Here is a 55,898-nt window from a genome sequence, read left to right as displayed (position 1 = left end):
GAAGCTGGACATGGCGTTCAATCGTGCGAAATGCCGCGGCGCGGCCTTGCAGGAGCCGTGTCGACGGACGGGGTTGGGGCGGGATGCCGGCGGCGGACGCTGCTGGCGTGGGGGTGCTTCCCGGCACGTGCAGTGCCAGGACGGATGCAGGAGCCTGCAGCCTCACCAAAGCGGTGCTTCGTTACACCGCACCCTGTTCTACGCAAAAGGCGTGCCTGCGAAAGCGCGCGGGCCTGGCCTATGCTTGCACTGCTCTGCATCACCTCGCCATGATTTCCCTTCTCGCCGTCCTGCCCAATGAATTCGCCGGCTCCGCGCCCTTGCCGGAGCTGCCGGAGCCGTTGCGGCTGGCGCTCCAGGGGGCGAATGCCACCGTGCTCGGAAGGGCCACCTGCCACACGCTGGTGCAGCAGGCGAGTGCGCTTGCACCGCAACAGGCCCTGGTCCATCTGCCGGAGCCGGCGGATCAGCTGCCGGCGCTGGTCGATGCATTGCAGGCCTGGGGTGGTGCGCCGCCTTGCGCGCTGAGCCTGGCCAGTGCGCCGCTGAGCGGAGAACAGCACGAGGCGCTGGCCGCGCTCGGCGTGCATGCATGGGCGCCCATCGATGCGCTGGACGCCGTGTCGCTCGCGGCACTGCTCACCCGCGCGCAGGCCCGCTGGCAGCGCGAGGCCGCGCTGCGCACCGAGCTCGACGCGCTGCGCACGCGCATGGACGAGCGCAAGTGGGTCGATCGCGCCAAGGGCCTGCTGATGTCGGCGCGTGGCATCGGCGAAGACGAAGCCTTCGGCCTGCTGCGCGGCGCCGCGATGCATGCCAACCTGCGGCTGGGCGAGGTGTCGCGCTCGGTCATCGAGGCCGCGCAGTGGGCCGATGCGATCAACCGCGCCGGGCAGCTGCGCATGCTCTCGCAGCGGCTGGTGCGTGTGGCGGCGCAGCTGCTGTCGGGCATCGACGTGCAGCGCGCACGGGTCCTGCGCACGCAATCGACTGAGCGGGTGCAGCAGAACCTCGATCATCTGGGCACCCTCGAGCTGGGCGCGGCCGGCGTGCTCGCGCTGGGCGAAGTGCAGGCCGCCTGGAGCGCGCTCGCCACCTCGCTGGCCGCGCGTCCCGCGCAGCAGGGGCTGGCCGAGATCGACGCGCGCGGCGAGGCCTTGCTGTCGGCGGCCGAGGCCATGACCGAAGCGCTGGAGGCCTCGGGCGCGCGGCGCGCGCTGCGCATCGTCAACATCTGCGGTCGCCAGCGCATGCGCGCGCAGCGCCTCGCGAAGGATGCATTGCTCGCATCGATCATTGCGGCCGAGGCGTCGCGCGAGCGGCTGCTGCCGACCATGAACGAGTTCGAGGCCGCGCTGCTGGAGCTGGAGCGCGCGCCCCTCAGCTCACCCGAGATCCGCGCCGCGCTGGCGGCCGCGCGCGACGAATGGCTGCGCCTGGTCGGTGGCGTGCAGGCGCTGGACAGCCCCGAAGGCCGCGCGACGCTGGTGCGTTCCAGCGAGGCGCTCGTCGACACCTTCGAGCGCCTCACCGCCTGGTACGAGCACAGCCTGCAAGTCATCATGTCCTGACTCCGGTCGCGCCGCGCCCGTGGGATCAGGCTGCGACTTTCTCCACGTGCGCCTGGCGCGTGTAGAGGAAATCGATCACGGCCTTGCGGGCATGAACATAGGCCGGGTCTTCGGCCAGCTCGACGCGGTTGCGCGGACGCGCGATGTCGACCTTCAGCACCTCGCCGATGGTGGCGGCCGGGCCGTTGGTGAGCATCACGATGCGGTCGGAGAGCAGCACCGCCTCGTCGACGTCGTGCGTGACCATCACGACGGTGCTCTGCGTCTTCTGCACGATCGCGAGCAGTTCGTCCTGCAGCTTGGCGCGCGTGAGTGCGTCGAGGGCGCCGAAGGGCTCGTCCATCAGCAGCACCTTGGGTTCCATCGACAGCGCGCGCGCAATGCCCACGCGCTGCTTCATGCCGCCGGAGATTTCACCCGGGCGCTTCTGCGCAGCGGCCGAGAGGCCGACCATTGCAAGCGCCGCATCGGTGCGCGCGCGCAGCTGCGCCTTGCCTTCGGTGGCCGCAAAGACGCGCTCGACGGCCAGGTACACGTTCTCGAAGCAGGTGAGCCAAGGCAGCAGCGAGTGGTTCTGAAAGACCACCGCGCGCTCGGGGCCGGGGCCCTTGATTTCCCTGTTCGCGCACAGCAGCACGCCCTGCGTCGGCGTGGTCAGGCCCGCGATGAGGTTCAGCAGCGTCGACTTGCCGCAGCCCGAGTGGCCGATCAGCGTGACGAACTCGCCCTTGGCCACGTTCAGGTTGACGCCCTGCAGCGCAAGGAAGCTGCCCTTGGCCGTCTTGAAGCGCTGCTCGACGTTGTGGATCTCGATGTACTTGGAATCATCATTCATGACTTCACCTCTTCGAACGTGAATGCAGTAGCCAGCTTGATGAGCGCGAACTCCAGCACCAGCCCGACGATGCCGATCACGAAGATCGCGATGATGATGTTGGCGACGTTGAGGTTGTTCCACTCGTCCCACACCCAGAAGCCGATGCCCACGCCGCCGGTCAGCATCTCGGCCGCGACGATCACCAGCCAGGCGGTGCCCACGGCCAGCCGCACGCCGGTCAGCATGTAGGGCAGCACGGCCGGGAACAGGATCTTCGTGAAGATCTTCCACTCCGACAGGTTCAGCACCTTGGCCACGTTCATGTAATCGCTCGGCACGCGCTGCACGCCAACCGCGGTGTTGATCACCATCGGCCAGATCGAGCAGATGAAGATGGTCCAGATGGCCGCCGGGTTGGCGCCCTTGAACACCAAGAGGCCGATCGGCAGCCATGCGAGCGGCGACACCGGGCGCAGCAGGCTGATGAGCGGATTGAACATGCGCGAAAGAAACTCGAAGCGCCCGATCGCAAAGCCCGCCGGAATGCCGACCGCCGCCGCCAGCCCGAAGCCCAGCGCCACGCGCTGCAGCGACGAGAGCACGTTCCAGCCCACGCCCTGGTCGTTCGGCCCCTTGCTGTAGAACGGGTCGCTGAACACCGTGAGCGCCTGCTGCCAGGTCGCGAGCGGCGACGGAAAGCCGGTGGTGCTCTTCATGGCCACCAGCTCCCAGATCAGCACCAGCAGGCCGAAGCCCGCGAGCGGCGGCAGCACGCGCATCCAGAAGGCGCGCAGGTCGATGGGGGGGCGTTGCTTTTTGGGGTGAGGGGCCGCCTCGGCGCGGACCACACCCTCACCCCGACCCTCTCCCGCACGCGGGAGAGGGAGAGATGCGTCCATCGGCGAATGGAATACAGCGCTGACCATGATGTGTTCCTCCTCAGGCATGCAGCTTGAAAGACTCGGCGTACTTCTTCGGATCCTTGCCGTCCCACACGGTGCCGTCGAACAGCTTGCTGCTGCGCATCGTGTCCTTGGGCACCGGCGTCTGCGTGGCGGCGGCGGCCTGCTTGTAGATGTCGATGCGGTTGATCTCGGTGGCCACCTTCAGGTAGTCCGGATGCTCCTTGAGCAGGCCCCAGCGCTTGTGCTGCGTGAGGAACCACATGCCGTCCGACAGGTAGGGAAAGCTCACGGCGCCGCCGTTGTAGAACTTCATGTGGTTGGGGTCGTCCCAGCTCTTGCCCATGCCGTTGACGTAGCGCCCGAGGATGCGCTGGTTGATCGCATCCACGCTGGTGTTGACGTAGCTCTTGTCGGCGATGGTCTCGGCCATCTTGTTCTTGTTCTGCAGGCCGGTGTCGATCCACTTGCCGGCCTCGATGATGGCCGCGGTGACGGCGCGCGCGGTGTTGGGGTACTTCTTGACGAAGTCGCCCGTGGTGCCGAGCACCTTCTCGGGGTGGTCCTTCCAGATGTCCTGCGTCGTGATGGCCGTCACGCCGATGCCGTCCATGATCGCGCGCTGGCCCCAGGGCTCGCCCACGCAGTAGCCGTCCATGTTGCCCACGCGCATGTTGGCCACCATCTGCGGAGGCGGCACCGTGATGTTCTTGACGTCCTTGAACGGGTCGATGCCGGCCGATGCGAGCCAGTAGTAGAGCCACATCGCATGCGTGCCCGTGGGAAAGGTCTGTGCGAAGGTGTATTCGCGCTTTTCGCTCGCGATCAGCTTGGCGAGCGAGGCCGCGTCCACCGCGCCCTTGTCCGCGAGCTTCTTCGACAGCGTGATCGCCTGGCCGTTGTTGTTGAGGGTCATGAGCACGGCCATGTCCTTCTTGGGGCCGCTCAGGCCCAGGTGCATGCCGTAGACCAGGCCGTAGAGCACGTGCGCCATGTCCAGGTCGCCGTTGGAGAGCTTGTCGCGCACGCCGGCCCAGCTGGCTTCCTTGCTGGGCACGATCTTCACGCCGTACTTCTTGTCGATGCCCAGCACCGAGGCCATCACCACGCTGGCGCAGTCGGTCAGCGGGATGAAGCCGATCTTCACTTCTTCCTTCTCGGGCTTGTCGGAGCCCTGGGCCCAGACGGCGGCGCGCAGCGCGGGATTGACTCCCACGGCGCCGATGGCGGCGGCTTGCAGTACGCGGCGGCGGCTGAGGCGGGTTTTCAGCGGGTCGGTCATGTGGCGGGCTCCGGTTGAAGAACAACAAACAAACAAAGGAAGACAAAAACAAAAAGGCGTCCCGCACCGCGCAGGGGCTGCTCGAAAACGAGCCCTTGCGGGATGGGGGACGCCTTTGTCCGATCGCGGTGGGCAACACCCGCCGTTGGGTGCCGCCTGCCTGGGACCCGAAGGTCCATGGACTACTTCAGCAAGCTGTGTGCCAGCTTTTGCGGCTGCCGGTTGCTATCGAATCGGCAGCAGGAGAGCGGTTGCCGGCGCATGCGCAAGGGCTGCCAGGCGGAAATCCGCAGGCATGCACGCTTGTTGTGCACTGCACCAATCCGAACGCTTTTTGGGGCGGCGCTCAGCGCCGGGGCGCTGCATCGAGCGGCAGGTAGTCGGCCATGGCGAGCATCGACTCGGCCACGTCGACCAGGCGGCGCTTCTGGTTCATGGCCGTCTGCAGCAGCATCTTGTGCGCCTCGTTCTCGCTCATGCGGCGGTGCGCCATCAGCAGACCCTTGGCGCGCTCGACCAGCTTGCGCTCGTTGAGGGAAGCGCGCGCGGTTTCGAGCTCGTCGCCCATGGCCTGCAGCCGGCGCGACTGCTCCTGGACCATGTCGAGCACCGAGCGCTCCAGGTGGCGGCCGTACTGCGCGGGCTCGGTGGCCCGGGTGTCGGCGTCGTCGAAGAACACCGCGCCCTCGGGCTCCGGCGCCAGGTTGCCGAGCACCTGCTGGTAGCGCTGCAGCTCGCTGCGCGCCTGCGCGGTCTTGCGGGCGCAGAGCTCGCGCAAGTCGGCGGCCAGCCGGTCCTCGACGGTCTTCATGGCGTCGATGCGGCGCGTGCACCAGTCGAACCAGGCCTGGCTCAGCCGGGGGTCGGGCGCGGCCGCCGAAGCCGCCTGCGCCGAGCTCACGCTCATGCGGCGCTGGCGCTCGATCTCGGCCATGACGGCCTCGGACTGGCTGTGGTGCCAGAGCGCCAGCACGCCGCTGCTCGAAAAGTCGGTGAAGACCTGGAAGCAGCGCTCCTGCAGTTCGATGAGGTGCAGCCATTGCTGGCGCTGCGCCTCGTCGCCGCGGCCCAGCGCCAGCGAGGCGGCGCCGAAGGCGCGCTCCTGGCCGGCAAATTCCTTGCCCTGCATGAAGTTGAACATCGCCACCAGCAGGCGCGAGATCTCGGGATCGGTGGCGCCGTCGGCTGCCTCGAACACCACCGCCAGCAGGCCGGCAACCAGCTTGGCGAAGGCCGCGGTGGCCTGCGCGGGCGTCAGCTCGAGCGCGCCGATGCGCCGGCGCAGGGCGGGCAGGCCGTCCAGCCCCGGAAGCACCCAGGCAATGCGGCTGAAGAGGCGGGCGCTGTTGCCGGCGGTGGCGCCGGGGTGCGCTTCGGTCTCGAGCTGGTCGAATCCGGCACGCACCTCCTGCTCGAGCGCCAGGCATTCGGCGATCTGCGGATCGCGCTGCTCGGCGAAGCGGCCGCCGCGCGAGGCGAGGAACACGTTGGACATGCCGCGCTCCCGCTGCAGCGCATGGACCAGCCGCGCGATCAGGCCGACCAGCTCGCTGGTGCGCGCGAGCTGGTCCAGCTCGTCGATTTCGCACTTTCTGGCGGCGATCAGAAAACTCAGTCCGGATTTCATGGTGGGGGAGGGGAAGCAAAAGGCTTGCTGCAACATCCGTGCCGCACGGGCATTCCTCGCCGCCTACACTCCCGGGCATGCTTCTCCTGGGAATCGAATCATCCTGCGACGAAACCGGCGTGGCGCTGGTGGAAACGCATGGCAGCGCGCTGCCGCAGTTGCGCTCGCATGCGCTGCACAGCCAGATCGCCATGCACCAGGCCTATGGCGGCGTGGTGCCCGAGCTGGCCAGCCGCGACCACATCCGCCGCGTGCTGCCGCTGACCGAAGCCGTGATGGCCGAGGCGGGCCGCTCGCTGGCCGAGATCGACGTGGTCGCCTACACGCGCGGGCCCGGCCTGGCCGGGGCCTTGCTGGTGGGCGCGGGCGTGGCCTGCGCGCTGGGCGCGGCGCTCGGCAAGCCGGTGCTCGGGGTGCATCACCTCGAAGGGCATCTGCTGTCGCCGTTCCTGAGTGCCGATCCGCCGGAATTTCCCTTTGTGGCGCTGCTCGTGTCGGGCGGCCATACCCAGCTGATGCGGGTCGACGGCGTGGGCCGCTACGAGCTCCTGGGCGAAACCATCGACGATGCGGCCGGCGAGGCCTTCGACAAGAGCGCCAAGCTCATGGGCCTGCCCTATCCGGGCGGCCCCTGGCTGGCCAAGCTGGCGGAGGCGGGCAACCCTGCGGCGTTCAAGCTGCCGCGGCCGCTGCTGCATAGCGGCGACCTCGATTTTTCATTCGCCGGCCTGAAGACGGCCGTGCTGACACAGGCCAAGAAGCTCGGCGCCGAGCTCGAGGCGAACAAGGCCGACCTGGCCGCGTCCACGCAGGCGGCCATCGTCGAGGTGCTGCTGAAGAAATCGCTGGCTGCGCTCGGGCAGACGGGCCTCAAGCGGCTGGTGGTGGCCGGCGGCGTGGGCGCGAACCGGAGCCTGCGGGAACAGTTGAACGCCGCCTGCGCCAAGCGCGGCGTGCGCGTGCACTATCCGGAACTGCACCTGTGCACCGACAACGGCGCGATGATTGCCATGGCGGCCGCCATGCGGCTGCAGTCGGGTTTGGCAGAGGCGAGCGAGCGCTATGCCTTCGACGTCAAGCCGCGATGGCCCATGGCTTCGCTGATGGCGTCATCCGCGGCGCCGGTGGCCGCGTAGCCGACGACCCGCGCGAGCGGCCGAGCGATGGCAGCGGCAGCACATCGAGCACATTGCGCCAGAGCTGGCGCCATTGCGGCCAGTCGTGGCCGCCCTCGGTGGTGAAGACGCGGCCTTCGGGCAGGGCGTCCGCCAGCAGCTTGTGGTTGCTGGCAAAGCGGTCGCTGAGGCCGAAGCCAAGGTAGAGCTGGGGCAGGCTTTGGGATTTCTGCGGCTCCAGGTACTGCTGGAACCAGGGCCACAGCTTGCGGTCGACTTCCTCGTCGGGCAGGGGGCCGGCCGGCGCCTGCCAGGTGCGCAGGCCGCCGGCCTTGAGGATCTCGGCACCCAGCACGCGACGCCCCAGGTAGGGCGCCAGCGCGACGATGCCGTCGACCGAGCCCGGCCGCGACAGTTCATGGATCAGCGCCCCAAAGCCGCCAATGGAGATCCCGACCAGCCAGATCGACTTGTAGCCCTTGGCGCGCTGCGGCTCGATGACGTCTGCATGCAGCCGCTCGCTGAGCGTCTGGTCGTAGTAGTAGGAAACATCGGCATCCACCAGCAGCGAGTCGGCCGCCAGATGGCGCTCGCGCACGGCGCTGATGAAGCCCTCGCGCTCGAACTCGTCAGGTTTCAGGTAGGCGCCCGGAAGGAAGACCAGGAGCGTATCGGACCGTTCATCGTCTTTGGCTGACTTGAGGTGCGTGATCATGGCGTGCCTTGAGGGGCACCCGAATCCGCACCGTCATGGATTCGGTGCGTCTGTCGAAACGCCCACGAAGAAAGGAAAATGTGAAAACGTCACATGATGTGACGTTATTCGCTGTCGTATTGTGATTAGGGAGCGTCTTCAAAGTCAAAAACAATAGATAACGACACTTTCCTCTTGTGGGCTTTGCAGGCTCAGTTGATCTGCAGTTGCGAAACCTGGCTGACCGGCACCAGCTTGCCCAGCTTCAGCGTGAGCACGCCGTTCTCGAGCTTGGCTTCGCTCGAGGACACGTCGATGTCCAGCGGCAATTCGTAGGCTGCCTTGAACTGGCGCTTGGCTTCTGCCTTGCTGTCGATGCGGACCACGGCGCCTTCGATGCCGATGGCGAGGTCTTCGCGCGAGAGGCCCGGCACGTCGACGGAAAGCGTCCAGCTCTTGTCGTCCTGTTCGACGAGCGGCGAGGTGCGCGTGCCGGCGAAGGCCTCGTTGACGAAGCGCTCGACGGCGCGGTCGTACGAACGGGGTGCAAAGCGGGCGGTGCGAAGGGTGGGTGCGAAAAACATGTGAGAACTCCTGAATGAACACAATGGGGACAAGAAATGTGTGTCCCTTACACTGCGCGGCCATTCAATCCTGAGTGCCGCTTGACACCTCATCTAGGCACAGCCGCACTCGTTTCAAGACAATGAATCCTCCCTTTATTTGGCGTCGCAAGGCCTTGAAATTTGCGGCGCTGGCGCTATGCGCGGCGCCCTTCGCAGCGCAGGCGCAGGCAGCGCCCGCGCCGATCCGCCTCGCGCTGATCGAAAGCATGAGCGGGCCGTTCGCCAACACCGGCGAGGCGGTGTTCCGCAACCTGCTGTGGGCCGTGGAGCGCGTGAATGCGCGCGGCGGCATCAAGCTGCCCGGCGGCGCACGGCCGCTGCAGCTCGACCGCTACGACAGCAAGGGGCAGAACGAAGAAGCGCTGTCGGCGCTGCGCGCGGCCATCGACGACGGCGCGCGCATCGTGCTGCAGGGCAACTCGTCGGCCACCGCCGCGGCGCTGGTCGATGCCATCGAGAAGAACAACGAGCGCGACCCCGCGCGGCGCGTGATCTTCCTCAACTACGCGGCGGTCGATCCAGCGCTGACCAACGAGCGCTGCAGCTTCTGGCACTTCCGCTTCGACGCGCACGCCGACATGCGCGTGGCCGCGCTCATGCAAGTGGTGAAGGACGATGCGGCCATCAAGCGCGCCTACCTGATCGGGCAGGACTACAGCTTCGGCCAGGCGGTGCTGCGCGAATCGAAGCGCCAGCTCGGCCTGCAGCGGCCCGACATCGAGATCGTCGGGGAAGAGCTCCATCCGATGGGCAAGGTGAAGGACTTCGCGCCCTATGCCAGCAAGATCATCGCGAGCGGCGCGCAGGCCGTGTTCACCGGCAACTGGGGCAACGACCTCACGCTGCTCGTGAAGGCCGCGCGCGAGGCCGGCTTCAACGGCAGCTTCTATACCTTCTACGGCAACGCACTCGGCGCGCCGGCGGCCATCGGCGACGCGGGCATCGGCCGCGTGATCGCGGTGGCCGACTGGCTGCCCAACGTGCAGAGCGCGCAGTCCGAGGCCTTCTACCGCGCCTTCCGCACGCGCTTTCCCAAGCCTGCCGACGACTACGTGCACATGCGCATGCAATTGCTCGTCGAGTCGCTCGCGCAAGCGGTTGCACGCGCGGGCAGTGTCGACGCGGTGGCCGTGGCGCGCGCGCTCGAGCAGGCCGACGTGAGCCTCTACGGACAGCGCGGCCGCATGCGCGCGGCGGACCACCAGTTCCAGCAGCAGCTGGTGGTTGGCGTGATGGACAAGCAGGGCAGCCCGGGCGTGCAGTTCGATGTCGAGGGGTCGGGCTACGGCTTTCGCGTGGTCAAGACCATCGCCCCCGAACGCGCCGAACTGCCGACCACCTGCAAGATGAAACGAATCTAGGAAACAAAAGACATGCGTGAAGCCATCCACAACCTCGAAGCCTCCAAGATCCGCGAGGTTGCCAATGCCGGACTCGGCCGAGACGACGTGCTCGCCTTCTGGTTCGGCGAAAGCGACGAGGTCACGCCCGAGGTGATCCGCCAGGCCGCCATCGACTCGCTGCAGCGCGGCGAGACCTTCTATGCGCACAACCTCGGCCTGCCCGAATTGCGCGAGGCCATCGCGCGCTACACCAGCGCGCTGCATCCCGCGGTCGATGCGTCGCGCATCGCGGTCACGTCCGGCGGCGTCAGCGCGCTGATGCTCGCGGTCCAGGCGCTGGTCGATGCGGGCGACGAAGTGGTCGCGGTCACGCCCGTGTGGCCCAACCTCACGGCGCAGCCCGCGATCCTCGGCGCCCACGTGCGCACGGTGTCGCTGGTGCCCGCCGGTGGCCAGTGGACGCTCGACCTGGCCGCGCTGCGCAAGGCCGTCACGCCAAAGACCAGGCTGCTGATCGTCAACGCGCCCAACAACCCGACCGGCTGGACCATGACGCGCGAAGAGCAGCAGGCCGTGCTCGACCATTGCCGCGAAACCGGCACCTGGATCCTGGCCGACGAGGTGTACGAGCGGCTGTACTTCGAATCGACGCCCAACGGCTGCGCGCCGAGCTTCCTCGACATTTCCAGGCCCGATGACCGGCTGGTGGTGACGCACAGCTTCTCCAAGAGCTTCCTCATGACCGGCTGGCGCCTCGGCTGGCTCGTGCTTCCGCCCGCGCTGGTCGACGGCATCGGCAAGCTGATCGAGTTCAACACCTCCTGCGCCAGCGTCTTCACGCAGCGCGCCGCCGTTGCCGCCATCGAGCACACTGCGGAGATCACCCCTCGCGTGGTGGCCCACCTGAAGCAGTGCCGCGACACCCTGGTGCCTCTCCTGGCCGCGCTGCCCGGCGTGCAGGTGGCCCCCGCCAAGGGCGGCATGTACGCCTTCTTTCGCCTCGAAGGCTTCGGCGACTCCCTCGACCTCGCCAAGCGCCTGGTCGTCGAAGCCGGCCTCGGCCTGGCCCCCGGCAATGCCTTCGCCCCCGAAGCCCAGGGCTGGCTGCGCTGGTGCTTCGCCTCCAAGGACCCGCAGCGGCTGGTCCAAGGTGTGGAGCGCCTCAAAACCTGGCTATCCAAACAGTAGAAGGGCACCAGGGGGGCGAGGCCGCAGGCGAGCCGCCCGTTCCAGAGATGCCGCGGAACCGGCTCCGCCGGGCCGCAGGCATCGCCCCCGGTAGGGGGAGGGAGGAGCGACACGAAGTGCGCGGAGCCTGGGGGCGAGCTATAATGAATGGCTTTGCATGCCGCAAGGCGCACGGTGAGGGCAGTTCCAGCGCTCACCGCAAGTCAAACATCCCGGAACAAAGGAAATTCAATGATCGCAGCCTCCATCAAGGCCGAAGTCGTCAAGGACAACGCCCGCGCCGCCAACGACACCGGCAGCCCCGAAGTGCAAGTCGCACTGCTGACCGCCCGTATCAACGAGCTCACCCCCCACTTCAAGACGCACGCCAAGGACCACCACGGCCGTCGCGGCCTGCTGCGCATGGTGAGCCGCCGCCGCAAGCTCCTGGACTACCTCAAGTCCAAGGATGCCGACCGCTACACCGCGCTGATCGCCAAGCTGGGTCTGCGCAAGTAAATCGAATCGCATGAAAAAACGCCTGGGTTAGTCCGCTAGCTCAGGCGTTTTTTACTTCGCGATCCACTTTCGGAGTGCCAAAACAGAGCGAAGCTGTGTCATTCCAATGAAGTTCCCGCCGAGCTTCGCTGGAATGGCATCGTGTTCTGAGAAGCCTCCGTCCCTGCGGAACCTGCGCCCAATGCAGGTCATCCGCTCTCAAAACAGGAGCAAAACATGAGCCTCTTCAACAAAGTCACCAAGTCCTTCCAATGGGGCGACAAGACCGTCGTCATGGAAACCGGTGAAATCGCCCGCCAGGCCAGCGGCGCCGTGGTGGTCGACATCGACGGCACCGTGATCCTCGCGACCGTGGTCGCCTCCAAGACCGCCAAGCCGGGCCAGGACTTCTTCCCGCTGACCGTCGACTACATCGAGAAGACCTACGCCGCGGGCAAGATCCCCGGCAGCTTCTTCAAGCGCGAAGCCAAGCCCAGCGAACACGAAACCCTGACCAGCCGCCTGATCGACCGCCCGATCCGCCCGCTGTTCCCCGAGGGCTTCCTGAACGAAGTGCACGTGGTCATCCACACGCTGTCGCTCAACCCCGAAGTCGATGCCGACATCGCCGCCATGATCGGCGTGAGCGCCGCGCTGTCGATCTCCGGCATTCCGTTCAGCGGCCCGATCGGTGCTGCCCGCGTGGGCTACATCAACGGCCAGTACGTGCTGAATCCGGGCCAGACCGCCCGCAAGGATTCGCAGATGGACCTCGTGGTGGCCGGCACCGAAGCCGCCGTGCTGATGGTCGAGTCCGAAGCACAGCAACTCAGCGAAGAAATCATGCTGGGCGGCGTGGTGTTCGGCCATGAGCAGGCCAACATCGCGATCAATGCGATCCATGAACTCGTGCGCGACGCCGGCAAGCCGGTGTGGGACTGGCAAGCGCCGGCCGAAGACGAAGCCTTCGTCGCCAAGGTCAAGAGCCTGGCCGAGGAAAAGCTGCGCGCCGTCTACCAGATCCGCAGCAAGCAAGCCCGCACGCAAGCCCTGCGCGAAGCCAATGCCAGCGTGATGAACACGCTGAAGGAAAGCGGCGAGCCCTTCGACGCCGGCAAGGTCAACGACCTGCTGTTCGCTATCGAATCGAAGATCGTCCGCAGCCAGATCCTGTCGGGCGAACCGCGCATCGACGGCCGCGACACGCGCACCGTGCGCCCCATCGAGATCCGCAACTCCGTGCTGCCGCGCACCCACGGCTCGGCGCTGTTCACGCGCGGCGAGACGCAGGGCCTGGTCGTCACCACGCTCGGCACCGAACGCGACGCGCAGCGCATCGACGCGCTGGCCGGCGAGTACGAAGACCGCTTCCTGTTCCACTACAACATGCCTCCCTTTGCCACCGGCGAAGTGGGCCGCATGGGCTCGACCAAGCGCCGCGAAATCGGCCACGGCCGCCTGGCCAAGCGCGCGCTCGTCGCCGTGCTGCCGACCAAGGAAGAATTCCCCTACACCATCCGCGTGGTGTCTGAAATCACCGAATCCAACGGCTCCTCGTCGATGGCCTCGGTGTGCGGCGGCTGCCTCTCGATGATGGACGCCGGCGTGCCGATGAAGGCCCACGTGGCCGGCATCGCCATGGGCCTCATCAAGGAAGACAACCGCTTTGCGGTGCTGACCGACATCCTGGGCGACGAAGATCACCTGGGCGACATGGACTTCAAGGTGGCCGGCACGACCAACGGCATCACCGCACTGCAGATGGATATCAAGATCCAGGGCATCACCAAGGAAATCATGCAGGTCGCACTGGCCCAGGCCAAGGAAGCGCGCATGCACATCCTCGGCAAGATGCAGGAAGCCATGGGCGAGGCCAAGACCGAGGTGTCGCAGTTCGCACCGCGCCTGACCACGCTGAAGATCAACCCCGAGAAGATCCGCGACGTGATCGGCAAGGGTGGTGCGGTCATCCGCGGCCTGCAGGAAGAAACCGGCACGACGATCAACATCGACGAAGACGGCACTATCACCATTGCCTCGACCGACCCCGAAAAGGCCGAATTCGCCAAGAAGCGCATCGAGCAGATCACGGCCGAAGTCGAAATCGGCAAGGTCTACGAAGGCCCGGTCACCAAGATCCTGGACTTCGGCGCGCTCATCAACCTGTTGCCCGGCAAGGACGGCCTGCTGCACATCAGCCAGATCGCGCACGAGCGCGTCGAGAAGGTGACCGACTACCTGAGCGAAGGCCAGATCGTCAAGGTCAAGGTGCTCGAGACCGACGAGAAGGGCCGCGTCAAGCTGTCCATGAAGGCCCTGACCGAGCGTCCGGCCGGTATGGAATACAGCGAGCGTCCGCCGCGCGAAGACCGTGGCGACCGCGGTGACCGTGGCGGCGAGCGCCGCGAGCGTTCGGACCGCGGCGACCGTGGTGGCGATCGCGGCGAACGCGCTCCGCGTTTCAACAGCGAGCAGCAACAGCAGCCGCGCAGCAACGAGCAGCAGCCGGCACCCGTCGGCGAGCAGCCGTACGCACCGCGCGATTCGCAAGAGTAAGAAGGCAGGGCGCGGCGGCAGCCATGCCGCCGCCGTCCCGTTTTCCAGTATTCGCTAACCACGCCCGGAAACGGGCGTTGCAGGCCAAAGACCATGAAAGCCATTGAAATCACTTCGTACGGCGCCCCCGAGGTGCTGCGCGCCGTGGAGCGCCCCGATCCGGTGGCCGGCGTGGGCGAACTGCTGATCCGCGTCGCGGCCAGCGGCGTGAACCGTCCGGACGTGCTGCAGCGCAAGGGGCACTACCCGGTTCCGCCGGGCGCCTCCGACCTGCCGGGCCTCGAAGTGGCCGGCGAGATCGTGTCGGGCGACGCCGCGGCCCTGGCCGAGGCGGGTTTCAAGGTCGGCGACCGCGTCTGCGCGCTGATCGCGGGCGGCGGCTATGCCCAGCTGTGCGTGGCGCCCGTGGCGCAGTGCCTGCCGGTGCCCAAGGGCTGGAGCGACATCGAGGCTGCCTCGCTGCCCGAGACTTTCTTCACCGTCTGGAGCAACGTGTTCGAGCGCGGCCGCCTGCAAAAGGGCGAAACCCTGCTGATCCAGGGCGGAACGAGCGGCATCGGCGTGACGGCCATCCAGATTGCCAAGGCGCTGGGCGCCACCGTGATCGCCACGGCGGGCAGCGACGACAAGTGCGAGGCCTGCAAGAAGCTGGGCGCCGACCACGCCATCAACTACCGCACGAGCGACTTCGCCGAAGAGGCGAAGAAGCTCACCGGCGGCAAGGGCGTGGACGTGGTCCTGGACATGGTCGCGGGCGACTACGTGGCGCGCGAGATCGAGTGCATGGCCGAAGACGGCCGGCTCGTGATCATCGCGGTGCAGGGCGGCGTCAAGAGCGACTTCAATGCGGGCCTCGTGCTGCGCAAGCGGCTGGTGATCACCGGCTCCACGCTGCGTCCGCGGCCAGTGGCCTTCAAGGGGGCCATTGCCAAGGCGCTGCGCGAGAAGGTCTGGCCGCTGCTCGAAAGCGGTGCGGTCAAGCCGGTGATCCACAGCACCTTTGCGGCCGATGGCGAACCCAGCGGCGCAGCGCAGGCGCATGCGCTGATGGAATCCAACCAGCACATCGGCAAGATCGTGCTGACATGGTGACGGACAACAACACGATGACCACGAAAAAGAAGCTGATCGCGGGCAACTGGAAGATGAACGGCAGCCTGGCTGCCAACGAGGCGCTGGTGAAGGCCCTCCAGCAGGGCCTGGCCGCGGCGCCGGCCAGCTGCGGCATCGCGCTTTGCGCGCCGGCCCCGTATTTCGCGCAGCTGCAATCGCTGCTGGCGGGCTCCGGCGCCATGGCGCTGGGCGCCCAGGACATCTCGGCGCATCCGCAGGGTGCGTTCACGGGCGAGCATTCGGCCGCCATGCTGAAGGATTTCGGCGTGCGCTATGCCATCGTGGGCCATTCGGAGCGCCGCCAATACCATGGCGAAACCGACGAGGCGGTGGCGGCCAAGGCAGCGGCTGCGCTCGCGAACGGCATCACGCCGATCGTCTGCGTGGGCGAAACGCTGGCCGAGCGCGACGCAGGGCGCACCGAAGAAATCGTCAAGCGCCAGCTGGCCGCGGTGATCCACCTCAATGGTCATTGCATCAGCGAGATCGTGGTGGCCTACGAGCCGGTCTGGGCCATCGGCACCGGCAAGACGGCCACGCCGGAACAGGCGCAGGCGGTGCATGCCGTGCTGCGCGCGCAGCTGCACCATGCCGCGAGCGAGCACGCCGCCGGCATCTGCATTCTTTATGGCGGCAGCATGAACGCGGCCAACGCCGCGCAGCTCTTGGCGCAGCCCGACATCGACGGCGGCCTGATCGGCGGCGCGTCGCTCAAGGCCCCCGACTTTTTGCAGATCATTTCCGCCGCTTCCCGCTGAACGCGGGCAGTGGCCGACATCAATTAGGAGTAAGAACGAATGAATGTGGTCCTCAATCTACTGGTCGGCGTGCAGATGCTGTCGGCCCTTGCAATGATCGGGCTGATCCTGATCCAGCACGGCAAGGGCGCCGACATGGGCGCGGCCTTCGGCAGCGGCAGCGCGGGCAGCCTGTTCGGTGCGAGCGGCAGCGCCAATTTCCTTTCGCGCACCACGGCAGTGCTGGCGGCGGTCTTCTTTGCGTGCACCTTGCTGCTGGCCTACTTCAGCCACGCACGGCCTGCGGGCGGTGGCAGCCTGCTCGAACGCGCCGCCGTCGGTACGCCGGCAACGCCCGCTTCGGGCGCGGCAGGGCAGATTCCGGGCGGCACCTCGGGCGCGGCGCCCGCCGGTGCACCTGCTTCGGCGCCTGCCGCACCCGTTTCGGGCGCGGGCCAGATCCCGAACAAATAATCAAGTTGTTTTCATGAAGCTGTCGGTGAGAAACTGCTTCATTTCAGGGTAAACTCTAAAGCTGTTCGGAAAGCCAAACACCTTTCCAGGTACCTCATGCCATCCGAACAAAAAACCGCGGTCGTGGTGAAATTGGTAGACACGCTATCTTGAGGGGGTAGTGGCGAAAGCTGTGCGAGTTCGAGTCTCGCCGACCGCACCAAATCTCACCGGCAGAAAACCTCATCCAGAGTGTTTTCCTGCCGGTGGCAAGCGGTGAAAAATCTCCCGATGAACCTCGATTCCTATCTCCCCGTCCTCTTGTTCATTTTGGTCGGTGTCGGTGTAGGTGTCGCACCGCAAGTCATCGGCTACATCCTGGGTCCCAACCGGCCCGACGCAGCGAAGAACGCTCCCTACGAGTGCGGCTTCGAGGCCTTCGAGGATGCGCGCATGAAATTCGACGTGCGCTATTACCTCGTCGCCATTCTCTTCATCCTGTTCGATCTCGAGATTGCCTTTCTCTTTCCATGGGCCATTGCGCTCAAGGAAATCGGCGCCGTCGGCTTCTGGGCCATGATGATCTTTCTCGCCATCCTCGTCGTGGGCTTTGCCTACGAGTGGAAAAAAGGCGCGCTCGACTGGGAATGACAAGGAATCGACAAAATGGCCATTGAAGGCGTCATGAAGGAAGGCTTCGTCACCACCACCTACGACTCGGTGGTGAATTGGGCGAAGACCGGATCACTTTGGCCGATGACTTTCGGTCTGGCCTGCTGTGCCGTCGAAATGATGCACGCAGGCGCAGCCCGCTACGACATCGACCGTTTCGGCATGCTGTTCCGGCCCAGCCCGCGCCAGTCCGATCTGATGATCGTGGCCGGTACGCTGTGCAACAAGATGGCGCCGGCACTGCGCAAGGTCTACGACCAGATGCCCGAGCCGCGCTGGGTTCTTTCCATGGGCTCGTGCGCCAACGGCGGCGGCTACTACCACTACAGCTATTCGGTGGTGCGCGGCTGCGACCGCATCGTGCCGGTGGATGTCTACGTGCCGGGTTGCCCGCCCACCGCCGAAGCGCTGCTCTACGGCGTGATCCAGCTGCAGCAGAAGATTCGCCGCACCAACACCATTGCGCGCGCCTGAGGGATTGCCGACGATGACTGATTTTGCAATTTCGCCGGAGGTGCTGCGCGCCACCATTGCCGAGACGCTTGGCGCTCGCGCCAAGAGCGTGACGCTCGCACTGGGCGAGGTAACCGTAGTGGTTGCTGCCGACGCCTACATCGAGGCGGCCATGCTGCTGCGCGATGCGCCCGGCTGCCGTTTCGAGCAGCTGATCGACCTCTGCGGCATGGACTACTCCGACTACCGCGAAGGCGAGTGGCAGGGCGAGCGCTATGGCGTCGTCACGCACCTGCTGTCGGTGAGCCTCAACCAGCGCGTGCGCCTCAAGGTGTTTGCGCCGAACGAAGACCTGCCCGTGGTCGACTCGCTCCAGCCCGTGTGGAACGCCGCCACCTGGTTCGAGCGCGAAGCCTTCGACCTCTACGGCATCGTGTTCGAAGGCCACGACGACCTGCGCCGCATCCTGACCGACTACGGCTTCATCGGCCATCCGTTCCGCAAGGACTTTCCGGTGTCGGGCCACGTCGAGATGCGCTACGACGAAGAGCAGAAGCGCGTGGTCTACCAGCCGGTATCGATCGAGCCGCGGGAAATTACCCCTCGCGTGATCCGCGAAGACAACTACGGCAGCGGTTTGCACTGATATGGCCGAAATCAAGAACTACACACTCAACTTCGGTCCCCAGCATCCGGCCGCCCACGGCGTGCTGCGCCTGGTGCTCGAGCTCGACGGCGAAGTGATCCAGCGCGCCGATCCGCACATCGGCCTCCTGCACCGCGCAACCGAAAAGCTCGCCGAATCGCGCACCTTCATCCAGTCGCTGCCGTACATGGACCGTCTCGACTACGTGTCGATGATGAGCAACGAGCACGCCTACTGCCTCGCCATCGAACGGATGATGGGCCTGGACGTGCCGATCCGCGCGCAGTACATCCGCGTGATGTTCGCCGAGATCACCCGGCTGCTGAACCACCTCTTGTGGCTCGGCGCACACGGCCTGGATTGCGGCGCGATGAACATGCTCATCTACTGCTTCCGCGAGCGTGAAGACCTGTTCGACATGTACGAAGCCGTGTCGGGCGCGCGCATGCATGCGGCGTACTTCCGCCCGGGCGGCGTCTACCGCGACCTGCCCGATGCGATGCCGCAGTACAAGGTCAGCAAGATCAAGAACGCGAAGGCGATCGAGAAGCTCAACGAGAACCGCCAGGGCTCGCTGCTCGACTTCATCGACGACTTCTGCAAGCGCTTCCCCGGAATGGTCGACGAGTACGAAACGCTGCTCACCGACAACCGCATCTGGAAGCAGCGCACCGTGGGCATCGGCGTCGTGACGCCGGAGCGCGCGCTGAACCTCGGCTTCACCGGCCCCATGCTGCGCGGCTCGGGTGTCGAATGGGACCTGCGCAAGAAGCAGCCCTACGACGTCTACGACCAGATGCAGTTCGACGTGCCGGTCGGCAAGACCGGCGACTGCTACGACCGCTACCTCGTGCGCGTGGAAGAAATGCGCCAGGCCAACAGGATCATCCAGCAGTGCTCGGCCTGGCTGCGCGCCAACCCCGGCCCGGTGATCACCGACAACCACAAGGTCGCCGCGCCCGCGCGCGAATCGATGAAGGCGAACATGGAGGAGCTGATCCACCATTTCAAGCTCTTCACCGAAGGCTTCCATGTGCCCGAAGGCGAAGCGTATGCCGCCGTCGAGCACCCGAAGGGCGAGTTCGGCATCTACCTGGTGAGCGACGGCGCCAACAAGCCGTACCGCCTGAAGATCCGCGCGCCCGGCTTCCCGCACCTCGCCGCCCTCGACGAAATGTCGCGCGGCCACATGATCGCCGACGCTGTCGCGGTGATCGGCACGATGGACATCGTGTTCGGCGAAATCGACAGGTGAGAAAGAGCGAATGACGACTTCCTCGACCCACCATGACACGGCGCCCTCGGCGCCTTCCGCTCCTCTGAAGCCCGCGATTCTCGAGCGCTTTGCGCGCGAGGTCGCCAAGTACCCCGAAGCCGGCAAGCAGTCGGCCGTGATGGCTTGCCTGGCCATCGTGCAGCAGGACGAAGGCTTCATCAGCATGCAGCGCGAGCGCGAGATCGCCGAGTACCTCGGCATGGCGCCGATCGCCGTGCACGAGGTCACGACCTTCTACAACATGTACAACCAGCATCCGGTGGGCAAGTTCAAGCTCAACGTTTGCACCAACCTGCCGTGCCAGCTGCGCGACGGCGTCACCGCGCTGGTCCACCTCGAGAAGAAGCTCGGCATCAAGATGGGCGAGACCACGGCCGACGGCATGTTCACGCTGCAGCAGAGCGAATGCCTGGGCGCCTGCGCCGATTCGCCCGTGATGCTGGTCAACGACCGCACCATGTGCAGCTTCATGAGCAACGAGAAGCTCGACCAGCTCATCGACGGGCTGCGTGCTTCCACCAAAGGGGAGGCCGCCTGATGTCGCCCGAACAAGTGCTCCAGCAATTCCAGGCCACGGGCGTCCAGACCTGTTTCCATGACCGCCACATCGAGCCGCAGATCTATGCCGGCCTGAACGGCACCAACTGGCGCCTGGCCGACTACGAGGCGCGCGGTGGCTACAAGGCGCTGCGCAAGATCCTCACCGAGGGCCTCACGCCCGATCAGGTGATCGCCGAAGTCAAGGCCTCGGGCCTGCGCGGCCGCGGCGGCGCGGGCTTCCCCACGGGCCTGAAGTGGAGCTTCATGCCCCGCCAGTTCCCGGGCCAGAAGTACCTCGTCTGCAACTCCGACGAAGGCGAGCCGGGTACCTGCAAGGACCGCGACATCCTGCAGTTCAACCCGCACATCGTGATCGAAGGCATGGCCATCGCCGCGTATGCGATGGGCATCAGCGTGGGCTACAACTACATCCACGGCGAGATCTTCCAGAGCTACGACCGCTTCGAGGAAGCCCTCGAAGAGGCGCGCGCCGCCGGCTATCTCGGCGACAAGATCATGGGCAGCACGTACAACTTCCAGTTGCACGCGGCCCACGGCTTCGGTGCCTACATCTGCGGCGAGGAAACCGCGCTGCTCGAATCGCTCGAAGGCAAGAAGGGCCAGCCGCGCTTCAAGCCGCCGTTCCCGGCGAGCTTCGGCCTCTACGGCAAGCCGACCACCATCAACAACACCGAGACCTTCGCGGCGGTGCCCTGGATCATCAACAACGGCGGCCAGGCCTACCTCGAATGCGGCAAGCCGAACAACGGCGGCACCAAGATCTACTCGGTGAGCGGCGACGTCGAGCTGCCGGGCAACTACGAAGTGCCCATGGGCACGCCGTTCTCCAAGCTGCTCGAACTGTGCGGCGGCGTTCGCAAGGGCCGCACGCTCAAGGCCGTGATCCCCGGCGGATCGTCGTCGCCGGTGCTGCCGGCTTCGATCATGATGGAATGCACGATGGACTACGACTCCATCGCCAAGGCCGGCTCCATGCTGGGCTCGGGCGCGGTGATCGTGATGGACGACAGCCGGTCGATGGTCGAGTCGCTGCGGCGCCTCTCGTACTTCTACATGCACGAATCCTGCGGCCAGTGCACGCCGTGCCGTGAAGGCACGGGCTGGCTGTACCGCGTGGTGGACCGCATCCACAACGGGCAGGGCAGGGCGTCGGACATGGACCTCTTGAACTCCGTGGCCGACAACATCCAGGGCCGCACGATCTGCGCGCTCGGCGACGCGGCGGCCATGCCGGTGCGCGCCATGATCAAGCACTTCCGTCACGAGTTCGAGGCCCTGGTTCCGGGCTACGTCCCGAAGGCGCCGGTCCAAGCCTGAGCCGAGAAGAAACATACTCATGATCGAAATCGAACTCGACGGCAAGAAGGTCGAAGTGACCGAAGGCAGCATGGTGATGCATGCGGCCGACAAGGCGGGCACCTACATCCCGCACTTCTGCTATCACAAGAAGCTCAGCATCGCGGCCAACTGCCGCATGTGCCTGGTCGACGTGGAAAAGGCGCCCAAGCCGATGCCGGCCTGCGCCACGCCCGTCACGCAGGGCATGATCGTTCGCACCAAGAGCGAAAAGGCCATCAAGGCGCAGCAGTCGGTCATGGAGTTCCTCCTGATCAACCACCCGCTCGATTGCCCGATCTGCGACCAGGGCGGCGAGTGCCAGCTGCAGGACCTGGCCGTGGGCTACGGCGGCTCTTCTTCGCGCTACGAAGAAGAAAAGCGCGTCGTCTTCCACAAGGACGTCGGCCCGCTGATCAGCATGGAAGAGATGAGCCGCTGCATCCACTGCACGCGCTGCGTCCGCTTCGGCCAGGAAGTGGCCGGCGTGATGGAGCTCGGCATGACCCAGCGCGGCGAGCACTCCGAGATCGAAACCTTCCTCGGCGATTCGGTCGACTCCGAACTGTCGGGCAACATGATCGACATCTGCCCGGTCGGCGCGCTCACGAGCAAGCCGTTCCGCTACAGCGCCCGCACCTGGGAACTGTCGCGCCGCAAGTCGGTGAGCCCGCACGATTCCACCGGTTCCAACCTGATCGTCCAGGTCAAGAACAACCGCGTGATGCGCGTGGTGCCGCTCGAGAACGAAGAAGTCAACGAGTGCTGGATCGCCGACCGCGACCGCTTCTCGTACGAAGCGCTCAACGGCCCCGAGCGCCTCACGCAGCCCATGCTCAAGCAGGGCGGCCAGTGGCAGCAGGTCGACTGGCAGACCGCGCTCGAATACGTGGCCAATGGCCTCAAGCAGATCAAGGCCGACCACGGTGCGCAAAGCATCGGCACGCTCGCGAGCCCGCACAGCACGCTCGAAGAGCTGCAGCTGGCCGCCATGCTCACGCGTGAGCTCGGCAGCGACAACATCGACTATCGCCTGCGCAATGCCGAATTCACGGCCTTCGAAGGCGTGCGCTGGCTCGGCACCTCGATTGCATCGCTCACGCAACTGCAGCGCGCGCTGGTCGTCGGTTCGAACCTGCGCAAGGACCATCCGCTGTTCGCGCAGCGCATCCGCCAGGCCGTGCGCAAGGGCGCCGCGCTGTCGGTGATCACCTCGGCCGGCCTGATGGCCGACCGCGACGCGTGGGCCATCAGCGTGGCGCAGTCGACCATCGTCGAGGCCGGCCAGTGGGTCGAGGCACTCGCTGCCGTCGCTGCCGCCATCGGCAAGACCAACGGCGCGACCGCCCCGCTGGCACCCAGGAACGAGCCCGACGCCGCCGCGCAAGCCATCGCGGCCTCGCTGCTCGGCGGCGAGCGCAAGGCCATCCTGCTCGGCAATGCCGCCGCCCACCACGCAGAGGCCAGCAGCCTGCTGGCCCTTGCCAACTGGATCGGCGCGCAGACCGGCGCCACCGTCGGCTACCTGACCGAAGCCGCCAACACCGTGGGCGCGCAGCTCGTCGGCGCGTTCCCGAAGAATGGCGGCCTCGACGCCGGCCGCATGCTGGCCGCGGGCTCGGGCCTCAAGGCCGTGCTGCTGCTCAATACCGAGCCGGTGTTCGACTCGGCCGCGGGCGCCGCAGCCGCCGACGCCATCGGCAATGCCCAGATGGTCGTCACGCTGAGTCCCTTCAAGGCCAACCTCGAGTTCAGCGATGTGCTGCTGCCGATCGCGCCATTCACAGAGACGCCGGGCACCTTCGTCAATGCCGAAGGCCGCGTGCAGGGCTTCCATGCCGTCGTGAAGCCGCAAGGCGAGACGCGTCCGGCCTGGAAGGTGCTGCGCGTGCTGGCCAACCTGCTCGGCCTGCCGGGCTTTGCATTCGAATCGACGGCTGACGTGCTGCGCACCATCGGCGACAACGGCGCCGTGCCGGCCAACGCGCTGGACAACGCCACCGCCGCCAAGGCCGTCGCTTTGAGCGGTGCCGCTCCCGCGCCCGTGGTTGCGAGCATCTATCAACTCGACTCGATCGTGCGCCGCGCACCGTCGCTGCAACTCACCGCCGATGCGCGCAACGCATCGGCTGCTCCGGCCCGTGCCGAGGAGGCATTGGCATGATCGACGCAGTGCATGCTTTCGGCCAGGGACTGGTCCACGCGGGCTGGTGGACGGGCCTGGCCTGGCCCGTGATCTGGACGCTGATCAAGATCATCGTGGTCGTGCTTCCGCTGATGGGGGCCGTGGCCTACCTCACGCTCTGGGAACGCAAGGCGATCGGCTTCACGCAGATCCGCATCGGACCGAACCGCATCGGACCGCTGGGCCTGCTGCAGCCCATCGCCGACGCGCTCAAGCTGATGACCAAGGAAATCATTCTTCCGACGGTCGCCAACAAAGGCCTGTTCCTGCTCGGCCCGATCATGACCATCATGCCGGCGCTGGTCGCATGGGCCGTGATTCCCTTCGGCCCCGACGTGGCGCTGGCCAACATCAACGCCGGCCTGCTGTTCGTGATGGCCATCACCTCGCTCGAGGTCTACGGCGTGATCATCGCGGGCTGGGCATCGAACTCGAAGTACGCCTTCCTGGGCGCGCTGCGCGCCTCGGCACAGATGGTGAGCTACGAGATCGCGATGGGCTTCTGCTTCGTCGTGGTGCTGATGGTCTCGGCCAGCCTGAACATGACCGACATCGTGACGGGGCAGGGCAAGGGCACCTTCGCCGACATGGGCATCGGCTTCCTGTCGTGGAACTGGTTGTCGCTGCTGCCGATCTTCGTCGTCTACTTCATCTCGGGCCTGGCGGAAACCAACCGCCACCCCTTCGACGTGGTCGAAGGCGAGTCCGAGATCGTTGCGGGCCACATGATCGAGTACTCGGGCATGAGCTTCGCGATGTTCTTCCTGGCCGAGTACGCCAACATGTGGCTGGTCTCGATCCTGTGCACCGTGCTGTTCCTCGGCGGATGGCTGCCGCCGTTCGAGTTCCTGAGCTTCATCCCGGGCTGGATCTGGCTCGGTGCCAAGACCTTCTGCGTGGTCACCATGTTCCTGTGGGTCCGATCCACCTTCCCGCGCTTCCGCTATGACCAGATCATGCGGCTCGGCTGGAAGATCTTCATTCCGGTCACGCTCGTGTGGCTGGTCGTGGTCGGTGCCTGGATGCAGACCCCGTTCAACATCTGGAAATAACTGGAAGCGCCAACATCATGACTGCTGCGCATACCGCCGGCGCGCTCGCGCGCCCTTCCAAGCTCGCATCCGCGCCGTTCTCGCTCAAGGACTTCCTGGGCAGCTTCATGCTGTTCGAGCTGTTCAAGGGCCTGGCCATCACCGGCAAGTACGCCTTCGCCCGCAAGATCACGGTGCAGTTCCCCGAAGAGAAGACGCCGCTGTCGCCGCGCTTTCGCGGCCTGCATGCGCTGCGCCGCTATGAGAACGGCGAAGAGCGCTGCATTGCCTGCAAGCTCTGCGAAGCCGTGTGCCCGGCGCTGGCCATCACCATCGAATCCGATGTGCGCGACGACGGCTCGCGCCGCACCACGCGCTACGACATCGACCTGACCAAGTGCATCTTCTGCGGCTTCTGCGAAGAGAGCTGCCCGGTCGATTCGATCGTGGAAACCCACATCTTCGAATACCACGGCGAAAAGCGCGGCGACCTGTACTTCACCAAGGACATGCTGCTGGCCGTGGGCGACCGCTACGAAAAAGAAATTGCAGCGAACAAGGCGGCCGACGCCAAGTACCGCTGATCCCGCTCAGCCCGAACCCCGTACCAATTCGAATTCCAATGGACGTCAAGACCGGTCTGTTCTATCTGTTTGCCGCGGTGCTGCTGTTCGCAGCCTTCCGCGTCATCACCGCCCGCAATCCCGTGTACGCCGCGCTGTACCTGGTGCTGGCCTTCTTCCAGGCTTCGGCGATCTGGCTCTTGCTGCGTGCCGAGTTCCTGGCGATCTCGCTGGTGCTCGTCTACGTGGGAGCGGTGATGGTGTTGTTCCTGTTCGTCGTGATGATGCTGGACATCAACGTCGACGGCCTGCGGCAGGGCTTCTGGAAGCACTTTCCGCTGGCTGCCGGCGTGGGCGCGTTGATTGCGCTCGAAATGGCCGCCGTGCTGATGGGTGGCTTCCGACTGGAGGCACCGCGCGCCGGTGCCGCCGCGGCAGCCCACGGCTCGAACACGCTCGAGCTCGGCAAGCTGCTGTACTCCGAGTACCTGTATCCGCTGGAGATCGCGGCCGTCATCCTGCTCGTGGCGATCGTGGCGGCCATTGCGCTCACGCTGCGCACCCGCAAGGACAGCAAGTACGTCAACCCGTCCGACCAGGTGCGCGTGAAGGCGCGGGACCGCGTGCGCATCGTGCAGATGCCGGTCACGCGCGCCGCCGAACCCGTGGTGGAAGCACCCGCAGACGCAGCTGCGGCAAAGGAAAACAAGGCATGACGCTCACGCTCGGACACTTCCTATCGCTCGGCGCCATGCTCTTTGCGCTGTCGGTGATCGGCATCTTCCTGAACCGCAAGAACCTCATCGTGCTGCTGATGGCCATCGAGCTGATGCTGCTTGCGGTGAACATGAACTTCGTGGCGTTCTCGTACTACCTGGGCGACATGCACGGCCAGATCTTCGTGTTCTTCATCCTGACGGTGGCCGCGGCCGAGTCGGCCATCGGCCTTGCGCTGCTGGTCCTGCTGTTCCGCAACAAGTCGAACATCAACGTGGACGAACTCAACTCGCTCAAGGGTTGAAAGCAACATGAGCGCAACCCTTTCCGCATCCACCCTGCTGGCCGTTCCGCTGGCACCCCTGGTCGGCGCCGTCGTCGCCGGCCTGTTCGGCACCAAGTTCGGCGGCAATCACATCGGCCGCAAGGTCACGCATTCGCTGACCATCCTCGGCGTGCTCGTCGCCTTCATCATCTCGGCCATGACGCTCAAGAGCGTGGTGGCCGACGGCGCCCGCTTCAACGCCACCATCTATGAATGGATGGTGGTGGGCGGCCTGAAGATGGAAGTCGGCTTCCTGGTCGACGGCCTCACGGCCATGATGATGTGCGTGGTGACCTTCGTCTCGCTGATGGTGCACGTCTACACCATCGGCTACATGGAAGAGGACGAAGGCTACAACCGCTTCTTCGCCTACATCTCGCTGTTCACCTTCTCGATGCTGATGCTCGTCATGAGCAACAACATGCTCCAGCTGTTCTTCGGCTGGGAGGCGGTGGGCCTGGTGTCGTACCTGCTGATCGGCTTCTGGTTCAACAAGCCGACCGCGATCTTCGCGAACATGAAGGCCTTCCTGGTCAACCGCGTGGGCGACTTCGGCTTCATCCTGGGCATCGGCCTGATCGCCGCCTACGCCGGCACGCTGAACTACGGCGAAGCCTTCGCCAAGGCCAACACGCTGGCCGGCATCACCTTCCCCGGCACCGAGTGGATGCTGGTGACCGTGATCTGCATCTGCCTGTTCATCGGCGCCATGGGCAAGAGCGCGCAGTTCCCGCTGCACGTGTGGCTGCCCGACTCGATGGAAGGCCCGACGCCCATCTCCGCGCTGATCCACGCCGCAACCATGGTGACGGCCGGCATCTTCATGGTGGCGCGCATGTCGCCGCTGTTCGAACTCAGCGACACGGCCCTGAGCTTCATCCTGGTGATCGGTGCCATCACGGCGCTGTTCATGGGTTTCCTCGGCATCATCCAGAACGACATCAAGCGCGTGGTCGCGTACTCGACGCTCTCGCAGCTGGGCTACATGACGGTGGCGCTCGGTGCCTCGGCCTACTCGGTCGCGGTGTTCCACCTGATGACGCATGCCTTCTTCAAGGCGCTGCTGTTCCTGGGCGCGGGCTCGGTGATCATCGGCATGCACCACAACCAGGACATCCGCTGGATGGGCGGCGTGCGCAAGTACATGCCGATCACCTGGATCACCTCGCTCCTGGGTTCGCTCGCGCTGATCGGCACGCCGTTCTTCGCCGGCTTCTACTCGAAGGACAGCATCATCGAAGCGGTGCACGAAAGCCACCTGTGGGGCGCGCAGTTCGCCTACTACGCGGTGCTGGCCGGCGTGTTCGTGACGGCGTTCTATTCGTTCCGCATGTACTTCCTGGTGTTCCACGGCAAGGAGCGCTACGACCAGAACCCTGATGCGCACCACCACGACGAACACGCGGAGCACGACGACGACCATGGCCACGGCCACAAGCCGCACGAATCGCCCTGGGTGGTGTGGCTGCCGCTGGTGCTGCTGGCGATCCCGTCGGTGGTGATCGGCTTCATGACGATCGAGCCGATGCTCTTCGGCGAGTTCTTCAAGGGCGCCATCGCCGTCGACGCAAACAAGCACCATGCCATGAAGGAGCTCGAAGAAGCCTTCCACGGCCCGCTGGCCATGGCGATCCATGGCCTGCAGACCCCGCCGTTCTGGCTGGCGCTGGCCGGCGTGGTGCTGTCGTTCTACATGTACATGGTCAACCCGGCGCTGCCGGCCGCGATCAAGCGCGCCTTCGGCCCGGTCTACCGCCTGCTCGACAACAAGTACTACCTCGACTGGATCAACGAGAACATCCTCGCCCGCGGTGCGCGTGCCTTCGGCACCGGGCTGTGGAAGGGCGGCGACCAGGCGCTGATCGACGGCGCGATGGTCAACGGCTCGTGGAAGGTCGTGGGCCGCATCTCCGGCGCGGTGCGCTGGCTGCAGTCGGGCTACATCTATCACTACGCCTTCGCGATGCTGCTCGGCATCTTCATCCTGATGACGTACTTCGTCTGGTTCAAACGCTGAGCTTTAGCGCTGGAGAAAAACAAAAATGGGTTTGTTGAGCCTTGCCATCTGGGTGCCGATCGCATTCGGTGTCGCGTTGCTGGCGTTCGGCCGTGACGAGCATGCCAGGGGCGTGCGCTGGGTCGCGCTGGTCGGCGCGATCGTGAGCTTCCTGGTGACCGTGCCGCTTTACACGGGCTTCGAGAACGGCACCGCCGCGATGCAGTTCGTCGAGAAGGGCAGCTGGATCGCGCGCTTCAATGTCAACTACCACCTGGGTGTCGACGGCCTGTCGCTCTGGCTGGTGCTGCTGACCTCGTTCATCACCGTGGTGGTCGTGATCTCGGCCTGGGAAGTGATCACCGAGCGCGTGAACCAGTACATGGGCGCGTTCCTGATCCTCTCGGGCTTCATGATCGGCGTGTTCGCCGCGCTGGACGGCATCCTGTTCTACGTGTTCTTCGAAGCCACGCTGATCCCGATGTACCTGATCATCGGCATCTGGGGCGGCCCGAACAAGATCTACGCGGCCTTCAAGTTCTTCATCTACACCTTGCTCGGCTCCCTGCTGATGCTGGTGGCGCTGATCTACCTGTACAACAAGTCGGGCGGCAGCTTCGACATCCTGAGCTGGCACAAGCTGCCGCTGGGCTCGACGGCGCAGACCTTCCTGTTCTTCGCGTTCTTTGCCGCCTTCGCCGTCAAGGTGCCGATGTGGCCGGTCCACACCTGGTTGCCGGACGTGCACGTCGAGGCGCCGACCGGCGGCTCGGCCGTGCTGGCCGCGATCATGCTGAAGCTCGGCGCCTACGGCTTCCTGCGCTTCTCGATGCCGATCGCACCCGACGCCTCGCACGAATGGGCCTGGCTCATGATCGCGCTGTCGCTGATCGCGGTGATCTACGTCGGCCTGGTGGCACTGGTGCAGGAAGACATGAAGAAGCTCGTGGCCTACTCGTCGGTTGCCCACATGGGCTTCGTGACGCTCGGCTTCTTCATCTTCAACGAGCTGGGCGTCTCCGGCGGCATCGTGCAGATGATTGCCCACGGCTTCGTGTCGGGCGCCATGTTCCTTGGCATCGGCGTGCTCTACGACCGCGTGCATTCGCGCCAGATCGCCGACTACGGCGGCGTGGTCAACACCATGCCCAAGTTCGCCGCGTTCGCGCTGCTGTTCGCCATGGCCAATTGCGGCCTGCCGGGCACCGCCGGTTTCGTGGGCGAGTGGATGGTCATCCTGGGTGCGGTCAAGGCCAACTTCTGGATCGGCGCTGGCGCCGCCACCGCGCTGATCTTCGGCGCGGCCTACACCCTGTGGATGTACAAGCGCGTGTACCTCGGCCCGGTCGGCAACGACCACGTCAAGGAACTCACCGACATCAATGCCCGCGAATTCCTGATGCTGTCGCTGCTGGCCATTGCCGTGCTGTGGATGGGCATCCATCCGAAGCCATTCACCGATGTGATGGACGCTTCCGTGACCGAGCTTCTTCGCCATGTGGCGATCTCGAAGCTGCCCTGATATGACCCCCACGTTTGCGGCTACGCCGCTGCTCTGCCCCCCGAGGGGGCCCTGGACCGGCTTGGGGCGGCCCTGCGCCGTCCAGCCACGCTGAAGAAGAGAACGAGATGATTGACAAACTCAGCTGGGTCGCGATCTACCCCGAAATCGTGCTGCTGGTCATGGCCTGCATCATTGCGCTGGTCGACCTGTCGAGCACCAGTGCGCAGCGCACGCGCACCTACATCCTGACGCTGCTCACGCTGGCCGTGGTGGCCGTGCTCACGGGCCTTGCCGCCAACGACGGCAAGACGGTCTACGGCTTCGGCGGCATGGTCGTGAGCGATCCCATGGGCAACTGGCTCAAGTGCTTTGCCACGGTGGCCCTGATGGTCACGCTGGTCTACGGACGGCCCTATGCGGCGGACCGCGACATGCTGCGCGGCGGCGAGATGTTCACCATCGGCATGTTCGCGCTGCTGGGCATGTTCGTGATGATCTCGGGCAGCAACTTCCTCTTGATCTACCTGGGCCTCGAACTGCTCACGCTGTCGAGCTATGCGCTGGTGGCGCTGCGCCGCGACAACGCGGTGGCCAGCGAAGCGGCCATGAAGTACTTCGTGCTCGGCGCCATGGCCAGCGGCTTCCTGCTCTATGGCCTGTCGATGCTGTACGGCGCGACCGGTTCGCTCGACACCAACGAAGTGTTCAAGATCATCGCGAGCGGCAAGGTGAACCACCAGGTGCTGGTGTTCGGCCTGGTGTTCATCGTGGCAGGCCTGGCCTTCAAGGTGGGGGCGGCGCCTTTCCACATGTGGGTGCCCGACGTCTACCAGGGCGCCCCGACGGCGGTCACGCTGCTGATCGGCGCGGCGCCCGAGCTGGCCGCCTTTGCCATCATCATCCGCCTGCTGGTGGAAGGGCTGCTGCCGCTGGCCATCGACTGGCAGCAGATGCTGGCGCTCCTGGCCATCGCCTCGCTGCTGGTGGGCAACCTGGCCGCCATCGCGCAGACCAACCTCAAGCGCATGCTGGCCTACTCGACCATTGCGCAGATGGGCTTCATGCTGCTCGGCCTGGTGGCGGGCGTGGTCAACGGCAACACCTACAACGCACAGTTCGCCTACAGCGCCTCGATGTTCTACATCGTGACCTACGTGCTGACCACACTGGCGAGCTTCGGCATCATCCTGCTGCTGGCGCGCGAGGGTTTCGAAAGCGAAGAGATCACCGACCTGGCCGGCCTGAACCAGCGCAGCCCGCTGTACGCCGGCGTGATGGCCATCGCGATGTTCTCGCTCGCGGGCCTGCCGCCGCTGGTCGGTTTCTACGCCAAGCTGGCGGTGCTGCAGGCGCTGATCGCCTCGGGCCAGGCGCTCTACATCGGCCTGGCGGTGTTTGCGGTGGTCATGTCGCTGATCGGCGCCTTCTACTACCTGCGCGTGGTCAAGGTCATGTACTTCGACGCTCCGGTCACGGCCAGCACCGTGTCGGCACCGCGCGACGTGCGCACCGTGCTGTCGATCAACGGCCTGCTGATCCTCGTGCTGGGCATCGTGCCCGGCGGCCTCATGACGCTGTGCGCCAAGGCCATCGTGGCCACGCTGGCGAACTGATCCCGGCCCGCCCACGGTGTCGCAAACCGCATCGGTCTGGGTCGTTCTGCTGGTGGCGCTGCTGGCGGCCAACCTGCCGTTCTTCAATGACCGGCTGTTCGGCGTCGTGCCCCTGGCCACGCGGCCCAAGCCTCTGGCTGTGCGGCTCGCCGAACTGGTGGTGCTGTACTTCGCCGCGGGCGGCGTGGGTTTGCTGTTCGAAAGCCGGGCAGGGCAGATCGCCCCGCAGGGCTGGGAGTTCTACGCGGTGACCGGCGCGCTTTTCATCGTGCTGGCCTTTCCAGGGTTCACCTGGCGCTACCTCATGAAGCACAGGCACGGATGACCGACATGACTTCTCCCATCGCCGATTCGCACCTGAAGGAAGAACGCACGGCCAGCGAGGTGCTGGTCAAGGGCAACTTCCTCCAGGTCTGCCGCGACACCGTGCGCCTGCCCGACGGCCACAGCGCCACGCGCGAGTACGTGATCCACCCGGGCGCGGTGGTGGTGATTCCGCTGCTCGACGACGGCCGCGTGGTGCTGGAGCGGCAGTACCGCTATCCGGTCGGGCACGTGATGGTCGAGTTTCCGGCCGGCAAGCTCGATGCGGGCGAAGACCCGCTGGTGTGCGGCCAGCGCGAACTGCTCGAGGAAACCGGCTACACCGCGAGCGAATGGGCCTACGCCGGCGCCATGCACCTGGCCGTGGCGTATTCCACCGAGATCATCCACATCTACTTTGCGCGCGGCCTGTCGCTCGGCAAGCGGCAGCTCGATCATGGCGAGTTTCTCGACGTGTTCACGGCCACGCCGGCCGAAGTTGCGCTCTGGTGCCGCGACGGCACGCTCACCGATGCCAAGTCGCTGACCTGCACGCTGTGGCTGCAGAACGTTCTTTCGGGTGCATGGTCACTCGATTGGCAAGCCACCGCTTCGCAGGGCGGCGCGGGATAATCCGCGCATGAAGGTTCTCGATCTGCGCTGCTCGCATGGCCACGGCTTCGAAGGCTGGTTTGCGTCCAATGAAGCTTTCGAAACCCAGCTGGCCGCCGGACTGGTGGAATGCCCGGTGTGCGCCGACACGCGCATCGTCAAGCTGCTGAGCGCGCCGCGCCTGAACCTGGGCAACGCGAAGGCGCCGGCAGAGGTCGCTGCGGCATCGGCATTGCCATCTTCGGCGCCCGCCAAGGCCCAGGCACCCGCCGAACAGTCCCCGGAAGCCCGCTGGATGCGCGCCGTGCGCGAGGTGCTCGCAAAGACCGAGGACGTGGGCGACCGGTTTGCCGACGAGGCGCGCAGGATGCACTACGGCGAAGCCGAAGAGCGCGGCATCCGCGGCCAGGCGACCCGCGAGCAGGCCGAGGCGCTGCTCGAAGAGGGCATTCCGGTGATGGCCCTGCCCATTCCCGCGGCGCTCAAGGAAACGCTGCAGTAGCCTGCAGCCGGTCCAGCATCAAGCCGTGAACTGCAGCGCGGCCAGGCGGGCATAGACCCCGCCTTGCGCCACCAGCGTGGCGTGCGTTCCCTGTTCGACGATGCCGCCATGGTCCAGCACGATGATGCGGTCGGCCTTCTGCACGGTGGCCAGGCGGTGCGCAATCACCAGCGTTGTGCGGCCTTCCATGGCCGATTCGAGCGCCGCCTGCACCATGCGCTCGCTCTCCGCATCGAGCGCGCTGGTGGCTTCGTCGAGCAGCAGCAGCGGCGGGTTCTTGAGAATGGCGCGCGCAATCGCGATGCGCTGGCGCTGCCCGCCCGACAGGCGCACCCCGCGCTCGCCCAGGAAGGTGTCGTAGCCCTCGGGCAGCGCCTGCAGGAAATCGTGCGCGAAGGCCGCGCGCGCGGCGGCATGCACTTCGTCGGTGGTCGCGTCGGGGCGGCCGTAGCGGATGTTCTCCAAGGCGCTGGCCGAGAAGATCACGGCGTCCTGCGGCACCAGGCCAATGCGGGTGCGCAACTCGGGCAGCGCGAGCGAGGCCAGCGGCGCGCCGTCCAGCAGCAGGCGGCCGGACTGCGGATCGTAGTAGCGCAGCAGCAGCTGGAACACCGTGCTCTTGCCGGCGCCGCTCGATCCCACCAGGGCCACCGTTTCGCCGGGCGCGATGTCGAGGCTGAAGTCCTTGAGCGCCGGCGTGCCGGGCCGCGAGGGGTAGTGGAAGGTCACCGCCTCGAGCCGGACGGCGCTACCGGCCACGGGGACGGGCGCAGCCACCGGATCGGGTGGTGAAACGATGGCCGCCGGGGCATGCAGCAGTTCCATCAGGCGCTCGGTTGCGCCGGCCGCGCGCAGCAGGTCGCCGTAGACCTCGCCGAGCACCGCGGTCGCACTCGCAAGAATGGCCACGTACACCACCGTCTGGCCCAGGTGGCCGGCCGTGATGTCGCCGCGCAGCACCGCCTGCGTGCCCTGGTAGAGGCCCCAGAGCAGCGCCGCCGAGGTGGCGATGATGATGAAGGCCACCAGCACCGAACGCGCCTTGGTGCGGCGCACCGCGGTCTTGAAGGCGTTCTCGGTCGAGGCCTTGAAGCGGCCGGCCTCGCGCGATTCGGCTGTGTAGCTCTGCACCACCGGAATTGCGTTGAGCACCTCGGCCGCGATGGCGCTCGAATCGGCCACGCGGTCCTGGCTCGCGCGCGAGAGCTTGCGCACGCGCCGTCCGAACCACATGCTCGGCAGCACCACCAGCACCAGGATGCCCAGCACCTGGACCATCACATAGGGGTTGGTCCAGATCAGCACCGCCAGCGCACCCACCCCCATGACGGCATTGCGCAGGCCCATGCTCAGCGACGAGCCGACCACGGTCTGGACCAGCGTGGTGTCGGCCGTGAGGCGCGACAGCACTTCGCCGGTCTGGGTGGTCTCGAAGAACGCCGGGCTCTGGCGCAACACGTGGCCGTAGACGGCGTTGCGCAGGTCGGCCGTGACGCGTTCGCCGAGCCAGCTCACCGTATAGAAGCGCGCCGCCGAAAAGAGGCCGAGCGCCACGGCCACCGCAAACAGGGCGCCGAAGTGCTCGCGCAGCGCCATGGTCTGCGCGCCCTTGTCGGCGCTCACCAAACCGCCGTCGATCAGGCTGCGCAGCGCCAGCGGAAACACCAGCGTGGTGACGGCGGCCATCACCAGGAAGATGCCCGCCAGCACGATCTGGACGCGGTAGGGCCGAAGAAAAGGGCTCAGGCCCGACAGCGATCGGGGCGAGCCCTTGGCCGGTGAAGACAGAGGGGAAGAAGCCATGGCGCGGATTCTACCGACCCTTGCCATCGCAAAGGTGGCCTTGACAATAATTGCCCAGACAATTAATATTCCGACCCATGAGCGATGCAGACAATCCGCAACTCCCGCCAGCCTCCGGCGACGCCGGGCGCCGGCCGGTCGATTTCTACCGTGCCGAGGACTACAAGGCCGAGGAAAGCATCGGGTATTTGATGCGCCGCATCCTCAGCGCGGTGGCCCAGGCGGTAGAAACCCGTATGTGCGAGCCCGGTGGTCCCACTTTTCCGCAATGGTTGCCGCTGTACAAGCTGCATGTCGGCGCTGCCACCACGGTGGCCGAACTGGCCCGGGCCTGCGAGCTCGACGCGGGTGCCATGACGCGCCTGCTCGACCGCCTCGAGGCCAAGGGCCTGTGCCGCCGCGTGCGTTCGCTGGAAGACCGGCGCGTGGTCAACATCGAGCTCACCGAGGAAGGCCGCGCCGCCGCCCAGGAGGTGCCGTACGTGCTGAGCCGCGTGCAGAACGAGCACCTGGCGGGCTTCACCAAGGAGGAGTGGGAGCAGCTCAAGGGCTACCTGCGCCGCATTCTCGACAACGCCCAGGCCCTGGCGGCCCGTGGAGATAAAAATGACTGAATCCCTTGCCGCGCGCGCCTTGCGCCGCACCCCCGTTGTTGCCGCCGTGCTGCTTGTGGCCGTGCTGGCCGGCTGCGCCGACATGGCCGGCATCGGCTCCGAGGCCAGGCTGCGCGACGCCGCGTCGCTCGGCCTTGCCGCGGACCGCAGCGCCGCCGCCGTGCCGGCCGTCGAGCGCCAATGGTGGCTCGCCTTTGGCGATGCGCAGCTCAACACGCTGATCGACCAGGCCGTGGCCGGCAATCCGAACCTGCAGGTGGCGCGGGCGCGGCTCGCGCGCGCGCAGGCCTCGGCGGACATCGCCGAGTCGGCACTGAAGCCCAAGGTCAACGGCGAACTCGACCTCAAGCGCCAGAAGTTCAACAGCAACTACATCTATCCCGCGCCGCTCGGCGGCTCCACGCAGAACATCGGCCTGCTGCAGCTCGGCGCGAACTGGGAGCTCGACTTCTTCGGCAAGAACCGCACCGCGCTCGAAGCCGCCATCGGCGCCGCCAACGCCGCAGCAGCCGACGCCGATGCCGCGCGCGTGCTGCTGGCCAGCAACGTGGCGCGCAGCTACTTCCAGTGGGCGCGCCTGAACGAGCAGCTCGGCGTGGCGCGGCGCACGCTGGCCCAGCGCGAGGAAACGCTCAAGCTGGTGCATGACCGCGTGTCCGCGGGCCTCGATACCCGCCTCGAGCTGCGCCAGAGCGAAGGCGGCCTGCCCGAAGCGCGCCAGCAGATCGAAGCCCTCGGCGAGCAGATCGCGCTGCAGCAGCATGCGCTCGACGCGCTCGTGGGCCAGCCCGACGTGTCCGCATCGCTCAAGCCGCCGATGCTCGAAGCCGTCAAGCCGATGGCGCTGCAGGCCAGCATTCCGGCCGACCTGCTGGGCCGCCGCGCCGACATCGCCGCCGCGCGCTGGCGCGTCGAGGCCGCCACCAGCGACGTGGCCAACGCCAAAACCCAGTTCTATCCCAACGTGAACCTCACGGCCTTCGCCGGCTTCCAGAGCCTGGGTTTCGGCAAGCTGCTCAAGTCGGGCAGCGAGCAGTGGGGCGTGGGCCCCGCGATCCACCTGCCGATCTTCGAAGGCGGCCAATTGCGCGCCAACCTGCGCGGCAAGGCGGCCGACCTGGACGCCGCGATCGAGAGCTACAACGCCACCGTGCTCGACGCGGTGCATGACGCGGCCGACCAGGTGTCCAGCGCCCAGTCGATCACGCGCCAGCAGGCCGAGCAGCGCGCCGCGCAGGCCGCCGCCGAAGGGGCCTACGACATCGCCGTGCAGCGCTATCGCGCGGGCCTGGGCAACTACCTCAACGTGCTGACCGCCGAAACCGCCGTGCTCGCGCAGCGCCGGCTGGCGGTCGACCTGGCCGCACGCGCGCTCGACACGCAGGTGGGCCTGGCGCGCGCGCTCGGCGGCGGCTGGCAGCCGCCGGCAACCGCCACCGCCGCGGCCACCGCTTCACCTGCCGCATCGAACTGAACTGAACCGACTTTTTTCGTCTTCGGAAAGAACTCCATCATGAGCGACAACAACACTCCGACGCCCGCTGCAGCCAACGCTTCCGCAGCTCCCGAAGCACCCGCCGGCAACGGCAAGCGCCGCCGCGCACTGACTGCGCTGGCGGCCGTGGTGATCGTCGCCGGCGGCGGCTGGGGCCTCTACGAATGGCTGGTGGCCAGCCACTACGAGGACACCGACAACGCCTACGTGCAGGGCAACGTGATCCAGATCACGCCGCAGATCGGCGGCACCGTCATGGCCATCAATGCCGACGACACCGACTTCGTGAAGGCCGGCCAGCCGCTGGTGCAGCTGGACCCCGCCGATGCGAAGGTGGCGCTCGAGCAGGCCGAGGCCGCGCTCGCGCAGGCCGTGCGCCAGGTGCGCACGCTCTATGCCAACAACGGTTCGCTGGCCGCGCAGATCACGCTGCGCCAGGCCGACATCGTCAAGGCGCAGAGCGACATCGCCAAGGCGCAGGACGACCTGCAGCGCCGCCGCGCGCTGTCGGGCAACGGCGCGGTCTCCAAGGAAGAACTCAACCACGCCGAGACGGCGCTGGACAACGCCAAGAGCCAGCTCGCCGCCGCGCAGGCCGGCGTGGTGGCTGCGCGCGAAGCGCTGGCCAGCAACCAGTCGCTGACCGAGGGCACCAGCGTGGCCCAGCACCCGAGCGTGCTGGCGGCCGCCGCCAAGGTGCGCGAGGCCTACCTGGCCACCCAGCGCGTCGCGCTGCCGGCGCCGGTCGACGGCTACGTCGCCAAGCGCACCGTGCAGCTCGGCCAGCGCGTGGCGGCCGGCACGCCGATGATGTCGATCGTGCCGCTGAACCAGCTGTGGGTCGACGCCAACTTCAAGGAAGTGCAGCTGCGCAACATCCGCATCGACCAGCCCGTGAAGCTCAGGGCCGACGTCTACGGCAAGAAGGTGGAATACACCGGCAAGGTCGCGGGCCTGGGCGTGGGCACCGGCAGCGCCTTTGCGCTGCTGCCCGCGCAGAACGCCACCGGCAACTGGATCAAGGTGGTGCAGCGCGTGCCCGTGCGCATCGCGCTCGACCCCGAGCAGCTCAAGGCCAACCCGCTGCGCATCGGCCTGTCGATGGACGCCGAGATCGACATCTCGCAAAAGAGCGGCAAGATGCTGGCCGACGCGCCGCGCCCCACCGCCATCTCGCAGACGCAGGTCTACAGCAAGCTCGACCAGGGCGCCGACGCCGAGGTCGACCGCATCGTGGCCGCCAACCTGGGCCGCGGCGCACCGGCCGCCTCTGCGGCGCCGGCACCGGCTGCGGGCCGCTCCGCCGTGCCCGCGGCCGCCGCCGGCACCGCGGCACAGGCTGCTTCGCAATCCCATCCCGGCTGATCGCCGTTCACGGTTTCCGAGGCAAAGCCAATGGCCACTGCTGCTCCCGCCTACGTTGCGCATCCGCCGCTCGAGGGCGCCGCCCGCGTCTGGGGCACGATCGCGCTGTCGGCCGCGACCTTCATGAACGTGCTCGATTCGTCGATCGCGAACGTGTCGCTGCCGGCCATCTCGGGCGACCTGGGCGTGAGCACCACGCAAGGCACCTGGGTCATCACCAGCTTCGCGGTGGCCAACGCCATCGCGGTGCCGCTCACGGGCTTCATGACGCAGCGCTTCGGACAGGTGCGCCTGTTCATGGCCAGCGTGATCCTGTTCATGGTCAGCTCGCTCCTGTGCGGCCTGGCGCCGAACATGACCACGCTGATCCTGTTCCGCGCGCTGCAGGGCTTTGTCGCGGGGCCGATGATCCCGCTGTCGCAGACGCTCCTGCTGTCGAGCTATCCGCGCGCCAAGGCGGGCCTCGCAATGGCGATGTGGTCGATGACCACGCTGGTCGCGCCGGTGATGGGGCCGCTGCTGGGCGGCTGGATCACCGACAACATCTCGTGGCCGTGGATCTTCTACATCAACATTCCCGTGGGCATCGTCGCGGCCGGCATCACCTGGGCGCTCTACCGCAAGCGCGAGAGCAACACGCACAAGGTGCCGATCGACGCCATCGGCCTCGCGCTGCTGGTGCTGTGGGTCGGCTCAATGCAGCTCATGCTCGACAAGGGCAAGGAGCTCGACTGGTTCCACTCGCCCGAGATCGTCACGATGGCCGTGATCGCGGTGGTCGGCTTCGCCTTCTTCCTGATCTGGGAGCTGACCGACAAGCACCCGGTGGTCGACCTGTCGCTCTTCAAGCGCCGCAACTTCTGGTCGGGCGCCGTGGCCACCGCCGTGGCCTATGGCCTGTTCTTCGGCAACGTGGTGCTGCTGCCGCTGTGGCTGCAGCAATGGATGGGCTACACCGCCACGCAGGCCGGCATGATCATGGCGCCGGTGGGGCTGCTGGCGATCTTCTTCTCGCCGGTGGTCGGGCTCACGGTGGCCAAGATCGATCCGCGCCGCTACGCCACCTTCTCGTTCCTGGTGTTTGCGCTGGTGCTGTGGATGCGCTCGAACTTCAACACGCAGGCCGACTTCGTGACGATCATCATCCCGACGATCATCCAGGGCATCGCGATGGCGTTCTTCTTCATTCCGCTGGTGACCATCACGCTCTCGGGCCTCACGCCCGACCGCATACCGGCTGCATCGGGGCTGTCGAACTTCCTGCGCATCACGGCGGGCGCCATGGGCACGTCGATCACCACCACGCTGTGGGAGAACCGCGCGGCGCTGCACCACTCGCAGCTCGCGGAGTCGGTGAACCCGGGCAACAACGCAGCAGCCAGCGCGATGTCGGGGCTGGCGAGCAGCGGCCTGAGCACCGAGCAGGTGATGGGCCAGATCAACCGCATCGTCGACCAGCAGGCCTTCATGCTGGCCACCAACGACATCTTCTATGCGTCGGCGATCCTGTTCCTGCTGCTAATTCCGCTGGTGTGGCTGGCCAAGCCGCAGCGCGGCGGTGCCGGGGGCGACGCCGCAGCCGGCGCGCATTGAGGGCGGGCGCTGCTCTTCAGGCGCCGAGTGCGCGCAGCACGTCGTAGCACGCGCCCATGGTGTGGTAGTCGGTCTTGCCGGCCGGGCTTTTTTCGTCGCTGATCTTGCGGTTGTCGGGCGTGAGGATGCGGTACCACGCGCCATGGCGGTGGTCGACGAAATGCGCCCAGCTGCAGGCCCAGATGCGGTCGTACCAGCTCCAGTAGCCGGCATCGCCGGTGCGCACGGCCAGCAGGGCGGCGGCGGCAAAACTCTCGGCCTGCACCCAGAAGTACTTGTCGCCGTCGCACACCGCGCCGTCGGGGCCGAATCCATAAACGAGGCCGCCATGCGCCGCGTCCCAGCCACGCAGCATCGCGGTGTCGAAGAAGTGCCTGGCGCGCGGCACGGCCCAATCCGCTTCGCGGCCCGCGGCAACCAGCGCGCGCTCCAGTTGCAGCAGCAGCTTGGCCCACTCGGTCAGGTGCCCGGTCTGGAAGCCCCAGGGCCGGAAGATGTTGCTCTTGTCGCCGCGGTTGTAGTCCCAGTCGACCGACCAGTCTTCGCGGTAGTGCTCCCAGACCAGTCCGCCGGCCAGCGCCGCCTGCCGGCCCGTGACCGACTCCGCCAGCGCGAGCGCGCGATCGAGGTAGCGCGCGTCCTGCGTGGCCTCGAAGGCCGCAAGCATCGCTTCGCAGGCGTGCATGTTGGCGTTCTGGCCGCGGTACGTGCCCACGTGCCAGTCGGGGCTGGCTTCGTCGGCATAGAGCGCGTGCCGAGGCTCCCAGAAATGCCGCTCCATCAGCTGCCAGGCGGCCTCGAGCCCTGAGCGCGCTTCTTCGATGCCGGCCATGAGCGCATGCGCATGCGCGAGCAGCACGAAGGCCAGGCCGTAGCAATGCTGCGTGCCGTCCTGCACGGTGGCGCGGCCGCCGTGCCAGTCGACCTGCCACGCATAGCCGCCGCCCGGCTGCGCATGCGCGCGCTGCACGAAAGCCAGGCCGTGGCGCGCGCCGTCGAGGTGCTTCGGATCGCCGAAGCGCCGGTACGCCATCGCATGATTGAAGACGAAGCGCGCGCTGCTGACGAGGTGGCGCGTGCGCCGGTCGTACACCGTGCCGTCGTCCTTGAAGAAGTGGAAGAAGCCGCCGGATGGGTCGCGGCAGACCGGCTCATAGAAGGCCAGCGTGTGCACGATGTGGCCGGTCAGGAATTCGGGCGAGCGGAAGTTCGGCATGGGGCTGAAGGGTTCGAACCGATGGGTCATTGTCATTGTGACGACAGTCGCGCGCCGCAGTGAGCGGCCGCGGGCAGAAGGTTGCACTGCAGCATAGGCATTTGCCCCAGTATGCAAGCGGGAGGCGGCCACGAACAATCGGTCCGCGCTCGACAGTGGCGCGATGAGATGGACCGCATGACCCACATATCTTTCCTGAACCCGGGCGACTTCGCGAGATGAGCGACGTCATCCTCGAAACACGCCAGCTCACCAAGGAATTCAAGGGGTTCACTGCGGTCAGCAAGGTCGATCTCTCGGTGGTGCGCGGCTCGATCCATGCGTTGATCGGCCCGAACGGCGCCGGCAAGACCACCTGCTTCAACCTGCTCACCAAGTTTCTCGAACCCACCAGCGGCACGATCCTGTTCAACGGGCAGGACATCACGGGCGAGCGGCCGGCGCAGATCGCGCGGCGCGGCATCATCCGCTCGTTCCAGATCTCGGCGGTGTTTCCGCACCTCACGCTGCTGGAGAACGTGCGCCTCGGACTGCAGCGCGCGCTCGGCACCTCGTACCACTTCTGGAAGAGCGAGAAGACGCTCGAGCCGCTCGACGCACGCGCCCGCGAACTGCTGGCCGAGGTCGGCCTCGCGCACGAAGCCGACGAACTCACGGTGAACCTGCCCTACGGCCACAAGCGCGCGCTCGAGATCGCGACCACGCTGGCCATGGACCCCGAGCTGATGCTGCTCGACGAGCCCACGCAGGGCATGGGCCATGAAGACGTGCACCGCGTGGCCGAACTCATCAAGCGCGTGTCGGCCGGCCGCACCATCCTGATGGTCGAGCACAACATGAGCGTGGTCTCGACCATTGCCGACACCATCACGGTGCTGCAGCGCGGTGCCGTGCTGGCCGAAGGGCCGTACGCCGAAGTCTCCAGGAATCCGCAGGTGATGGAGGCCTACATGGGCACCACCGACGGCCAGCTGCAAGGAGCCCATTGAGATGACCGCCGCGCTCGAAATCAAGGGCCTGCACGCCTGGTACGGCGAATCGCATGTGCTGCATGGCGTCGACATGGTGGTGCAGCCCGGCGAGGTGGTCACGCTGCTCGGGCGCAACGGCGCGGGGCGCACCAGCACGCTGCGCGCGATCATGGGCCTGACCGGCTCGCGCAAGGGCAGCATCGAAGTCAACGGCGTGCAGACCATCGGCATGGCCACGCACCGCATCGCGCACCTGGGCATCGGCTATTGCCCCGAGGAGCGCGGCATCTTCGCGAGCCTCTCGGCCGAGGAGAACCTGCTGCTGCCGCCGCCGCTCAAGAACGGCAAGGGCGTGGGGCAGGGCATGTCGGTGGCCGAGATCTACGAGATGTTCCCCAACCTGGCCGAGCGCCGCAACAGCCCGGGCACGCGGCTGTCGGGCGGCGAGCAGCAGATGCTCGCGGTGGCGCGCATCCTGCGCACCGGCGCCAAGCTGCTGCTGCTCGACGAGATATCCGAAGGCCTCGCGCCCGTCATCGTGCAGGCGCTCGCGCGGATGATCCACACGCTGCGCGCCAAGGGCTACACCATCGTGATGGTGGAGCAGAACTTCCGCTTTGCCGCGCCGCTGGCCGACCGCTTCTACGTGATGGAGCACGGCCGCATGGTCGAGGCCTTCGGCGCCAAGGAGCTCGAAGCCAAGATGCCCGTGCTCAGCGAGCTGCTGGGCGTATAAGCGAGCGCACGCCATTTTTTTCTGTCGACGACCCTTTCAACTATTCAGGAGACACCATGCAAACCAAGCTCAAAATCATTGCTCTCATGCTCGGGGCCGCAGGTCTTGCGAGCCATGCCGTGCAGGCGCAGGAGAAGGTCGTCATCGGCTACATCAGCGACCTGTCGGGCCTGTACGCCGACCTGGAAGGCAAGGGCGGCGCCACGGCCATCCAGATGGCCATCGACGACATGGGCGGCAAGGTGCTCGGCCAGCCGGTCGAGGTGCTGAGCGTCGACCACCAGAACAAGCCCGACATCGCGGCCTCGAAGGCGCGCGAGTGGATCGACACCGCCGGCGCCACGATGATCTTCGCGGGCACCAATTCGGGCGTGGCGCTGGCCACCGCCAAGGTGGCGCAGGAAAAGAAGCGCGTGTTCTTCACCAACGGCGCGGCCACCTCGGCGCTCACCAACGCGCAGTGCAGCCCCTACACCGTGCACTACGCCTACGACACCGTCGCGCTGGCCAAGAGCACCGGCGGCGCGGTGGTCGACACCGGCGGCAAGAGCTGGTTCTTCCTGACGGCCGACTATGCCTTCGGCCATGCGCTCGAGGCCGACACCGCCAAGGTCGTCAAGGCCAAGGGCGGCTCGGTGGTGGGCACGGTGCGGGCGCCGCTCAATGCGTCGGACTTCTCGTCCTTCCTGCTGCAGGCGCAGAACTCCAAGGCCCAGGTGCTGGGCCTGGCCAATGCCGGCGGCGACTTCATCAACTCGATGAAGGCATCGAAGGAATTCGGCATCGACAAGTCGATGAAGATCGCGGGCCTGCTGGTGTTCCTCACCGACGTGAAGAGCCTGGGCCTGCCGGCCACGCAGGGCCTGCTGCACACCACCAGCTGGTACTGGGACGCCGACGACGAGTCGCGCAAGTGGGCCGCGCGCTACGAAGCCAAGACCAAGAACAAGCCGACCGACATCCAGGCCGCCGACTACTCGGCCACCATGGCCTACCTCAAGGCCGTGGAAGCCGTGAAGAGCACCGATGCCGACAAGGTCATGGCCTACCTCAAGAAGACGCCGATCAACGACTTCTACGCCAAGGGCGTGATCCGCGCCGACGGCCGCATGGTGCACGACATGCTGCTGGCCGAAGTGAAGAAGCCTTCGGAATCCAAGGGCCCGTGGGACCTGCTGAAGATCGTCAAGAAGGTGCCCGGCGACCAGGTCTACACGACCAAGGAAGAAAGCACCTGCGCGCTGTGGAAGTAAGCGTTGCCTGAGCGGGAGGCGGCCGTACGCGGCGCCCCCGCGCGAAGCCGCTGCCTCCTTTCTGAACCTCGATTCCATTCACGATGAATATTTCTATGCCTGCCCTGTTGAGCCAGCTCCTGCTGGGGCTGGTCAACGGGTCGTTCTACGCGATCCTGAGCCTGGGGCTGGCGGTGATCTTCGGGCTGCTCAACGTCATCAACTTCGCGCATGGCGCGCTGTTCATGATGGGGGCGGTGCTGTCGTGGATGGCGATGAACTACTTCAACGTCAACTACTGGGTCATGCTGGTGGTGGCGCCGGTCATCGTCGGCCTGTTCGGCGTGCTGATCGAGCGGCTGCTGCTGCGCTGGATCTACAAGCTCGACCACCTTTACGGCCTCTTGCTCACGCTGGGCCTCACGCTGCTGATCGAAGGCGGCTTCCGCTCGGTGTACGGCGTCTCTGGCCTGGCCTACAGCACGCCCGAGGCGCTGAGCGGCGGCACCAACCTGGGCTTCATGTTCCTGCCCAACTACCGCGCGTGGGTGGTGGTGGCGTCGCTGGTGGTGTGCTTTGCCACCTGGTATGCAATTGAAAAGACGCGGCTCGGTGCCTACCTGCGCGCCGGCACCGAGAACCCGCGGCTGGTGGAAGCCTTCGGCGTCAACGTGCCGCTGATGGTGACGCTGACCTACGGCTTCGGCGTGGCGCTGGCGGCCTTCGCGGGCGTGCTCGCGGCGCCGGTGATCCAGATCTCGCCGCTGATGGGGCAGAACCTCATCATCATCGTGTTCGCGGTGGTCGTGATCGGCGGCATGGGCTCGATCATGGGCGCCATCCTCACGGGCCTGGGGCTCGGCGTGGTCGAGGGGCTGACCAAGGTGTTCTATCCGGAGGCCTCGGCCACGGTGGTGTTCGTGATCATGGTCGTGGTGCTGCTGATCCGTCCGGCGGGCCTGTTCGGCAGCGAGAAGTGAAGTCCATGAAGAAAATATCGCTCGTCGTCTACGGGGTGCTGCTGCTGGCGCTCATCGCGGCACCTTTCATCGGCTTCTATCCGGTGTTCGTGATGAAGGTGCTGTGCTTTGCGCTCTTTGCCTGCGCCTTCAACCTGCTGCTGGGCTACACCGGCATGCTGTCCTTCGGCCATGCCGCGTTCCTGGGCGGCTCGGCCTACCTCACGGGCCATGCGCTCAAGGTCTGGCACCTCACGCCCGAGCTCGGGCTGATCGCGGGCACGCTGGCCGGCGCGCTGCTCGGACTGGTGTTCGGCTGGCTGGCCATCCGCCGCCAGGGCATCTATTTTTCGATGATCACGCTGGCGCTCGCGCAGATGATGTACTTCGTCGCGCTGCAGGCGCCCTTCACTGGCGGCGAGGACGGGCTGCAGAGCGTGCCGCGCGGCAAGCTCTTCGGCCTCATCGACCTGCGCGACGACCTCACGATGTATTACGTCGCGCTGGTGATCGTGGTGGCGGCCTTTCTGCTCATTGCGCGCACGGTGCATTCGCCGTTCGGGCAGGTGCTCAAGGGCATCAAGGAAAACGAGCCGCGTGCCATCTCGCTCGGCTACGACGTCAACCGCTTCAAGCTGCTGGCCTTCGTGATCTCGGCCGCGCTGTCGGGCCTGGCGGGCTCGCTCAAGACGCTGGTGCTCGGCTTCGCTTCGCTGAGCGACGTGCACTGGACCGCTTCGGGCCACGTGATCCTGATGACGCTGGTGGGCGGCCTGGGCACGCTGTCGGGCCCGCTGGTGGGCTCGGCGGTCGTGGTGCTGCTGGAGAACAAGGTGGGCGACTTCGGCACCTTCATGGCGCGCCTCACCGGGGTCGACTGGTTCAACACGCTCGGCGAGTCGGTCACCATGGTCACGGGCCTGATCTTCGTGATCTGCGTGCTGGCGTTCCGCAGGGGCATCATGGGCGAGGTCATCGCCTTCATCGACCGGCGCCGCGGCAAGAAGGCCTGAAGCGAAAGAAGGCGGATTCTGTCCGCCTTCTTCGCTTCTGGCGCAAGCCCGCTCAGGGCAGCGCCGTGATGCGGTTGGCCGCGGGCGGCGCGAGCGGGCTGTTCGCCTTGATGTAGGCCTCGAGGGCGTCCACGTCCTGGTCGCCGCCGAGCGTGTCGGTGCCCTGGTTGAAGACCGTGAAGTTGTCGCCGCCGGTGGCCAGGAAGCTGTTCATCGTCACGCGGTAGCTCGCGCCGTCGGTCATGGCGGTTCCGTTGAGCGCCATGTTGCCGATGCGCGAGCCCGCGGGCGCCGAGAGGCTGTAGCTGTAGCTCAGGCTGCGCGAAGGCAGCAGCACCCTTGGCGAGGCGACCGTGTTGCTGCCGCTGTTGAACTGCTGCTCGAGCAAGGCCTTGATCTGCGCGCCGGTCATCGTCTTCACCACCAGGCTGTTGCCGAAGGGCTGCACGCTGAAGATCTGGCCATAGGTCACGCTGCCGTCGCCGGCCGGCACCAGGTCGGCGCGCACGCCGCCCGGATTCATGAACGCGATCTGCGCGCCGCCCTTGTTGCTGGCACTGGTGGCGGCGAGCTGCGCATCGGCGATCAGGTTGCCCAGCACGCTTTCGCGCGAGGCCGCCTGGGTGCGCGTGGCCGGGCCGGAGAGCGTGCCCACCACCCGCTGCACCAGCGGCGCCGCGACGGACAGGTACTGGCTGACGAGCGCGGCCACTTCCTGGTTCTTGCCGAACACGGGGTACTGGTCGGTCAGCGCCACCGTGGTTGCGCCGCTGGTGTAGGCCTCGCCCTGGACGATCACGTTGTCGGCCGACTTGGCCGTGACCTTGCGGGTGCGCGTGTCGATCGTCAGGTTGATGTCGGTCAGCAGGGTGCCGTACTGGCCGGCGCTGGTCAAAAGGAAGGGCTTGGCCGGGTTGGTCTTGCCATAGTCGCAGGTGTAGGAGCGGTGCGTGTGGCCCGAGATCACCACGTCGACGGAGGCGTCGAGCTTGTCGAGGATCGGCAGGATGTCGCCGCTCAGGCCGGCGCAGCTCTTGTCGTTGTAGCCCACGGTGGTGGTGCCGCCCTCGTGGACCACCACCACGATGGCGTCGGCGCCCTGGGCCTTCAGCTGCGGGATCAGCGCGTTGGCCGTGTCGGCCTCGTCCTTGAAGCTCAGGCCCGCGACGCCGGCCGGCGTCACGATGCTGGGCGTGCCCTTGAGCGTCATGCCGATGAATGCGACCTTCACCGTGGCGCCGTCCTTGGTGAAGCTCTTGATGCCCGTGGCGGGGAACAGCGTGGTGCCGTCGCTCTTCACGGTGTTGGCCGCCAGGAAGCCGAAGTTGGCGCCCGGGAAGGCCTTGTTCACGCGGCAGGGCTCCAGCGGCGTGTTCTTGGCGCAGCCGCCGTTCTTCATGCGCAGGAGCTCGGTCTGGCCCTTGTCGAACTCGTGGTTGCCGACCGCATTGAAGTCGATCTTCATCGCGTTCACGGCCTCGATGGTCGGCACGTCGAGGAACAGCGCCGACACCAGCGGCGAGGCGCCGATCATGTCGCCGGCCGAGACCACGGCGTTGTTCTCGTTCTTCGCCTTGAGCGACGCGATGGCCGAAGCGAGGTAGGCGGCGCCGCCGGCGGGCACCGGCACCGTGCCGCCGCCGTTCGCCGGGGCGGTGATGGAAAGCCGGGGCGGCTCGAGGTTGCCGTGCAGGTCGTTGAAGGCGATGAGCTTCACGTCCATGCTGCCGGGCGCGGCCGGCGCCGGCGCAGGGGGCGGTGCCGGCGCCGGTGCGGGTGGCGGGAGGAACGGAATGAACCCGTTCGAATTGCCGCCGCTTCCGCCGCAGGCGGACAAGGTGGCCAGGACCACCCCCGCCAGGGCGAGATGTTTCAACGATGCGTGCATGAGCCAGCCTCTCCTCTTTGATGGAATGCAGCAGCGCATGCTGGACATGGCAGATGACGTCGCCATGACCGCCCCGCGCAGGAAGCGTGATCAGGGCAGGGGAACCACGCGGATGGCCACGCCGGGGCCGAAGGCGCGCTGCAGCAATTCGCCCGCCTGGGCGCTCTGCGCATCGCCGGGCGACTGCACCGCCAGCCATCCCTCGGTGGCTTGCCGTTGCAGGTGCCAGCCCTCCTGCCCGATGCGGATCAGGCTGGCGAGCGACGCGGCGTCCGCGATGGGCAGCGCGGTGGGCACGATGTCGAGCCAGTCCACCACCTGGTCGGCTTCGCCGCCGAGCCGCGCGGTCGCGCCGTCCACCAGCGCGCGCTGCATGGCGGCATCCCTGACCGCGCCTTGCAGCACGATGCCGTTGCCGTGCCAGCGGATTTCAAGCGCTGCGTTCGTTGCCGATGGGGCCGGCCGCGCGGCTGCGAACACCCACGCGGCGCCTGCCGCGGCCAGCAGCGCCATCAGCAGCGCGATGAGCCGGAGTCGTCTGTTCATTCGAGCCTTGGCGCACGACCATCGTGCAAACGTCGAGTGCCGAGTTCAGGGGCCCGCCATGACGGCGTGATGACAGCCGCACAGGGCTGCTGCGCGGCCTCAGAGCCGCAGCGGTGCGGCGTAGCCGGTCATCTCGAGGTAGCCCCGGCCGACACGGCGGCCTTGCGCATCGACGAGGTCGCTCAGGCCTTCCCAGTACACCCCGCCGGTGGAGCCGCGGCTGTCGAGCTCCTGGTCGTCGAGCAGCGCGCGCACCTCGAAGCTGCCTGAGGGCGTTTGCACGCGCCAGCGGGTCGGGTACTTCGCCTGCGTGCGCGGGCTCGTCCACGTATCCGCGCCGTCGAAGCGCACCTCGTCATTGTTGAAAACGCGCAGCGCGCCATCGCGCATGCGAAACGATCCGCCGGCCCACAGCGCACTGCTGTCGCGGCGCCGCAGGCGAAAGGCGGTGAGGGCGCTGCCGTCGTCCAGGTTCATGCCGATCCAGTCCCAGCCCACGGCCTCGGGGTGCATCAGCGCCTCGCTCCATTCGTGGTCGAGCCAGGCGGTGCCGTCGACGTCGAAGGCCTGGCCCTTGAGCGCGAGCCTGCCCTGGGTGCGCAGCTGCGGCTCGCTGTAGTAGTAGCTCGCCTGCGCTTCCTCCGGTCCCTTGCGCGAGAGCCCGGCCTTGCCCTGCAGCAGCACCGGCTGCGTGGGCGTGAAGCGCAGGTCGAGCGAGAACTCGCCGGCCGGGATGCGTGCCGAATAGCTGCCGTCCTCCCTGCGCACCAGCGACCAGTCGCGCAGTCGCACATCGGTGTCGGTTTCGCTGGCCGATGCAACGCCGAAGCCCGCGCGCGCAATGCGCTGGTCGTGCAGCAGCACGCGGCCTTCGAGGTCGGTGACGGCCGCATGCGCGAACACCAGGTTCCTGGCCGCGAAGGCCGAGCGCAGGCCCTCTGCCGCATCGACGCGCGAGCGGAAGAAGGTCACCTGGAAGCCGAACTCGCGCCCCGCGGGGGTCTTCGCGTGGCCCGTGATGTACCACCACTCGGTCTGCAGATCAGGGTGGCTGCCGTAGTCGCGCGGGAACTGCAGCGTGCGCGCGGGCAGTGCCCAGCCTGCGGGCGCGGCGGCCAGCGCCGCAAGCAACAGGCTGCGGCGCGAGAGCTTGTGAAAGAAGGCAGGCGGCGGCATCACCCCGCAACCAGTGCGTCGATGCGCCGCTGCGCCGGGCCGATGTCGCCGAACGCGTTCTGCACCCAGGCGGCATCGTGATAGCTCGGCAGGTAGCGCTCGCCCGCATCGCACAGCAGCGAAAGGATGGAGCCCTGCCGGCCGGCCGCGCGCATCTCGCCGGCAATGGCCAGCATGCCGACGAAGTTGGTGCCGGTCGACGGGCCCACCTTGCGGCCGAGCAGCGCCGAGAGCGCGTGCATGGCGGCCACCGAATCGAGATTGGGCACTTCGATCATCCGGTCGACCAGCGAACGGATGAAGCTCGGCTCCACGCGCGGCCGGCCGATGCCTTCGATGCGCGAGCCCGCCGCGGTCAGCGTGGCGTCGCCGCTGCGGTGGTAGGCCGAGAACACCGAGCCCTCGGGATCAGGCACGCACACCTGCGTGTCATGGCAGCGGTAGCGCAGATAGCGCCCGATGGTGGCGCTGGTGCCGCCGGTGCCTGCGCCCACCACGATCCACGCCGGCACCGGATGCCGCTCGCGCGCCATCTGCTGGAACATGCTTTCGGCGATGTTGTTGTTGCCGCGCCAGTCGGTGGCGCGCTCGGCGTACGTGAACTGGTCCATGTAGTGGCCGCCGGTCTGCTCGGCGAGCGCGTGCGCTTCCTCGTAGACCTGCGCCGCATGGTCGACGAAGTGGCAGCGCGCGCCGTAGAAGGCGATCTGCGCCACCTTCTCGGGCGAGGTGCTGCGCGGCATCACCGCGATGAAGGGCAGGCCCAGCAGCCGCGCGAAATAGGCCTCGCTGACCGCCGTCGAGCCGCTCGAGGCCTCGACGATGGTGGTGCCCTCGCGCACCCATCCGTTGCACAGCGCATAGAGAAAGAGCGAACGCGCGAGCCGATGCTTGAGGCTGCCGGTGGGATGGGTCGATTCGTCCTTCAGGTACAGGTCGATGCCGGCCGCGGCAAGCGCGGGCAGCGGCAGCGGGATCAGGTGCGTGTCGGCGCTGCGCTGGTAGTCGGCCTCGATACGGCGGATCGCGCCGCCGAGCCAGCCGCTGCAGGAGGAAGAGGAGGGTGTTTGCTGCATGTAGGAGGAAGTCTACAAGTCATCCCTCGCAGCACCCAGCGAACGCGCAAATCGGGATACTGTGCGCTGCCAAATTCCACCCGGCAGGAGACAAGACGCATGAGAACAAGACACCTGCGCCCCACGTCGCGGCGTTCGTCAGGTCAAAGGCATTCCATTGGCGCCACGGCGCTCGCGGCCCTGGTGCTCGCGGGCTGCGCATCCGGGCCGCCCGATGTGCAGACGCCGCCGCGCGCGCCGACGTCCTTCGCGGTGCCCGGCCTGGAGAAGCCCGCCGAGGTGCTGATCGACCGCTGGGGTGTGCCGCATCTCTATGCGGGCACGCTCTACGACGCCTTCGTTGCGCAGGGCTTCATTGCCGCGCGCGACCGGCTCTGGCAGATGGACCTCTGGCGCAAGCGCGGCCTGGGCGAGATGGCCAAGGACTTCGGCCCCGCCTGGGTCGAGAGCGACCGCGCCGCGCGCGCCGTGCTCTACCGCGGCGACATGTACCGCGAATGGCTGGCCTACGGCTCCGATGCCAAGCGCGTGGCCGAGGCCTTCACGGCCGGCGTCAACGCCTATGTGGCGCAGGTGCGTGCGCAGCCGGCGCTGCTGCCGAAGGAGTTCGCGCTGCTGGGCTACCAGCCGTCGACCTGGTCGGCCGAGGACGTGGTGCGCATCCGCCATCACGGCCTCACGCTCAACTTCACGTCCGAGATCGACCGGGCGCGCGCCTTCTGCGCCGGCGGCCAGGGCATCAAGGCCGACTGGCTGCGCCGCGAGCTCGATCCGCCGGTCACGCCCAGGGTGCCCGTGGGGTTCGACCCCTGCAGCATCCCGGCGGCCGAGCTGCGCGCGGCCTACCTGCGCGCCACCGAGCCGCCGCGCTTCACCAAGGCCAACACACGGCTGGCCGGCACTGCGATCGCGTCCGCGCTCCTGCCGCCCGGCAGCGCCGAAGCTGCAGCACGCAGTGCCGAGGAGGAGCAAGAGCAGCAGCAACAGGCGCTGCAAGGCGATCCGACGGCCGCCTATGGCAGCAACAACTGGGTCATCGCGCCGAAGCTCACCGCCACCGGACGCCCGATCCTTGCCAACGATCCGCACCGCGCCCATGGCGCGCCGAGCCTGCGCTACATGGCGCATCTCAGCGCGCCCGGCATGGACGCCATCGGCGCCGGCGAACCCTTCCTGCCGGGCCTCTCGATCGGCCACAACGGCACCATCGCCTTCGGTCTCACGCGCTTCTACATGGACCAGGAAGACCTGTACGTGTACCAGCTCAATCCCCGGAACCCGAACGAGTACCGCTACCAGGGCCGATGGGAGCCGATGACCCGCGTCACCGAGCGCATTGCCGTGCGCGGCGAGAGCGCGCCGCGCGAGGTGGTGAACACCTTCACGCGCCACGGCCCGGTGCTGCTGTCCGAGCCTGGCAAGCGGCGCGCATTCGCGCTGCGCGCCGCATGGCTCGAGCCCGGCATGGCGCCGTACTTCGGTTCGATGGACTACATGCGCGCGCAGAACTGGGACCAGTTCCGCGCCGCCATGAACCGCTGGGGCGCACCCGGCGAGAACCAGGTCTATGCCGACCGCAACGGCAACGTCGGCTGGATACCGGGCGGCCTCACGCCGATCCGCCCCAACTGGGACGGCCTCATGCCGGTGCCGGGCGATGGCCGCTACGAGTGGTCGGGCTTTCGCAACGGCGACGAACTGCCCTCGGAGTTCAACCCTGCGCGCGGCTATGTCGTGACCGCGAACGAGAACAACATCCCGCCCGATCATCCGGCCGCGAAGAAGGGCATCGGCTACGAATGGAGCGACGGTGCGCGTGCGCGCCGCCTCAAGGAGCTGTTCGAGAGAAAGGCCGCCTCGGGTTCGCGCTTCACGCTCGAGGATTCGGAGCGCATGCAGAACGACATCGTCGCCACGCCGGCCCAGCGCCTGCTCAAGCTCCTGGCCGGCCTGCGCAGCGACGATGCCCGCACGGCCGCCGGCTTGCGGCTGCTGCAAGGCTGGGACGGCACCATGGACCGCGACAGCGCCGCCGCTGCGCTGTACGAAGTGTGGAGCGCCAAGACGCTGCGCGCGGCGGTGCTCAAGGCCGGTGCCGGCGAAGCCGCGGCCTCGCTGGCAGCACCCGGGGACAACACGCGCATGCTGCTGCTGCTGGAGAACCCCTTCGGCTGGGTGAGCGATGCACAGCGCGATGCGCTCTTGCTCGAAACCCTGCCGCCCGCGATGCAGGAGCTCACGGCCAAGCTCGGGCCCGACATGTCGGCGTGGAAGTGGGGCGCGCTGCACCGCGCGGAGTTCCGCCATCCGCTCGGCGGCGTGGTCGATGCGGCCACGCGCAAGAAGCTGGAAGTCGGCGACTGGCCGATGTCGGGCTCGGCGTTCACGCCGATGGCGGCCAGCTACCGCGCCAATGACTACAAGCTCACGTCGGGAGCTTCGTTCCGGATGGTGCTCGACGTGGGGAATTGGGATGCCTCGCGGGCGATCAATACGCCGGGGCAGTCGGGGGATCCGGACAGTCCGCACTATCGGGATCTGGCGCCGCTCTGGCTCGAGGGGAAGTATGTGCCGCTGGTTTATAGCCGGGGGGCGGTGGAGAGGGAGACTGTGGAGAGGGTTCGGTTGATGCCTTCTTTGCCTTAGGTTTTTTGGGGGGCGGGGGCCGGGATTCCGCCCGGCGGCGGACTCACTTTCTTTTGCTTCGCCAAAAGAAAGTAAGCAAAGAAAAGGCGACCCCACTGTCTGCGACCCTTCGCTGCGCTACGGGCAACCTGCGGTGCTCGCGTTTCGCGGGGTCTCGCCCAAACTCGCTTCGCTCAAACAAGGGCGAGCCCTGATCCGCGAAACGCTGCGCTCCTCGGCGCATACAGAGGGGAGGGCAAACCACACGGGCCTTTGCTTCGCTCGGCCACCAAGCCACCGCAGGCGCGTAGCGCCTGCGGTGGTTGATATTGAGTTGGGCTGTTGGTCTTGGGGCCGAGCGAGAGCGAAGGCCGCCCGCTCCCACCCCTTCTGTATGCGCCGAGGAGCGCAGATGGAGGCGGGATCAGGGCCGCAGCTGTTTGAGCGAAGCGAGTTCTGCGGACCCCCGCCGGAATCGAGCACCGCAGGTTGCCCGCAGCGAAGCGGAGGGACGCAGACAGTAGGGTCGCCTTTTCTTTGCTTACTTTCTTTTGGCGAAGCAAAAGAAAGTGAGTCGCCCGCCGGGGCGAGTCCCGGCCCCTGAACCCAAAACTACCAATCCTCCTTCACAGCCAAAACAACATCCCTCCCCGCAGCAGCCCGCCCCGCCAGCCACGCAGTCACCGTCCCCGCAGCAACCACGGCAGCGCAGAGCACCAGCAGCCGTCCCCAGGGCACCAGCAGGTCCATCGTCCAGTGAAAGCTCTGCGGATTGACCACCTTCACCAGCACCACCGACACCGCGAGCCCGAGCAGGAGCCCCGCCACGGCGCCGATCGCGGTCCACGCCGCGCCTTCGCCCGCCACCACCGCCAGCACCTGCCGCCGCGTGAAGCCCAGGTGCGCGAGCAGTCCGAACTCCTTGCGCCGCGCCAGCACCTGCGCGCTGAAGCTCGCGGCAATGCCGAACAGGCCGATGGCAATGGCCACGGCCTGCAGCCAGTAGGTCACTGCAAAGCTGCGGTCGAAGATGCGCAGCGAGGTGGCGCGGATCTGTCCGACCGACGAGATCTCGACGTTCGTCGCAGTCGAATCGGAGCCGTCGCCGCGTGCCGCCAGCTCGCGCACCGCGGCCTGCACCGCGCCCTCGGACGTGCCGGGCGCGAGCCACAGTGACACGTCGCTCACGTTGCGTTCGCCCGTCAGGCGCTCGAAATCGCGCGCGTCCATCGTGATGGCGCCGAACTGCCGCGCATAGTCGCGCCACACGCCCGCGACGAAGAACGCAGCCGGGGGAGAGCCCGCGGTGGCCAATGCCGGCGAAAGCGGCGCAAAGAGCGAACCTGGCTTCGCGCCATACAGCTCGACCATCGGCTCGCTCACGTAGATGCCGACCTGGCCGGCGGGCACCGGCAGCGCGGGGCCCACCAGCGGCAGCGCCTGTGATGCGCCGCCTTCGAGGCTTCGCGCGATCAGCGTGACGGCGGGTTGCGCGGGGTCGAGCTGCAGCGAGCGGGTTCGCAGCGTACCGATGCGTTCCACGCCCGGCAGCCGTGCCAGCGCCTGCACGAAGGCCGGCGCGAAGGTGGCGGTGTCGCTGCTGCTCTGGGTGCCCGAATTGCCGGAGCGGCCGCTCGAGGTGGCGCGAACATAAAGATCGGCCGGCAGCACCACGTCGAGCCAATGCGTGACCGAATCGCGAAAGCTCGCCACCATCACCGTGAGCGCCACCGCAAGGCTCAGGCTCGCGACCACGCCGCTCACCGCCACGGCCGCGGTGCCGCGCATGCGCCGTGCGCGCTCGATGGCCAGCATCGGCAGCACGCGCTCTGCGAACACAGGCGCGATGCGGTCGTACAGCAGCGCAATGAGCCAGGGCAGCGCGGTGATGCCGCCCACCAGCAGGCAGCCCACCGAGAGATACGCCGCTATCGGAATGCCGCCGACAGCCGGCATGTTGGCCAGCGCCGCGCTGGCGGCAATGAGGCCGAGCGCGGGCCAGTGGCCATGGCTCTGCACGGGTGCGGCGCCCAGACCCTTGAGCGTTTGCGCTTCGGGCAGCGCCTGCGCCGCGCGCGCGGGCCACCAGCCACCCACCAGTGCCGCGAGCACGCCGAGCCCGCCGTACAGCAGCGCCGAGGCACTGCTCCAGTGCAGCGTGGGCGCCACGCCCTCGAAGTAGCCGCCGCCCAGATCGCCGCCGAGCACGCGCAATGCGAAGGCTGCGAGCGCTGTGCCCAACGCGAGGCCGGCGCTGCTTCCGATCAGGCCCAGCACCAGCGATTCGACCAGCACCAGGCGCAAGCGCTCGCGCGGCGTCAGGCCCAGCACGCCGAGCAGCGCGAACTGCTGCGCGCGCTTGGCCACGCTGAGCGCCAGCACCGAGAACACCAGGAAGGCCCCGGTGAAAAGCGCCACCAGCGCGAGCACCGTCAGGTTGACGCGGTAGGCGCGCGAGAGATTGCTCACGCGTTCGGCCGCATCGCCGGGCTCGGCAAACTGCAGGCCGGCGGGCCAGCCCGGTGAACGCTGCAGCGATGCGGTGAAGGCCGCGCGGTCGGTGCCGGGAGCGAGCTTCAGGTCGACGCGGCTGAGCTGGCCGAGCTTGTCGAACAGGTCCTGCGCGGCCCCGATGTCCAGCACCGCCAGCGCCGCGCCGCCGGCGGCGACGTGGCCTGCCACCTCGAGCTGCCGCCAGGCGCCGCCGCCGGTGCGCAGCTGCACCGTCTCCACGCGGCCTTCTGTTGCTTCGGCCGGGAGCCCGAGCGCGCTGCGCGCCGCCGCGTTGAGAAACA

General features: G+C 67.0%; 51 protein-coding genes and 1 tRNA gene (2 of these 52 running past the window's edge). 38 read left to right on the top strand and 14 right to left on the bottom strand.

Features of this window, described 5'->3' with window-relative positions; genetic code table 11:
- Window positions 1-12, bottom strand: the start of a protein-coding gene (locus AC1DMS_RS24925; RefSeq protein WP_478181937.1) for an MFS transporter. Its footprint begins 1,254 nt before the window's first position; only the first 12 of its 1,266 coding nucleotides appear in the window; it begins with the start codon at window positions 10-12; its stop codon lies beyond the left edge, outside the window.
- A 257-nt stretch (window positions 13-269) separates the two neighbouring features.
- Between AC1DMS_RS24925 and AC1DMS_RS24920 the strand changes: the two genes are divergently transcribed.
- Window positions 270-1,571: an ANTAR domain-containing protein gene (locus AC1DMS_RS24920; protein WP_018905840.1), complete on the top strand. Its 1,302-nt coding sequence runs from the start codon at window positions 270-272 to the stop codon at window positions 1,569-1,571.
- 25 nt (window positions 1,572-1,596) lie between these two features.
- On the opposite strand, the gene AC1DMS_RS24915 is transcribed toward AC1DMS_RS24920, so the two are convergent.
- The 3 genes from AC1DMS_RS24915 to AC1DMS_RS24905 are packed head-to-tail and all read right to left on the bottom strand — an operon-like array spanning window position 1,597 to window position 4,572.
- Complete coding sequence (locus AC1DMS_RS24915; RefSeq protein ID WP_012748620.1) at window positions 1,597-2,406, bottom strand: ABC transporter ATP-binding protein; 810 nt, start codon at window positions 2,404-2,406, stop codon at window positions 1,597-1,599.
- Entirely contained in the window at window positions 2,403-3,314 is a 912-nt protein-coding gene (ntrB, locus tag AC1DMS_RS24910; RefSeq protein WP_028256280.1) for a nitrate ABC transporter permease, read from the bottom strand. The genes AC1DMS_RS24915 and ntrB overlap by 4 nt, the downstream gene beginning before the upstream one ends.
- Window positions 3,315-3,327: 13 nt before the next feature.
- Window positions 3,328-4,572: a CmpA/NrtA family ABC transporter substrate-binding protein gene (locus AC1DMS_RS24905; protein WP_012748618.1), complete on the bottom strand. Its 1,245-nt coding sequence runs from the start codon at window positions 4,570-4,572 to the stop codon at window positions 3,328-3,330.
- Window positions 4,573-4,586: 14 nt separating this feature from the next.
- Between AC1DMS_RS24905 and AC1DMS_RS24900 the strand changes: the two genes are divergently transcribed.
- A complete protein-coding gene (locus tag AC1DMS_RS24900) occupies window positions 4,587-4,952 on the top strand; it encodes a hypothetical protein (protein WP_436311275.1) in 366 nt (121 codons plus the stop codon).
- Here the strand turns inward: AC1DMS_RS24900 and AC1DMS_RS24895 are convergent.
- Window positions 4,919-6,199 (bottom strand): nitrate- and nitrite sensing domain-containing protein, encoded by a 1,281-nt coding sequence (locus AC1DMS_RS24895; protein ID WP_478181936.1) that lies wholly within the window; start codon window positions 6,197-6,199, stop codon window positions 4,919-4,921. The genes AC1DMS_RS24900 and AC1DMS_RS24895 overlap by 34 nt on opposite strands.
- 77 nt (window positions 6,200-6,276) lie before the next feature.
- On the opposite strand from AC1DMS_RS24895, the gene tsaD reads away from it, so the two are divergent.
- Window positions 6,277-7,335, top strand: a complete 1,059-nt coding sequence (tsaD, locus tag AC1DMS_RS24890; RefSeq protein ID WP_012748616.1) for a tRNA (adenosine(37)-N6)-threonylcarbamoyltransferase complex transferase subunit TsaD — start codon at window positions 6,277-6,279, stop codon at window positions 7,333-7,335.
- On the opposite strand, the gene AC1DMS_RS24885 is transcribed toward tsaD, so the two are convergent.
- Both AC1DMS_RS24885 and AC1DMS_RS24880 read right to left on the bottom strand, forming a co-directional pair.
- Window positions 7,274-8,029 carry an alpha/beta hydrolase-fold protein gene (locus AC1DMS_RS24885; protein WP_018905845.1) on the bottom strand — a complete coding sequence of 252 codons (756 nt, stop codon included), beginning with the start codon at window positions 8,027-8,029 and terminating at the stop codon, window positions 7,274-7,276. The two genes, tsaD and AC1DMS_RS24885, sit on opposite strands and share 62 nt — an antisense overlap.
- A 191-nt stretch (window positions 8,030-8,220) precedes the next feature.
- Window positions 8,221-8,592: an Hsp20/alpha crystallin family protein gene (locus AC1DMS_RS24880; protein WP_436300382.1), complete on the bottom strand. Its 372-nt coding sequence runs from the start codon at window positions 8,590-8,592 to the stop codon at window positions 8,221-8,223.
- A gap of 122 nt (window positions 8,593-8,714) precedes the next feature.
- Here AC1DMS_RS24880 and AC1DMS_RS24875 point away from each other — a divergent pair, with 122 nt between their 5' ends.
- From AC1DMS_RS24875 to AC1DMS_RS24755, 25 genes are all read left to right on the top strand, one after another.
- The gene (locus AC1DMS_RS24875) at window positions 8,715-9,995 is read left to right on the top strand and encodes a branched-chain amino acid ABC transporter substrate-binding protein (protein ID WP_478181935.1); all 1,281 of its coding nucleotides are present in this window, start codon (window positions 8,715-8,717) and stop codon (window positions 9,993-9,995) included.
- Window positions 9,996-10,007: 12 nt separating this feature from the next.
- Complete coding sequence (locus AC1DMS_RS24870; RefSeq protein WP_478181934.1) at window positions 10,008-11,165, top strand: pyridoxal phosphate-dependent aminotransferase; 1,158 nt, start codon at window positions 10,008-10,010, stop codon at window positions 11,163-11,165.
- 231 nt (window positions 11,166-11,396) lie between these two features.
- Window positions 11,397-11,663: a 30S ribosomal protein S15 gene (rpsO, locus tag AC1DMS_RS24865; RefSeq protein ID WP_007837783.1), complete on the top strand. Its 267-nt coding sequence runs from the start codon at window positions 11,397-11,399 to the stop codon at window positions 11,661-11,663.
- 216 nt (window positions 11,664-11,879) lie between these two features.
- Entirely contained in the window at window positions 11,880-14,198 is a 2,319-nt protein-coding gene (gene pnp, locus AC1DMS_RS24860) for a polyribonucleotide nucleotidyltransferase (protein WP_012748611.1), read from the top strand.
- A 93-nt stretch (window positions 14,199-14,291) separates the two neighbouring features.
- Entirely contained in the window at window positions 14,292-15,290 is a 999-nt protein-coding gene (locus tag AC1DMS_RS24855; protein ID WP_012748610.1) for an NAD(P)H-quinone oxidoreductase, read from the top strand.
- Complete coding sequence (gene tpiA / locus AC1DMS_RS24850; protein WP_478181933.1) at window positions 15,284-16,069, top strand: triose-phosphate isomerase; 786 nt, start codon at window positions 15,284-15,286, stop codon at window positions 16,067-16,069. The genes AC1DMS_RS24855 and tpiA overlap by 7 nt, the downstream gene beginning before the upstream one ends.
- Window positions 16,070-16,108: 39 nt before the next feature.
- Window positions 16,109-16,522 carry a preprotein translocase subunit SecG gene (gene secG, locus AC1DMS_RS24845; protein ID WP_012748608.1) on the top strand — a complete coding sequence of 138 codons (414 nt, stop codon included), beginning with the start codon at window positions 16,109-16,111 and terminating at the stop codon, window positions 16,520-16,522.
- 117 nt (window positions 16,523-16,639) lie between these two features.
- A tRNA-Leu gene (locus AC1DMS_RS24840) sits at window positions 16,640-16,724 on the top strand.
- 68 nt (window positions 16,725-16,792) lie between these two features.
- Window positions 16,793-17,152, top strand: coding sequence for an NADH-quinone oxidoreductase subunit A (locus AC1DMS_RS24835; RefSeq protein WP_012748607.1), 360 nt, complete (start codon window positions 16,793-16,795; stop codon window positions 17,150-17,152).
- Window positions 17,153-17,167: 15 nt separating this feature from the next.
- The gene (locus AC1DMS_RS24830) at window positions 17,168-17,647 is read left to right on the top strand and encodes a NuoB/complex I 20 kDa subunit family protein (RefSeq protein WP_012748606.1); all 480 of its coding nucleotides are present in this window, start codon (window positions 17,168-17,170) and stop codon (window positions 17,645-17,647) included.
- Window positions 17,648-17,660: 13 nt separating this feature from the next.
- Window positions 17,661-18,272: an NADH-quinone oxidoreductase subunit C gene (locus AC1DMS_RS24825; protein WP_012748605.1), complete on the top strand. Its 612-nt coding sequence runs from the start codon at window positions 17,661-17,663 to the stop codon at window positions 18,270-18,272.
- Window position 18,273: 1 nt separating this feature from the next.
- Window positions 18,274-19,527 (top strand): NADH-quinone oxidoreductase subunit D, encoded by a 1,254-nt coding sequence (locus tag AC1DMS_RS24820; RefSeq protein ID WP_018905852.1) that lies wholly within the window; start codon window positions 18,274-18,276, stop codon window positions 19,525-19,527.
- 10 nt (window positions 19,528-19,537) lie between these two features.
- A complete protein-coding gene (locus AC1DMS_RS24815) occupies window positions 19,538-20,086 on the top strand; it encodes an NADH-quinone oxidoreductase subunit NuoE family protein (protein ID WP_012748603.1) in 549 nt (182 codons plus the stop codon).
- Complete coding sequence (gene nuoF / locus AC1DMS_RS24810) at window positions 20,086-21,426, top strand: NADH-quinone oxidoreductase subunit NuoF (protein ID WP_027729767.1); 1,341 nt, start codon at window positions 20,086-20,088, stop codon at window positions 21,424-21,426. Before AC1DMS_RS24815 ends, nuoF begins: the two co-directional genes overlap by 1 nt.
- Window positions 21,427-21,445: 19 nt before the next feature.
- On the top strand, window positions 21,446-23,608 hold the full coding sequence (gene nuoG, locus AC1DMS_RS24805; RefSeq protein ID WP_478181932.1) for an NADH-quinone oxidoreductase subunit NuoG: 2,163 nt from the start codon (window positions 21,446-21,448) through the stop codon (window positions 23,606-23,608).
- A complete protein-coding gene (nuoH, locus tag AC1DMS_RS24800; protein ID WP_012748600.1) occupies window positions 23,605-24,681 on the top strand; it encodes an NADH-quinone oxidoreductase subunit NuoH in 1,077 nt (358 codons plus the stop codon). Before nuoG ends, nuoH begins: the two co-directional genes overlap by 4 nt.
- 17 nt (window positions 24,682-24,698) lie before the next feature.
- A complete protein-coding gene (nuoI, locus tag AC1DMS_RS24795; RefSeq protein WP_012748599.1) occupies window positions 24,699-25,244 on the top strand; it encodes an NADH-quinone oxidoreductase subunit NuoI in 546 nt (181 codons plus the stop codon).
- A gap of 38 nt (window positions 25,245-25,282) precedes the next feature.
- Window positions 25,283-25,939: an NADH-quinone oxidoreductase subunit J gene (locus AC1DMS_RS24790; protein ID WP_018905854.1), complete on the top strand. Its 657-nt coding sequence runs from the start codon at window positions 25,283-25,285 to the stop codon at window positions 25,937-25,939.
- Window positions 25,936-26,244 carry an NADH-quinone oxidoreductase subunit NuoK gene (gene nuoK / locus AC1DMS_RS24785; RefSeq protein ID WP_012748597.1) on the top strand — a complete coding sequence of 103 codons (309 nt, stop codon included), beginning with the start codon at window positions 25,936-25,938 and terminating at the stop codon, window positions 26,242-26,244. Before AC1DMS_RS24790 ends, nuoK begins: the two co-directional genes overlap by 4 nt.
- Before the next feature lie 7 nt (window positions 26,245-26,251).
- Complete coding sequence (nuoL, locus tag AC1DMS_RS24780) at window positions 26,252-28,282, top strand: NADH-quinone oxidoreductase subunit L (protein ID WP_478181931.1); 2,031 nt, start codon at window positions 26,252-26,254, stop codon at window positions 28,280-28,282.
- Between the two features lie 25 nt (window positions 28,283-28,307).
- Window positions 28,308-29,783, top strand: coding sequence for an NADH-quinone oxidoreductase subunit M (locus AC1DMS_RS24775; protein ID WP_062366440.1), 1,476 nt, complete (start codon window positions 28,308-28,310; stop codon window positions 29,781-29,783).
- A 107-nt stretch (window positions 29,784-29,890) separates the two neighbouring features.
- Window positions 29,891-31,378 carry an NADH-quinone oxidoreductase subunit NuoN gene (nuoN, locus tag AC1DMS_RS24770; protein ID WP_012748594.1) on the top strand — a complete coding sequence of 496 codons (1,488 nt, stop codon included), beginning with the start codon at window positions 29,891-29,893 and terminating at the stop codon, window positions 31,376-31,378.
- A 16-nt stretch (window positions 31,379-31,394) separates the two neighbouring features.
- On the top strand, window positions 31,395-31,703 hold the full coding sequence (locus AC1DMS_RS24765; protein WP_012748593.1) for a DUF2818 family protein: 309 nt from the start codon (window positions 31,395-31,397) through the stop codon (window positions 31,701-31,703).
- Window positions 31,704-31,708: 5 nt separating this feature from the next.
- A complete protein-coding gene (locus AC1DMS_RS24760; RefSeq protein ID WP_026284159.1) occupies window positions 31,709-32,314 on the top strand; it encodes an NUDIX domain-containing protein in 606 nt (201 codons plus the stop codon).
- A gap of 7 nt (window positions 32,315-32,321) precedes the next feature.
- Complete coding sequence (locus tag AC1DMS_RS24755) at window positions 32,322-32,795, top strand: DUF1178 family protein (RefSeq protein ID WP_412511378.1); 474 nt, start codon at window positions 32,322-32,324, stop codon at window positions 32,793-32,795.
- An 18-nt stretch (window positions 32,796-32,813) separates the two neighbouring features.
- Here the strand turns inward: AC1DMS_RS24755 and AC1DMS_RS24750 are convergent, their stop codons facing one another.
- Window positions 32,814-34,598, bottom strand: a complete 1,785-nt coding sequence (locus AC1DMS_RS24750; protein ID WP_478181930.1) for an ABC transporter transmembrane domain-containing protein — start codon at window positions 34,596-34,598, stop codon at window positions 32,814-32,816.
- Between the two features lie 77 nt (window positions 34,599-34,675).
- Here AC1DMS_RS24750 and AC1DMS_RS24745 point away from each other — a divergent pair, with 77 nt between their 5' ends.
- The 4 genes from AC1DMS_RS24745 to AC1DMS_RS24730 are packed head-to-tail and all read left to right on the top strand — an operon-like array spanning window position 34,676 to window position 39,665.
- Entirely contained in the window at window positions 34,676-35,212 is a 537-nt protein-coding gene (locus tag AC1DMS_RS24745) for a MarR family winged helix-turn-helix transcriptional regulator (protein ID WP_012748589.1), read from the top strand.
- Complete coding sequence (locus AC1DMS_RS24740) at window positions 35,205-36,686, top strand: efflux transporter outer membrane subunit (protein WP_478181929.1); 1,482 nt, start codon at window positions 35,205-35,207, stop codon at window positions 36,684-36,686. Before AC1DMS_RS24745 ends, AC1DMS_RS24740 begins: the two co-directional genes overlap by 8 nt.
- A 39-nt stretch (window positions 36,687-36,725) precedes the next feature.
- Complete coding sequence (locus AC1DMS_RS24735) at window positions 36,726-38,072, top strand: HlyD/EmrA/EmrK family protein (RefSeq protein WP_012748587.1); 1,347 nt, start codon at window positions 36,726-36,728, stop codon at window positions 38,070-38,072.
- Window positions 38,073-38,102: 30 nt separating this feature from the next.
- The gene (locus AC1DMS_RS24730) at window positions 38,103-39,665 is read left to right on the top strand and encodes a DHA2 family efflux MFS transporter permease subunit (RefSeq protein ID WP_012748586.1); all 1,563 of its coding nucleotides are present in this window, start codon (window positions 38,103-38,105) and stop codon (window positions 39,663-39,665) included.
- A gap of 16 nt (window positions 39,666-39,681) precedes the next feature.
- Here AC1DMS_RS24730 and AC1DMS_RS24725 read toward each other — a convergent pair whose 3' ends face one another.
- A complete protein-coding gene (locus AC1DMS_RS24725; RefSeq protein ID WP_478181928.1) occupies window positions 39,682-40,917 on the bottom strand; it encodes an AGE family epimerase/isomerase in 1,236 nt (411 codons plus the stop codon).
- A gap of 182 nt (window positions 40,918-41,099) precedes the next feature.
- Here AC1DMS_RS24725 and AC1DMS_RS24720 point away from each other — a divergent pair, with 182 nt between their 5' ends.
- The 5 genes from AC1DMS_RS24720 (at window position 41,100) to AC1DMS_RS24700 (ending at window position 45,792) form a co-directional block, all read left to right on the top strand.
- Window positions 41,100-41,870 (top strand): ABC transporter ATP-binding protein, encoded by a 771-nt coding sequence (locus AC1DMS_RS24720; protein WP_012748584.1) that lies wholly within the window; start codon window positions 41,100-41,102, stop codon window positions 41,868-41,870.
- A gap of 1 nt (window position 41,871) precedes the next feature.
- Complete coding sequence (locus AC1DMS_RS24715) at window positions 41,872-42,588, top strand: ABC transporter ATP-binding protein (RefSeq protein ID WP_278874755.1); 717 nt, start codon at window positions 41,872-41,874, stop codon at window positions 42,586-42,588.
- Between the two features lie 56 nt (window positions 42,589-42,644).
- Window positions 42,645-43,841, top strand: coding sequence for an ABC transporter substrate-binding protein (locus AC1DMS_RS24710; RefSeq protein WP_012748582.1), 1,197 nt, complete (start codon window positions 42,645-42,647; stop codon window positions 43,839-43,841).
- Window positions 43,842-43,924: 83 nt separating this feature from the next.
- Window positions 43,925-44,800: a branched-chain amino acid ABC transporter permease gene (locus AC1DMS_RS24705; protein WP_012748581.1), complete on the top strand. Its 876-nt coding sequence runs from the start codon at window positions 43,925-43,927 to the stop codon at window positions 44,798-44,800.
- Between the two features lie 5 nt (window positions 44,801-44,805).
- Complete coding sequence (locus AC1DMS_RS24700) at window positions 44,806-45,792, top strand: branched-chain amino acid ABC transporter permease (RefSeq protein WP_478181927.1); 987 nt, start codon at window positions 44,806-44,808, stop codon at window positions 45,790-45,792.
- A 52-nt stretch (window positions 45,793-45,844) separates the two neighbouring features.
- Here the strand turns inward: AC1DMS_RS24700 and AC1DMS_RS24695 are convergent, their stop codons facing one another.
- The 4 genes from AC1DMS_RS24695 to AC1DMS_RS24680 all read right to left on the bottom strand — a co-directional run bounded on the left by AC1DMS_RS24695 (window position 45,845) and on the right by AC1DMS_RS24680 (window position 50,478).
- Window positions 45,845-47,680, bottom strand: a complete 1,836-nt coding sequence (locus tag AC1DMS_RS24695; protein ID WP_478181926.1) for a bifunctional metallophosphatase/5'-nucleotidase — start codon at window positions 47,678-47,680, stop codon at window positions 45,845-45,847.
- Between the two features lie 90 nt (window positions 47,681-47,770).
- Window positions 47,771-48,226 carry a hypothetical protein gene (locus AC1DMS_RS24690; protein ID WP_478181925.1) on the bottom strand — a complete coding sequence of 152 codons (456 nt, stop codon included), beginning with the start codon at window positions 48,224-48,226 and terminating at the stop codon, window positions 47,771-47,773.
- A 99-nt stretch (window positions 48,227-48,325) separates the two neighbouring features.
- Window positions 48,326-49,402, bottom strand: coding sequence for a lipocalin-like domain-containing protein (locus AC1DMS_RS24685; protein WP_478181924.1), 1,077 nt, complete (start codon window positions 49,400-49,402; stop codon window positions 48,326-48,328).
- Window positions 49,402-50,478: a PLP-dependent cysteine synthase family protein gene (locus AC1DMS_RS24680; protein WP_478181923.1), complete on the bottom strand. Its 1,077-nt coding sequence runs from the start codon at window positions 50,476-50,478 to the stop codon at window positions 49,402-49,404. Before AC1DMS_RS24680 ends, AC1DMS_RS24685 begins: the two co-directional genes overlap by 1 nt.
- A gap of 99 nt (window positions 50,479-50,577) precedes the next feature.
- On the opposite strand from AC1DMS_RS24680, the gene AC1DMS_RS24675 reads away from it, so the two are divergent.
- Complete coding sequence (locus tag AC1DMS_RS24675) at window positions 50,578-53,124, top strand: penicillin acylase family protein (RefSeq protein WP_478181922.1); 2,547 nt, start codon at window positions 50,578-50,580, stop codon at window positions 53,122-53,124.
- Window positions 53,125-53,715: 591 nt separating this feature from the next.
- Here AC1DMS_RS24675 and AC1DMS_RS24670 read toward each other — a convergent pair.
- Window positions 53,716-55,898, bottom strand: the 3' portion of a protein-coding gene (locus AC1DMS_RS24670; protein ID WP_478181921.1) for an FtsX-like permease family protein. The gene runs 424 nt beyond the window's last position; only the last 2,183 of its 2,607 coding nucleotides appear in the window; the start codon falls outside the window, past its right edge — the gene reads right to left on this strand; its stop codon occupies window positions 53,716-53,718.

Source organism: Variovorax sp. 05T418 (assembly GCF_056396385.1).
This window is presented reverse-complemented; position numbering and strand designations above follow the sequence as displayed.

Bases quoted from the DNA above. Each gene is read 5' to 3' on its own strand.
- AC1DMS_RS24920 (WP_018905840.1), top strand. From the start codon at position 270: ATGATTTCCCTTCTCGCCGTCCTGCCCAATGAATTCGCCGGCTCCGCG.
- AC1DMS_RS24915 (WP_012748620.1), bottom strand. From the start codon at position 2,406: ATGAATGATGATTCCAAGTACATCGAGATCCACAACGTCGAGCAGCGC.
- ntrB (WP_028256280.1), bottom strand. From the start codon at position 3,314: ATGGTCAGCGCTGTATTCCATTCGCCGATGGACGCATCTCTCCCTCTC.
- AC1DMS_RS24905 (WP_012748618.1), bottom strand. From the start codon at position 4,572: ATGACCGACCCGCTGAAAACCCGCCTCAGCCGCCGCCGCGTACTGCAA.
- AC1DMS_RS24895 (WP_478181936.1), bottom strand. From the start codon at position 6,199: ATGAAATCCGGACTGAGTTTTCTGATCGCCGCCAGAAAGTGCGAAATC.
- tsaD (WP_012748616.1), top strand. From the start codon at position 6,277: ATGCTTCTCCTGGGAATCGAATCATCCTGCGACGAAACCGGCGTGGCG.
- AC1DMS_RS24885 (WP_018905845.1), bottom strand. From the start codon at position 8,029: ATGATCACGCACCTCAAGTCAGCCAAAGACGATGAACGGTCCGATACG.
- AC1DMS_RS24880 (WP_436300382.1), bottom strand. From the start codon at position 8,592: ATGTTTTTCGCACCCACCCTTCGCACCGCCCGCTTTGCACCCCGTTCG.
- AC1DMS_RS24875 (WP_478181935.1), top strand. From the start codon at position 8,715: ATGAATCCTCCCTTTATTTGGCGTCGCAAGGCCTTGAAATTTGCGGCG.
- AC1DMS_RS24870 (WP_478181934.1), top strand. From the start codon at position 10,008: ATGCGTGAAGCCATCCACAACCTCGAAGCCTCCAAGATCCGCGAGGTT.
- rpsO (WP_007837783.1), top strand. From the start codon at position 11,397: ATGATCGCAGCCTCCATCAAGGCCGAAGTCGTCAAGGACAACGCCCGC.
- pnp (WP_012748611.1), top strand. From the start codon at position 11,880: ATGAGCCTCTTCAACAAAGTCACCAAGTCCTTCCAATGGGGCGACAAG.
- AC1DMS_RS24855 (WP_012748610.1), top strand. From the start codon at position 14,292: ATGAAAGCCATTGAAATCACTTCGTACGGCGCCCCCGAGGTGCTGCGC.
- tpiA (WP_478181933.1), top strand. From the start codon at position 15,284: ATGGTGACGGACAACAACACGATGACCACGAAAAAGAAGCTGATCGCG.
- secG (WP_012748608.1), top strand. From the start codon at position 16,109: ATGAATGTGGTCCTCAATCTACTGGTCGGCGTGCAGATGCTGTCGGCC.
- AC1DMS_RS24835 (WP_012748607.1), top strand. From the start codon at position 16,793: ATGAACCTCGATTCCTATCTCCCCGTCCTCTTGTTCATTTTGGTCGGT.
- AC1DMS_RS24830 (WP_012748606.1), top strand. From the start codon at position 17,168: ATGGCCATTGAAGGCGTCATGAAGGAAGGCTTCGTCACCACCACCTAC.
- AC1DMS_RS24825 (WP_012748605.1), top strand. From the start codon at position 17,661: ATGACTGATTTTGCAATTTCGCCGGAGGTGCTGCGCGCCACCATTGCC.
- AC1DMS_RS24820 (WP_018905852.1), top strand. From the start codon at position 18,274: ATGGCCGAAATCAAGAACTACACACTCAACTTCGGTCCCCAGCATCCG.
- AC1DMS_RS24815 (WP_012748603.1), top strand. From the start codon at position 19,538: ATGACGACTTCCTCGACCCACCATGACACGGCGCCCTCGGCGCCTTCC.
- nuoF (WP_027729767.1), top strand. From the start codon at position 20,086: ATGTCGCCCGAACAAGTGCTCCAGCAATTCCAGGCCACGGGCGTCCAG.
- nuoG (WP_478181932.1), top strand. From the start codon at position 21,446: ATGATCGAAATCGAACTCGACGGCAAGAAGGTCGAAGTGACCGAAGGC.
- nuoH (WP_012748600.1), top strand. From the start codon at position 23,605: ATGATCGACGCAGTGCATGCTTTCGGCCAGGGACTGGTCCACGCGGGC.
- nuoI (WP_012748599.1), top strand. From the start codon at position 24,699: ATGACTGCTGCGCATACCGCCGGCGCGCTCGCGCGCCCTTCCAAGCTC.
- AC1DMS_RS24790 (WP_018905854.1), top strand. From the start codon at position 25,283: ATGGACGTCAAGACCGGTCTGTTCTATCTGTTTGCCGCGGTGCTGCTG.
- nuoK (WP_012748597.1), top strand. From the start codon at position 25,936: ATGACGCTCACGCTCGGACACTTCCTATCGCTCGGCGCCATGCTCTTT.
- nuoL (WP_478181931.1), top strand. From the start codon at position 26,252: ATGAGCGCAACCCTTTCCGCATCCACCCTGCTGGCCGTTCCGCTGGCA.
- AC1DMS_RS24775 (WP_062366440.1), top strand. From the start codon at position 28,308: ATGGGTTTGTTGAGCCTTGCCATCTGGGTGCCGATCGCATTCGGTGTC.
- nuoN (WP_012748594.1), top strand. From the start codon at position 29,891: ATGATTGACAAACTCAGCTGGGTCGCGATCTACCCCGAAATCGTGCTG.
- AC1DMS_RS24760 (WP_026284159.1), top strand. From the start codon at position 31,709: ATGACTTCTCCCATCGCCGATTCGCACCTGAAGGAAGAACGCACGGCC.
- AC1DMS_RS24755 (WP_412511378.1), top strand. From the start codon at position 32,322: ATGAAGGTTCTCGATCTGCGCTGCTCGCATGGCCACGGCTTCGAAGGC.
- AC1DMS_RS24750 (WP_478181930.1), bottom strand. From the start codon at position 34,598: ATGGCTTCTTCCCCTCTGTCTTCACCGGCCAAGGGCTCGCCCCGATCG.
- AC1DMS_RS24745 (WP_012748589.1), top strand. From the start codon at position 34,676: ATGAGCGATGCAGACAATCCGCAACTCCCGCCAGCCTCCGGCGACGCC.
- AC1DMS_RS24740 (WP_478181929.1), top strand. From the start codon at position 35,205: ATGACTGAATCCCTTGCCGCGCGCGCCTTGCGCCGCACCCCCGTTGTT.
- AC1DMS_RS24735 (WP_012748587.1), top strand. From the start codon at position 36,726: ATGAGCGACAACAACACTCCGACGCCCGCTGCAGCCAACGCTTCCGCA.
- AC1DMS_RS24730 (WP_012748586.1), top strand. From the start codon at position 38,103: ATGGCCACTGCTGCTCCCGCCTACGTTGCGCATCCGCCGCTCGAGGGC.
- AC1DMS_RS24725 (WP_478181928.1), bottom strand. From the start codon at position 40,917: ATGACAATGACCCATCGGTTCGAACCCTTCAGCCCCATGCCGAACTTC.
- AC1DMS_RS24720 (WP_012748584.1), top strand. From the start codon at position 41,100: ATGAGCGACGTCATCCTCGAAACACGCCAGCTCACCAAGGAATTCAAG.
- AC1DMS_RS24715 (WP_278874755.1), top strand. From the start codon at position 41,872: ATGACCGCCGCGCTCGAAATCAAGGGCCTGCACGCCTGGTACGGCGAA.
- AC1DMS_RS24710 (WP_012748582.1), top strand. From the start codon at position 42,645: ATGCAAACCAAGCTCAAAATCATTGCTCTCATGCTCGGGGCCGCAGGT.
- AC1DMS_RS24705 (WP_012748581.1), top strand. From the start codon at position 43,925: ATGAATATTTCTATGCCTGCCCTGTTGAGCCAGCTCCTGCTGGGGCTG.
- AC1DMS_RS24700 (WP_478181927.1), top strand. From the start codon at position 44,806: ATGAAGAAAATATCGCTCGTCGTCTACGGGGTGCTGCTGCTGGCGCTC.
- AC1DMS_RS24695 (WP_478181926.1), bottom strand. From the start codon at position 47,680: ATGCACGCATCGTTGAAACATCTCGCCCTGGCGGGGGTGGTCCTGGCC.
- AC1DMS_RS24690 (WP_478181925.1), bottom strand. From the start codon at position 48,226: ATGAACAGACGACTCCGGCTCATCGCGCTGCTGATGGCGCTGCTGGCC.
- AC1DMS_RS24685 (WP_478181924.1), bottom strand. From the start codon at position 49,402: ATGCCGCCGCCTGCCTTCTTTCACAAGCTCTCGCGCCGCAGCCTGTTG.
- AC1DMS_RS24680 (WP_478181923.1), bottom strand. From the start codon at position 50,478: ATGCAGCAAACACCCTCCTCTTCCTCCTGCAGCGGCTGGCTCGGCGGC.
- AC1DMS_RS24675 (WP_478181922.1), top strand. From the start codon at position 50,578: ATGAGAACAAGACACCTGCGCCCCACGTCGCGGCGTTCGTCAGGTCAA.